Annotated in this window: 51 protein-coding genes (1 of these 51 cut by a window edge); 23 read left to right on the plus strand and 28 right to left on the minus strand. The window is 62.6% G+C overall.

All coding sequences use genetic code 11. From position 1 onward, the window contains the following. Positions 1–334: 334 nt before the first annotated feature. Entirely contained in the window at positions 335–793 is a 459-nt protein-coding gene (locus NFR41_RS03925; RefSeq protein WP_251230789.1) for a MerR family transcriptional regulator, read from the minus strand. A gap of 902 nt (positions 794–1,695) precedes the next feature. Here NFR41_RS03925 and NFR41_RS03930 point away from each other — a divergent pair. Continuing rightward, positions 1,696–3,273 carry a sodium:solute symporter family protein gene (locus tag NFR41_RS03930; protein WP_251230790.1) on the plus strand — a complete coding sequence of 526 codons (1,578 nt, stop codon included), beginning with the start codon at positions 1,696–1,698 and terminating at the stop codon, positions 3,271–3,273. A gap of 221 nt (positions 3,274–3,494) precedes the next feature. Here the strand turns inward: NFR41_RS03930 and NFR41_RS03935 are convergent, their stop codons facing one another. Next, the gene (locus NFR41_RS03935; protein WP_251230791.1) at positions 3,495–4,181 is read right to left on the minus strand and encodes a TetR/AcrR family transcriptional regulator; all 687 of its coding nucleotides are present in this window, start codon (positions 4,179–4,181) and stop codon (positions 3,495–3,497) included. Between the two features lie 170 nt (positions 4,182–4,351). Here NFR41_RS03935 and NFR41_RS03940 point away from each other — a divergent pair, with 170 nt between their 5' ends. Beyond that, a complete protein-coding gene (locus tag NFR41_RS03940) occupies positions 4,352–5,314 on the plus strand; it encodes a DUF5692 family protein (RefSeq protein ID WP_160213105.1) in 963 nt (320 codons plus the stop codon). Between the two features lie 374 nt (positions 5,315–5,688). Here the strand turns inward: NFR41_RS03940 and NFR41_RS03945 are convergent, their stop codons facing one another. Continuing rightward, on the minus strand, positions 5,689–6,585 hold the full coding sequence (locus NFR41_RS03945) for a LysR family transcriptional regulator (protein WP_251230792.1): 897 nt from the start codon (positions 6,583–6,585) through the stop codon (positions 5,689–5,691). Positions 6,586–6,997: 412 nt separating this feature from the next. Between NFR41_RS03945 and NFR41_RS03950 the strand changes: the two genes are divergently transcribed. Next, entirely contained in the window at positions 6,998–8,755 is a 1,758-nt protein-coding gene (locus NFR41_RS03950; RefSeq protein WP_251230793.1) for an FAD-binding protein, read from the plus strand. A gap of 8 nt (positions 8,756–8,763) precedes the next feature. After that, entirely contained in the window at positions 8,764–9,417 is a 654-nt protein-coding gene (locus tag NFR41_RS03955) for a hypothetical protein (protein ID WP_251230794.1), read from the plus strand. A gap of 164 nt (positions 9,418–9,581) precedes the next feature. On the opposite strand, the gene NFR41_RS03960 is transcribed toward NFR41_RS03955, so the two are convergent. Further along, positions 9,582–10,355: a hypothetical protein gene (locus tag NFR41_RS03960; RefSeq protein WP_160213109.1), complete on the minus strand. Its 774-nt coding sequence runs from the start codon at positions 10,353–10,355 to the stop codon at positions 9,582–9,584. A 392-nt stretch (positions 10,356–10,747) separates the two neighbouring features. Beyond that, positions 10,748–11,398, minus strand: a complete 651-nt coding sequence (locus NFR41_RS03965) for a hypothetical protein (protein WP_251230795.1) — start codon at positions 11,396–11,398, stop codon at positions 10,748–10,750. Positions 11,399–12,040: 642 nt separating this feature from the next. On the opposite strand from NFR41_RS03965, the gene NFR41_RS03970 reads away from it, so the two are divergent. The 5 genes from NFR41_RS03970 (at position 12,041) to NFR41_RS03990 (ending at position 16,418) form a co-directional block, all read left to right on the plus strand. Then, positions 12,041–12,997: a LytTR family DNA-binding domain-containing protein gene (locus tag NFR41_RS03970; RefSeq protein WP_251230796.1), complete on the plus strand. Its 957-nt coding sequence runs from the start codon at positions 12,041–12,043 to the stop codon at positions 12,995–12,997. A 451-nt stretch (positions 12,998–13,448) separates the two neighbouring features. Further along, entirely contained in the window at positions 13,449–13,649 is a 201-nt protein-coding gene (locus NFR41_RS03975; RefSeq protein WP_251230797.1) for a hypothetical protein, read from the plus strand. Positions 13,650–13,658: 9 nt separating this feature from the next. Then, positions 13,659–14,504, plus strand: coding sequence for an ABC transporter ATP-binding protein (locus tag NFR41_RS03980; protein WP_160213112.1), 846 nt, complete (start codon positions 13,659–13,661; stop codon positions 14,502–14,504). Position 14,505: 1 nt separating this feature from the next. Beyond that, entirely contained in the window at positions 14,506–15,288 is a 783-nt protein-coding gene (locus tag NFR41_RS03985; RefSeq protein ID WP_251230798.1) for an ABC transporter permease, read from the plus strand. A gap of 347 nt (positions 15,289–15,635) precedes the next feature. Beyond that, on the plus strand, positions 15,636–16,418 hold the full coding sequence (locus NFR41_RS03990; protein ID WP_251230799.1) for an acyl-[acyl-carrier-protein] thioesterase: 783 nt from the start codon (positions 15,636–15,638) through the stop codon (positions 16,416–16,418). Between the two features lie 145 nt (positions 16,419–16,563). On the opposite strand, the gene NFR41_RS03995 is transcribed toward NFR41_RS03990, so the two are convergent. Together NFR41_RS03995 and NFR41_RS04000 are read right to left on the minus strand one after the other, a co-directional pair. Further along, on the minus strand, positions 16,564–17,055 hold the full coding sequence (locus NFR41_RS03995; RefSeq protein ID WP_251230800.1) for a hypothetical protein: 492 nt from the start codon (positions 17,053–17,055) through the stop codon (positions 16,564–16,566). Between the two features lie 14 nt (positions 17,056–17,069). Further along, positions 17,070–18,686, minus strand: a complete 1,617-nt coding sequence (locus NFR41_RS04000; RefSeq protein ID WP_251230801.1) for a molybdopterin-dependent oxidoreductase — start codon at positions 18,684–18,686, stop codon at positions 17,070–17,072. A gap of 346 nt (positions 18,687–19,032) precedes the next feature. Here NFR41_RS04000 and NFR41_RS04005 point away from each other — a divergent pair, with 346 nt between their 5' ends. Together NFR41_RS04005 and thpR are read left to right on the plus strand one after the other, a co-directional pair. Continuing rightward, a complete protein-coding gene (locus NFR41_RS04005) occupies positions 19,033–20,538 on the plus strand; it encodes a LuxR C-terminal-related transcriptional regulator (protein WP_251230802.1) in 1,506 nt (501 codons plus the stop codon). Positions 20,539–20,588: 50 nt separating this feature from the next. After that, positions 20,589–21,128, plus strand: a complete 540-nt coding sequence (thpR, locus tag NFR41_RS04010; protein WP_251230803.1) for an RNA 2',3'-cyclic phosphodiesterase — start codon at positions 20,589–20,591, stop codon at positions 21,126–21,128. A gap of 36 nt (positions 21,129–21,164) precedes the next feature. On the opposite strand, the gene NFR41_RS04015 is transcribed toward thpR, so the two are convergent. The 3 genes from NFR41_RS04015 to NFR41_RS04025 form a co-directional block, all read right to left on the minus strand. Next, positions 21,165–22,442: a HipA domain-containing protein gene (locus NFR41_RS04015; protein WP_160213116.1), complete on the minus strand. Its 1,278-nt coding sequence runs from the start codon at positions 22,440–22,442 to the stop codon at positions 21,165–21,167. Continuing rightward, the gene (locus tag NFR41_RS04020; protein WP_160213117.1) at positions 22,442–22,690 is read right to left on the minus strand and encodes a helix-turn-helix domain-containing protein; all 249 of its coding nucleotides are present in this window, start codon (positions 22,688–22,690) and stop codon (positions 22,442–22,444) included. Before NFR41_RS04020 ends, NFR41_RS04015 begins: the two co-directional genes overlap by 1 nt. A gap of 239 nt (positions 22,691–22,929) precedes the next feature. Beyond that, the gene (locus NFR41_RS04025) at positions 22,930–24,435 is read right to left on the minus strand and encodes an APC family permease (protein ID WP_251230804.1); all 1,506 of its coding nucleotides are present in this window, start codon (positions 24,433–24,435) and stop codon (positions 22,930–22,932) included. A 466-nt stretch (positions 24,436–24,901) separates the two neighbouring features. On the opposite strand from NFR41_RS04025, the gene NFR41_RS04030 reads away from it, so the two are divergent. Together NFR41_RS04030 and NFR41_RS04035 are read left to right on the plus strand one after the other, a co-directional pair. Continuing rightward, positions 24,902–25,798, plus strand: coding sequence for an acetamidase/formamidase family protein (locus NFR41_RS04030; protein WP_251230805.1), 897 nt, complete (start codon positions 24,902–24,904; stop codon positions 25,796–25,798). A gap of 187 nt (positions 25,799–25,985) precedes the next feature. After that, positions 25,986–26,873 carry a proline iminopeptidase-family hydrolase gene (locus tag NFR41_RS04035; RefSeq protein ID WP_251230806.1) on the plus strand — a complete coding sequence of 296 codons (888 nt, stop codon included), beginning with the start codon at positions 25,986–25,988 and terminating at the stop codon, positions 26,871–26,873. A 123-nt stretch (positions 26,874–26,996) separates the two neighbouring features. Here the strand turns inward: NFR41_RS04035 and NFR41_RS04040 are convergent, their stop codons facing one another. Beyond that, a complete protein-coding gene (locus NFR41_RS04040) occupies positions 26,997–27,446 on the minus strand; it encodes a type II toxin-antitoxin system VapC family toxin (protein ID WP_160213124.1) in 450 nt (149 codons plus the stop codon). Positions 27,447–27,762: 316 nt separating this feature from the next. Here NFR41_RS04040 and NFR41_RS04045 point away from each other — a divergent pair, with 316 nt between their 5' ends. Beyond that, positions 27,763–28,365 (plus strand): virulence RhuM family protein, encoded by a 603-nt coding sequence (locus tag NFR41_RS04045; protein ID WP_251230807.1) that lies wholly within the window; start codon positions 27,763–27,765, stop codon positions 28,363–28,365. Further along, complete coding sequence (locus NFR41_RS04050) at positions 28,310–28,714, plus strand: type II toxin-antitoxin system death-on-curing family toxin (RefSeq protein ID WP_251230808.1); 405 nt, start codon at positions 28,310–28,312, stop codon at positions 28,712–28,714. Before NFR41_RS04045 ends, NFR41_RS04050 begins: the two co-directional genes overlap by 56 nt. Before the next feature lie 603 nt (positions 28,715–29,317). Here the strand turns inward: NFR41_RS04050 and NFR41_RS04055 are convergent. The 10 genes from NFR41_RS04055 to NFR41_RS04095 all read right to left on the minus strand — a co-directional run bounded on the left by NFR41_RS04055 (position 29,318) and on the right by NFR41_RS04095 (position 38,422). Beyond that, positions 29,318–29,455: a hypothetical protein gene (locus tag NFR41_RS04055; protein WP_251230809.1), complete on the minus strand. Its 138-nt coding sequence runs from the start codon at positions 29,453–29,455 to the stop codon at positions 29,318–29,320. A 76-nt stretch (positions 29,456–29,531) separates the two neighbouring features. Then, on the minus strand, positions 29,532–29,981 hold the full coding sequence (locus NFR41_RS04060) for a PIN domain-containing protein (protein ID WP_251230810.1): 450 nt from the start codon (positions 29,979–29,981) through the stop codon (positions 29,532–29,534). After that, a complete protein-coding gene (locus NFR41_RS10575; protein WP_432762686.1) occupies positions 29,978–30,283 on the minus strand; it encodes a type II toxin-antitoxin system RelB/DinJ family antitoxin in 306 nt (101 codons plus the stop codon). The genes NFR41_RS04060 and NFR41_RS10575 overlap by 4 nt, the downstream gene beginning before the upstream one ends. A gap of 106 nt (positions 30,284–30,389) precedes the next feature. Further along, positions 30,390–33,362: an AAA family ATPase gene (locus NFR41_RS04065; protein ID WP_251230811.1), complete on the minus strand. Its 2,973-nt coding sequence runs from the start codon at positions 33,360–33,362 to the stop codon at positions 30,390–30,392. Continuing rightward, a complete protein-coding gene (locus tag NFR41_RS04070; protein ID WP_251230812.1) occupies positions 33,359–34,435 on the minus strand; it encodes a metallophosphoesterase family protein in 1,077 nt (358 codons plus the stop codon). The genes NFR41_RS04065 and NFR41_RS04070 overlap by 4 nt, the downstream gene beginning before the upstream one ends. 264 nt (positions 34,436–34,699) lie before the next feature. Beyond that, positions 34,700–35,104 (minus strand): type II toxin-antitoxin system VapC family toxin, encoded by a 405-nt coding sequence (locus NFR41_RS04075; RefSeq protein ID WP_251230813.1) that lies wholly within the window; start codon positions 35,102–35,104, stop codon positions 34,700–34,702. Then, positions 35,101–35,469 (minus strand): type II toxin-antitoxin system Phd/YefM family antitoxin, encoded by a 369-nt coding sequence (locus NFR41_RS04080; RefSeq protein WP_251230814.1) that lies wholly within the window; start codon positions 35,467–35,469, stop codon positions 35,101–35,103. The genes NFR41_RS04075 and NFR41_RS04080 overlap by 4 nt, the downstream gene beginning before the upstream one ends. Next, entirely contained in the window at positions 35,469–37,652 is a 2,184-nt protein-coding gene (locus NFR41_RS04085; protein WP_251230815.1) for a RecQ family ATP-dependent DNA helicase, read from the minus strand. The genes NFR41_RS04080 and NFR41_RS04085 overlap by 1 nt, the downstream gene beginning before the upstream one ends. Before the next feature lie 22 nt (positions 37,653–37,674). Further along, a complete protein-coding gene (locus NFR41_RS04090; protein ID WP_251230816.1) occupies positions 37,675–38,124 on the minus strand; it encodes a type II toxin-antitoxin system VapC family toxin in 450 nt (149 codons plus the stop codon). Continuing rightward, positions 38,108–38,422, minus strand: a complete 315-nt coding sequence (locus NFR41_RS04095) for a type II toxin-antitoxin system RelB/DinJ family antitoxin (protein WP_251230817.1) — start codon at positions 38,420–38,422, stop codon at positions 38,108–38,110. Before NFR41_RS04095 ends, NFR41_RS04090 begins: the two co-directional genes overlap by 17 nt. 74 nt (positions 38,423–38,496) lie before the next feature. Between NFR41_RS04095 and NFR41_RS04100 the strand changes: the two genes are divergently transcribed. The 7 genes from NFR41_RS04100 (at position 38,497) to NFR41_RS04130 (ending at position 46,119) form a co-directional block, all read left to right on the plus strand. Beyond that, positions 38,497–39,954, plus strand: coding sequence for a LuxR family transcriptional regulator (locus NFR41_RS04100; protein ID WP_251230818.1), 1,458 nt, complete (start codon positions 38,497–38,499; stop codon positions 39,952–39,954). 166 nt (positions 39,955–40,120) lie between these two features. Continuing rightward, a complete protein-coding gene (locus NFR41_RS04105; RefSeq protein WP_251230819.1) occupies positions 40,121–40,825 on the plus strand; it encodes a hypothetical protein in 705 nt (234 codons plus the stop codon). A 50-nt stretch (positions 40,826–40,875) separates the two neighbouring features. Then, entirely contained in the window at positions 40,876–43,617 is a 2,742-nt protein-coding gene (locus tag NFR41_RS04110; RefSeq protein WP_251230820.1) for a molybdopterin-containing oxidoreductase family protein, read from the plus strand. Then, entirely contained in the window at positions 43,617–44,189 is a 573-nt protein-coding gene (locus NFR41_RS04115; protein ID WP_251230821.1) for a 4Fe-4S dicluster domain-containing protein, read from the plus strand. The genes NFR41_RS04110 and NFR41_RS04115 overlap by 1 nt, the downstream gene beginning before the upstream one ends. An 80-nt stretch (positions 44,190–44,269) precedes the next feature. Next, positions 44,270–44,956: a TorD/DmsD family molecular chaperone gene (locus NFR41_RS04120; protein WP_251230822.1), complete on the plus strand. Its 687-nt coding sequence runs from the start codon at positions 44,270–44,272 to the stop codon at positions 44,954–44,956. After that, the gene (locus tag NFR41_RS04125) at positions 44,953–45,672 is read left to right on the plus strand and encodes a ferric reductase-like transmembrane domain-containing protein (RefSeq protein WP_251230823.1); all 720 of its coding nucleotides are present in this window, start codon (positions 44,953–44,955) and stop codon (positions 45,670–45,672) included. Before NFR41_RS04120 ends, NFR41_RS04125 begins: the two co-directional genes overlap by 4 nt. A gap of 63 nt (positions 45,673–45,735) precedes the next feature. After that, positions 45,736–46,119, plus strand: coding sequence for a PIN domain-containing protein (locus tag NFR41_RS04130; protein WP_251230824.1), 384 nt, complete (start codon positions 45,736–45,738; stop codon positions 46,117–46,119). 286 nt (positions 46,120–46,405) lie between these two features. Here NFR41_RS04130 and NFR41_RS04135 read toward each other — a convergent pair whose 3' ends face one another. The 6 genes from NFR41_RS04135 to NFR41_RS04160 all read right to left on the minus strand — a co-directional run bounded on the left by NFR41_RS04135 (position 46,406) and on the right by NFR41_RS04160 (position 54,373). Beyond that, entirely contained in the window at positions 46,406–47,359 is a 954-nt protein-coding gene (locus NFR41_RS04135) for a beta/alpha barrel domain-containing protein (RefSeq protein ID WP_251230825.1), read from the minus strand. A 199-nt stretch (positions 47,360–47,558) separates the two neighbouring features. Continuing rightward, positions 47,559–48,815 (minus strand): M23 family metallopeptidase, encoded by a 1,257-nt coding sequence (locus NFR41_RS04140; protein ID WP_160213144.1) that lies wholly within the window; start codon positions 48,813–48,815, stop codon positions 47,559–47,561. A 122-nt stretch (positions 48,816–48,937) separates the two neighbouring features. Continuing rightward, entirely contained in the window at positions 48,938–49,810 is an 873-nt protein-coding gene (locus tag NFR41_RS04145) for a glycoside hydrolase family 25 protein (RefSeq protein WP_251230826.1), read from the minus strand. Between the two features lie 930 nt (positions 49,811–50,740). Beyond that, positions 50,741–51,451, minus strand: a complete 711-nt coding sequence (locus tag NFR41_RS04150; RefSeq protein WP_160213145.1) for a response regulator transcription factor — start codon at positions 51,449–51,451, stop codon at positions 50,741–50,743. 12 nt (positions 51,452–51,463) lie between these two features. Beyond that, a complete protein-coding gene (locus NFR41_RS04155) occupies positions 51,464–51,937 on the minus strand; it encodes a sensor histidine kinase (protein WP_160213146.1) in 474 nt (157 codons plus the stop codon). Between the two features lie 420 nt (positions 51,938–52,357). After that, a complete protein-coding gene (locus NFR41_RS04160) occupies positions 52,358–54,373 on the minus strand; it encodes a helix-turn-helix transcriptional regulator (RefSeq protein WP_251230827.1) in 2,016 nt (671 codons plus the stop codon). Positions 54,374–54,606: 233 nt separating this feature from the next. On the opposite strand from NFR41_RS04160, the gene NFR41_RS04165 reads away from it, so the two are divergent. Continuing rightward, positions 54,607–56,976, plus strand: coding sequence for an FAD-binding protein (locus tag NFR41_RS04165; RefSeq protein WP_251230828.1), 2,370 nt, complete (start codon positions 54,607–54,609; stop codon positions 56,974–56,976). A 355-nt stretch (positions 56,977–57,331) separates the two neighbouring features. On the opposite strand, the gene NFR41_RS04170 is transcribed toward NFR41_RS04165, so the two are convergent. Continuing rightward, on the minus strand, positions 57,332–57,421 hold the 3' end of the coding sequence (locus NFR41_RS04170; RefSeq protein WP_251230829.1) for a PfkB family carbohydrate kinase. It continues 1,053 nt past the right edge of the window; the window shows 90 of its 1,143 coding nt (coding positions 1,054–1,143); the start codon falls outside the window, past its right edge; it ends in the stop codon at positions 57,332–57,334.

Here is a 57,421-nt window from a genome sequence, read left to right on the forward strand (position 1 = left end):
CATATGTCAATCGTAATCCGACTGTCCGGGCAGGGGACTTAAACGGTCGGACCAACTACGATTCAGACTGTAATGGGCAGCTGTCCGGCAGAGGCAGGCGAAGCAGGCGAGGGGGGCGGCTGTCCGGCAGAGGCAGGCTAAACAAACGAGGGGAACCGGCGGCTCGCAGAAGCGAAGAGGCGCAGGCGAGATGGGCGGAGCCCAGCGCCGCGCAGAGGCGAGGAGGCGCAGGCGGGGCGGATGGAGCCCAGCGCCGCGCAGAGGCGAGGAGCAGGCGGGCAAGGCGAACAGGAGCCAGCAGCGCGCAGAAACAAGCAGCGCTGCCAGGTGGCGCCTAACGGGCCTGGTCGTCGCAGCGACGCTTGATTTCCGCGATATGCGGCGGCATGTCCTCCTCGGTCATGGACTCGACGACGGCGCATGTGCCCGCCGCCGACGCGGTGTCGTAGTACCAGCATTTGTAGGTGATGAAATCCAGCGTCTGCTGCAGCTCGGCCATCTGGCGCTCAATCTCGCTTCGGCGCCCGTACACCAGCGCCCGCCGCTGCTCGATGGTGGCGTCGCCGCCCTGGTACAGCTCGACGAAATCCCGAATCTCGCGAATGGTCATACCCGACATCTTCAGGTACCCGACCAGGCGCAGCCACTCAAGATCCGCCCGAGTAAACAACCGCATGCCGCCTTCGGTCCGAAGCACCCCGGGCAGCAGTCCGTTGCTGTCGTAATAGCGAATGGTCGATGCGGGAATGCCCATTTCGCTAGCCACTTCGCCGATAGTGTACGTCCTCTCCATGGGCGCAGCTCCTTCTTGCTTCTTGCGGCAAAAGCCTCGTGCGCGACGGTTGGCTCCGAAGCGTCGGGGCCTCCCGTGGCGAGACGGTGGATTCTCTTGCACCCATTATTGACTTAAACCAAGGTTGAAGTTCAAGAATGAATTTCGTTTCCCTCGGGAACGGCACGCAAACGCGACCCGCAGGGATTCGCCCAGCATCCGACGAGGGGCACTGAAGCACGAGCACGAAGGGGCCGTCATGAGATTGAGCCGCAGAACGTTTCTGAAGCTAGCAGGAACCGCCGCCGGATCGGTAGCGCTAACAGGGCTGTGGGGATGCGCGAGCGGCGCCGCAAGCTCAGGCGCGAGCGGGGGCGGGGGCGCGGACGCAAGCACAAAAGGCCCCGAGGGAGCAAACGCGAACAGCTCGCAGAACGTCGGCGCAAACGCAGGCGACCGCGGGCGCAACGTCCGTCTCGCAAGGTACGCCAAGCGTTTCGCTCATAATTTCTGCTTGCGCCGCTGCAAAAGTGTGCTAGAGTTTGCGCCATGCTTTTCCTGAACGCACAGACCGCCGCCTTGTCCGCTGAGTCCAGCGCGGTTCGCAGCGCCCACAAGGCGCAGCAGTGTATGTGCGATACGGCGTGTGCCATCATGAGCGAGCACCTGGCTCAGCAATCCGCAGCCGCCCATCCCCCATACGTTTTGTACCGATATTAGAAGCACACGGTTGGACCGGGTGCTTTTCTTTTTGCCCGCCCAGCCGTGTGCGCCTCCGACTTCGCAGGCCGCCCGTTGCGGCCGCTGACGCCGCCGACAGCAACCCCTGTTCCTCCAGCTTGCGCGACACCTTTCGACCTGCCGAACGGCAGCCCCCCCCGAAAGCAGCCGCGCAAGCCGAACCGAGCAACGAAAGGAAACCTATGTTCTTGAAGATTCTCCTGGTCATCGCCTTCGTGGCCGTGGCCGTGGGCGTGGGCATCTACTGCCGCCGTTCCACCAAAACCGTGGACGGCTTCGTGCTGGGCGGTCGCAACGTGGGCCCCTGGATGAGCGCCTTCGCCTACGGCACCAGCTACTTCTCCGCCGTGGTGTTCGTAGGCTACGCCGGTCAGTTCGGCTTCAAGTACGGCATCGCAGCCACCTGGGCCGGCATCGGCAACGCCATCATCGGCTCGCTGCTGGCCTGGTGGGTGCTGGGTCCGCGCACCCGCGAGATCACCCACCGCCTGGGCGCCCAGACCATGCCCGAGTTCTTCGGCAAGCGCTACAACTCCAAGGCGCTGCGCATCGCGGCGGCGGCCATCATCTTCGTGTTCCTCATCCCCTACACCGCCAGCGTCTACAACGGCCTGTCGCGTCTGTTCGGCATGGCGTTCAACCTGCCCTACGACGTGTGCGTCATCGGCATGGCAGTTGTGACCTGCATATACGTGGTGGTCGGCGGGTACATGGCCACGGTTATGAACGACTTCATCCAGGGCATCGTCATGCTGCTGGGCATCAGCGCGGTCATCGTGGTGGTCATCATGAACAACGGCGGCTTCTCCGAGGCCATCGTGAGCCTGTCGCAGCTGCCCGCGGAAGGGTCGGCCATGCAAGGGCCCTTCGTCAGCTTCTTCGGGCCCGACCTGCTGAACCTGCTGGGCGTGGTGGTACTCACGTCGCTGGGCACCTGGGGTCTGCCGCAGATGGTGCAGAAGTTCTACGCCATCAAGAGCGGTCCGGCCGTGAAGCAGGGCGCTATCATCTCCACCATCTTCGCCTTCGTGGTGGCCGGCGGCTCGTACTTCCTGGGCGGCTTCGGGCGCCTGTACTCGAACCAAATCGAGTACGCCGCCAATGGCACGCCCATCTACGACTCGGTCATCCCCACCATGCTCTCCACCCTGCCCGACCTGCTAATCGGCCTGGTCATCGTACTGGTGCTGTCCGCTTCCATGTCCACGCTGTCGTCGCTGGTGCTCACATCGTCCTCTACGCTGACCATCGATCTGATCAAGGGCAACGTGGTGAAGGACATGTCCGAGAAAAAGCAGCTGAGCTGCATGCGCGGGCTGCTGGTGCTGTTCGTGGCGGTGTCGGCGGGCATCGCGCTTCTGCAGTATCACTCGTCCATCGTGTTCATCGCCCAGCTCATGGGTTACTCATGGGGCGCGCTGGCCGGCGCCTTCCTGGGTCCCTTCCTGTGGGGCCTGTACTCCGGGCGCATCTCGAAGGCCGCCGTGTGGTGCTCCTTCGTGTTCGGCGTGGGGCTTACCGTGGTGAACATGGGCATGGGCTTCGCCGGCACGCCGCTGATCGCCAGCCCCATCAACTGCGGAGCCATCGCCATGGTGGTGTCCATTGTGCTGGTGCCGCTGGTGAGCCTGTTCACGAAAGCGGTTCCGTTCCAGATTAACCCGCCCACCCCGGAAAGCGGCATCGACCGCGAGTTCGCCGCCGAAGTGGCTGGTCAGGAGCTGCCCGAGCCCGTGGCTGCCATGGACAAGCCGCTGTAGGGGTCGCGCCGCCGGCGAGCGGTCGCCCGGGCCAACAGCCAGCCCGACCGCTCGCCAATCACCATCTGATCGCTTCTCGCGCCGACCGCTCTCTGTGGCCGGCGCGCGCGATGGAGGGGGGGGTGCATCGGCCACGGCAGCTCGTCCTGCATGACCGGACGCAGCGATCATGGGCCGCGGCCGGGCCGCGCGCTCCGAAACCGCAACCAACGCCGCCTGCCCTACACGAACGGCACGGGCGCTTCGGCAAGGAGAGGCTCCATATCAAGCCGCAGCGTTTGCTCCACCACCTTCATCAGCTCGTCGTCGCTGATGTCGGGCCGCACCTTCACCAGTCCCACAATCCCGAAGATGACCAGGCAGAACATTTCGAAAACCAGCTCGATCTCCACCTGGTGGAACGCCGCGTACTCCGCGGCCACATGATCGCACAGGCACTGGGCGGTCTCGCGGGTGGCCCGCACGTCGAAGGCGTTGCGAATGCCCAGTTCCTCCAGCACGGCGATCATGGGACGCGGACGGCCGGCAGCATCGTAGAGCGAGTAGCGAAACATCCGCACGCATTTGCGCAGAGAGCCGAGGGTATCGCCGAACACGCGCATCTCGTTCCAGACGATTACCGTTTCCACCAGGTCTTCCACATAGTCGTCCACCACGGCGCAGACGATGCCCTGCTTGTTCCCGAAGTGGTAGTACGCAAGCTCCCGCGTGACGTTGGCTTCGGCGGCTATGGCCCCCACGGTGGTTGCGCGCACGCCGTTGCGCTCGAAGAGCTTGCGGGCTGCAGCCACGATAGCCCCGCGCGTGCCGGAAAGCCGCCGCGTCTCGCCCAGCGACTTGCGCCCAGGCCGAGGCGCCAGCACCGCCTCCGCCAAAGCGGCCGTCGATTCCGAACCAAGCCGTCCCATAGCACCCCCCCCCGCAACTGGCTGCCAACGATAGCCCCTCTGTAGCAGCTTAGCGCAGAATCAGCTTTCACAAAACTACCTGTTCTGTGAAATCTTGAGCGGAAACCTCCTGATAGACTGCGGACAAGACGCCCCGATTGGATGTCGGGGCCCGAAAAGGAGGGGTAGCGATGGGCATCCTGTACCAAGCGGCCGACCCGATCTACTGGGCAATCTGGCTGTTCGTCCTGTTCGCGCTGATGGCGTTCAACGAGTTGGGACGCGTGAAGCTGTGGTGCGGCATCGCGCTGTTCGCCGTGGTGCCCGTGGTCATGACCATCTTCGTGTGGCCCACCACCGCCGCCCCGGGCAACGAGTACGGCACCGGCACCTGGTTCAACTGGGTGAAGACCTATTCGGCCCTGGCCGGCTGCCTGGGATTCATGGCGCTGCGGTTCGTGAAATGGACCGGCAAGGACGGCCGCGTCCACTACCTCTACGAGAAGAAGTGGGCGCTGTGCTTCCCGCCGCTGATCCTGGCCATCAACATCGCCGAAGCGGTGCTGCGCGACTTCCAGGTGTTCAGCTTCGCTCTGTGGAACGGCGGCGTGGTCGAGAACCTGTGGACCATATCGGGGCCGTGGAACATCATGAACGGCATCGCGGGCATCCTGAACATCGTCACCATCTGCGGCTGGTTCGGCATCTTCATCTCGAAGGACCCGGCCAAGGACATGATCTGGCCCGACATGATCTGGGCCTGGGTCATCTGCTACGATTTGTGGAACTTCGCCTACACCTACAACTGCATCTCGGACCACTCCGCCTACTGCGGCCTGGCGCTGCTTTTGGCCTGCACCATCCCCACGTTCTTCATCAAGCGCGGCGCGTGGCTGCAGCACCGGGCGCAGACGCTGGCGCTGTGGATCATGTTCGTGATGACGGTGCCCCAGTTCGCCGATGTGCTGGCACCCATCCCCACCACCCACAACCCCACGGCGTTCTTCGTGGTGAGCCTGCTGGCCCTGGCCTCCAACGTGGCGCTGGCCATCTACCAGTTCTATCGCGTGCGGAAGCTGAAGCTGAACCCGCTGAAAGACGAGATCTACGCCGGCACGAAACCCTACGAGCGCGTCGTGGAAGAGAACCGCTAGGGCAGAACCGCTAGGGCCACAGCGAGCGAGGCGGGCGCGGGCGTCGGACCGCCGCGGGCGAGGGCCAGCACCCCCTCGCTTCCTGGCACAAATCGTGCGATTTCCAAATTTTTTCGGCCCGGCAGGACGGCCTTTCGCACCGAACGAAGAGCCTCCTTCTTTTCCCTGCTTCCATAAGCTGGGAAAACGCTGAAGGCTTGCGTGCAAGGCTGATCATCGCCGCCCGCGAAATTTGGAATTCGGCGAATCTTTGCCAGTAAGGGCACCGCGCGACGGCAATCCCTGCCGAACGCAACTACGGCACCGAACGCGCCATGCCGCGAGCAATAGCGACCCCAGCTCCGTCGCACCGTCGCACATCGGGGGCGCCCGCCCTAGTTCTGGCTCCTTGCCTCGGCCACGATGGCGTCGAACAGGCTGAGCACCGCCGGCCGCGTCTCGTCGGCACGGCACATCGCGAACACTTCGAATCGTTCGGCGCAATCATCAAGAGGGCGCGTAACAATATCACCGCCAAATCGTACGTAGTCGGGAAAGAACACGCCGAAAATAACGCTGTCTGTCGTTTGCGGAAAGCACAGTGTGTCGGGCTCGAGATGCTCGATGGGCATGTCTATCCCGTGGCGCTTTCTGACTTTGCGCACGTAGGCGTGGTAGGCCTCCCTGTCTTGCATCGGATAGGAGATCATATGGGCGTTTGCCAGGTCGTCGAAGCTCAGGTGGCTTTTTGTCGCTAGCGGGCTCGTCGCGTGACAGGCAATGCCGAACGGTATGCTGAACAGGTGCTCGCAATGAAGCTCCGGCAAGTCGTCATCGAACCAGAACCCCACGGCGACGTCCACTTCGCGCCTCATCAGCTTCACCGGGCAATCGCGCACGCCAGTTTCCACCATCGCCAGCTGAAACACCGCCTCCTGCGAATGCGAAACCCGCAAGGCTGCCTCCGATATCACAGAAGCAATTCGCGGGTTCAGCAGAGGGCCCGCCACACGGACGACTGCGTCAGCCTTCGCCTGGCACGCGCGCGCTCGATCGAGCGAGGAGCCGTACAGAGCCACCACCTGGCGCAAATCCTCCACCAGCACGCGCCCGCCCGCAGTAAGCTCAACGCCCTGGGAGCTACGTTCGAAAATGCGGAAGCCCACTTCGCGCTCGGCCGCGGCCACATGTTTGCTCAGCGTCGACTGCGTGAGGAACAATCGCTCGGACGCCTTTCGGAAGCTGAGGCTTTCCGAAAGCACCACCAGTTCCTCGCAAAGGCGGATATCCATAGCGTCCCCTTCCACGCTTGCATTGCGCACCGCTTCCCCTGAAAACATCATACTAAATTGCCGGCGGCGCAGGCGGGGGCAAAACCTCTGCGCCCTTTCCGAATCGGACCAAACCCTTTCCGTTTCGGAAACCAGCAACCGCACGGCCTTCACCAGCATGTATTCCAATTCGGCCAGCAGCCTTTCCAGATCGAAGCTTCCCGAGACGTCTTTCGCAGCGATACCGTGAAAGTGCCCAAGCAGCCGGCGCCGTGCACAGCGGGAGGGCCCGCGCAAATCGCGAAGGGACGCGCGAACCATCCCAGCAGCACCCGCTGCGGCCAAGCGCTCGGGAAAGAGAGGCCGGTCGGGAAGCCGACGGCCAGACGAAGCCGGCAATCGGGGAGAGCCGGCATGAGAGAAGGAGAGGGCTATGGAAAAACCGATGAACGAACTGGAGAGCGGGGGCAACGCCGAGCACAACCTGTCGCGTCGCAGCTTTCTGACCAGGGGAAGTCTGGCTGCTGCGGGCCTTGCCCTGGCAGGGCTTGCGGGATGCTCGAACGGACAGCAGACCCAGCAAGAAGCACCCGTGGCCGACGCAGCCCCCGAAGGCGACGCGGCGGCGCCCGCCATCAACGGCAACCTGCCGGCAGCGTGGGACGTGGAAGCGGACGTCGTGGTGGTGGGCTTGGGAGCCGCCGGGCTTTCCGCCGCCATCGCCGCGAAGCTAGACGGCGTCGACAACGTGCTTGCCTTGGAAGCGGCGCCGGAGAAGGACTGCGGCGGCACCACGCGCGTGTCGGGCGACATGCTCATGATTCCTGACGACGTGGAAGGCGCCATCACCTACCAGACCGAGCTGAACGGCCCCTACACCGTGGAACCCGAGCTCATGCGCGCCTGGGCCCAGGGCGTGGTGGGCAACTACGACTGGCTAACCGAGGAGCTGGATTTCGTACTGGGCGACGCTACGGCGGCTCGCCCGGAATTCCCGGGCATCGCCGGCGGCGAGTCCATCAAGACCTACTACGTCGATGGCATCTGCGGCATGTCGTCGCTGTGGATCCCGCTGAAGGACCTGGCCGACGAGCTGGACGTGCAGATCTCCTACGACTCCCGCGCCATGGAGCTTATCTACAACTACGAGACCAAGGAAGTCTACGGCGTGAAGACCGAGGACGGCCGCACCTTCAAGGCCCGCCAGGGCGTGGTGCTGGCGTGCGGCGGCTTCTCGGGCAACGAAGAGATGCTGCAGGACTACATGGCCTCCATGGGCTGTCCGAAGCCCTTCGCTCTGGGATCGCCCTACAACCGCGGCGACGGCGTGCGCATGGCCCAGCAGATCGGCGCCGAGCTGTGGCACATGAACAGCTACGCGGCTTCCAGCAACACCATTCGCGCCGTGAGCCCCGATTCCCGCGTATGCAACATCCCCTACCCCACCGGAATCGACTACATCTTCGTCAACGGCGAGGGCGAGCGCTTCATGTACGAGGAGATGCGCGGCATCCAGCGTCACGGCAAGCAGAAGGATAAGGGCGTTTGGCCGCTCATCACCATTCCGGCCGGCTCTCATATGATCTTGGGTGGCCAGTCCGGCTCCGTCGATCTGCTAGGAGCAATCACCTACATGACCTGGCCCGTCATTATGGGCGGCGGCCTTAGCACCAACCAGGAGCTCATCGATGCGGGCATCATGTTCAAGGCCGGCACCATCGAAGAGCTGGCTGAGAAGCTGGGTTATCCGCCGGAGAAGCTGGCTTCCACGCTGGCGAAGTACAACGACGCCATCGACGCTGGCGAGCCCGACGAGTTCGGACGCGGAACAGACGTCTACGCCTCCAATATGTTCAACGCCGCTGCCGGCACCGACGCCATCGCCGGCGACGAGCACGGCACCGAATCGCTGGCCATCCCGGCGTTCGAGCGGCAGAAGGTGGAGGGGCCCTTCTATGGCATCGAAATCGCCTTGGGCCTGCTGAACACCCAGGGCGGCGCTAAGCGCGACGGCAAGAGCCAGGTGCTCGACCTGGCCGGCAACCCCATTCCGCGCTTGTTCTCCGCCGGCGAGTTCGGCAGCATCTACGCCTACATGTACAACGGTGGCGGCAACATCAGCGAGGCCGTCTCCACCGGACGTATCGCCGGCCAGGGCGCCGCGGCCCTGCAGCCGTGGGATGCGGCGTAGGAGCTCCCATGAAGTTCCGCAAACCAGCCATTGCCGCCTGGTCGCTAATGCTTGTCTTCGGACTGTGCGCCCTGGACGCCTGCTCCCCCGCGACGCCGAGCACGTCGAGCACCGCTACCGACCCAGCTTCCAGCCAACCTGCCGACGGCGTCGAGGCCAGCACGACCGAGGCCGACGCGACCGAGACGATGGCCTTCACCTGGTCGCCCGAGAGCGATTGCGCCATGTGCCATCAAGCCGACACCGATTCCTTCGACGACGCGTCCTGCCCAGCCTCGCAGCACGCCGACATGAAGGACCAGTGCATGAGCTGCCACGATGACCCCAACATGGAACGAGCGCACAGCAAGGTGGAAATCGGCGACACGAAGAAGAAGGCTACGCTGAAACGCACGGCCGTAACCCGCGAGTCTTGCACCACCGGCTGCCACGACCAGGCAGAGCTCACGGAGAAGGGGGCCGCCGCCGCGGTGCTGACCGACAAGAACGGTCTTACGGTCAATCCGCACGAGCTGCCGGCCCACGAGGAGCACGAAGGCATCACCTGCGCATCGTGCCACAAGCTGCACACCTCCGACAGCCCCGAAGAGGCGGCGCCGGCAGTCTGCCTGAACTGCCACCACGCCAACGTCTACGAGTGCAACACCTGCCACGCGCACTAAGCTAGAGGCGGCCGCATGCCGATTGCGCAAGCGGCCGCCACTGCGCAGGTACGCCCCCCCTGTGAGGAAGCGACACGGCTTCACCGGCAAACACGACCGGGAGGCCACCAAGGTGCTTGTCGGGTTTTCGGAGGCCGTCGAAGAATCGGCGCGGGCAAGGTGACCTAGGCCGACTCCTGCGTCTGAGCACGGCGGATGCACCAGCGCAGCCACAGCGCGCTCAGCACGGTCCACGCCACCAGATTCGCCACCAACGGCCACAAGCTCATGTGCAGCGACTCGATGCTACCGCCCAGCGCCTGCGCTCCAAAGCCTGCGAGAAACGCCACCGGGCACGCCATGCTCACCGTGCCGGCCGCGGGAACAAAGGCGCTGAGCAGGGGCGCGATGCACAGCAGAACCAGGGCGAACGAGAACGCGTTCACGCGCATCTCCTGGCGCGAGAGCAAACCGCAGCCGGCTGCCAGCAGCAAAAACGGCACGCTTCCCACCGCCACCACCGCCGCGAATTCCAACAGGTTCGCATTCCACATGCCCGAAAACAACGCCGCCACAAGAGAGATGACGACGCACAGCACGATACCGGCGATCAGCTTCGATGCCACCAGAAGCGGCAACGTCGCCCCCGCCCGCGCCATCACTTCGTAGGTGCCGTGGGCACGCTCCTCGGCCATGGCGAACAGCATGATTGTGCCGCCTACCTCGAGCACGGAGAACAGGGGCACGAGTGCGTACCCGAACGCCCCCATGAACGGAAGCTCCTCCGCCGACCCGGCGAATTGCGGCATCATCAGCGCGCAGAATCCCAGCACCGTAATGATGGTCATCAGCACGGTACGATTACGCAGAGCGCAGCCGAGGTCGCGCATAACAAGCGCATGCAGCAGCTGGGCCTGCGCGCCCGTAGGCTCCTTCGCGAACCCGCTTTCCCCGGTCATCCGCGCCACGCTCCTTCCCGTATGCCCGCATCTACCGCTGCCGACTCTCGTACGCCCGCGCCTACCGCCGCCAGCCGCTGCCCGCTGCAGCCCGTTGTCGCACGCAAGCCCTGAGCACTCGCAGCCCGCGGCCCGCTGCAGCCTGTCGTCGTCCGCGGCCCGCTGCAGCCCGCCGTCGCACGCGCGCCCGGTGCACTTGCGGCCCGCTGCAGCCTGTCGCCAGCGTTTCCGGCGCACTCGCCGCCTGTTGCAACCCGTCGCTGCCCTCATGTCTGGAATGCTTGCGGCCGCCCACCGTCGCAGGCGCGCCCAGCGCACTCGCGACCGCCTGCCGCCGTCGGCGCTTCCGACACACCGGGCCGCCTGCGGGCGCCTCACGACCTTGCGCCAGTCTATCGCACGTTGACCAGGCGCGCATCCAACACTGCTGCCGCCATCAAATCGCCGCAACGAACGCCCCTTTCTGCAACCGCGTCCTCGTCGTCAGGAGGTGCCACACCGTGCAGCCGACGACGGTTGTGGCAAATCGCCAGCACCAATGCAGCGAGCGGCAGTTTGGCAAGCCGCCTGCGCCCCATGTTAGTCGACAGCGATTGCGGCAACCTAGCTGTGCACCCCATGCAACTAGCGCCGTTTATGGCAATCCACCTGCGCCCGATGTAACCGACGACGTTTATGGCAAGCCGCTCGAGCCCGATGCTAGTCGACGGCGATTGCGGCAACCTAGCTGCGCGCCCCATGTAACTAGCGCCGGTTGTGACAAACCGCTCGAGCCCCATGTAACCGATGACGTTTATGGCAAGCCGCCTGCGCCCGATGTAACCGACGACGTTTATGGCAAGCCGCCTGCGCCCGATGTAACCGACGACGTTTATGGCAATCGAAACCTGCCATAAACGTCTTCCGTTACAGGAAACCGTACATAATCGTCTTTCGTTACAGAGATTTCTGCCATAACCGTCATCCGTTACATCAAGCTTTTCCGACGCAATCGGCTCCCAGCGGCCACGCACACCACCACACATACCCATCAGCACGCCCAACGCGTAATGCAGGCCTCCTCGCATATCAGCGCACCCAGAAGACGCCGTCAGCCGTGCTCGCATCTTACGACAAGCGCTATAGATGGGACGATTGCATTCGAAAGCCCCACGCTGCGCTCGTCATCGGGTACAATGCTTCCGCATATCGAACGCTAGCGGAATCGAAACCGGTCGACGCGCTTCGCCCGACTATCCGACCGGACATGCGGCAGTCGGCGGCAGGCCAAAGAAGTCCAACGATACGCGCAGACCCGCTTGACCGTGCCCTCGGAAAAGCTCCGGACGAAACAGCACGCGAAACCGGCAGCGCACCCATGCGGAACAGGCGAATCAGCGGGACGGCAGGCGGATTGGCTCGGGGCCGTCAACAGAAACGGCGGGCCGCCGGCGAACTGGCAGACCAGCAAACAGGTGCAGAACAGCGACACACCTGGGCGGAAGCGGCAGCGGGGCAGCAGGCGGACTGGCGCAAGGCCATCGACAGAAACGGCAGACCGCCGGCGAACCAGCGGGGCGGCGAGCCGGCGCGCTGGAGACGGCAGGCGGATTGGCTCGGGGCCGTCAACAGAAACGGCAGACCGCCGGCGAACTAGCAGGCTGCGACAAGACGGCGAAACGGTAAGGCAAAGCGAAGGAGAAGGCGTGGCGGAATACAGCTCGGTCGAGGCGCTTATCGAAAGCGAGGTTGCATCGGCAGGACGAAGCGTCCACCTGGAGTGCTCGCGCGACACGGTGCGACGAGCACGCGCTGCCGTCGAAGTCGTGCAGGGCAACCGCCGGGGCGCGTACTTCCTTGAGTCGGACGGCGGCTTCGACCGCGATACCGTCGAGTCCTATCTGCGCTTCTTCGGCCGCATCTCCGGGTCGGGCCGTAAGGACGTAGCGGCGGCGCTCGCCCATTTCGGGCTGGAAAACTGCGCCCGCACCCTGGTGTCCAAGCTAACTGCCGAGCGGAAAGCGCTCCTTGGCTTCGCGCGCATGAGCCTGTTCGAGCCTGAAATCTGCTTCTGCGAACGCCCGCTTTTGGAACTGGGGCCCGAGGCGCGCAGCTGGGTGCTCTCGTGGATCGCCGACCGCACCGACGCCGGAACCGTCTTCGTCACCGCAGGTCAACCGCTACGAGAAGCGCTGCTCATGCCCGGGGTCGCCTTCTGGGAGGAAGAGGGCCGCATCTTCTCCGCCGACTTGGACAGCGACGCGGGGGCTGCAGACGGCGTCGGCGAATCGGCCGAAACGGACCTGCTGGGCGACGACGAGGTGCGCATCTGCAAGATCGCCGTGAAGGCCGGCGAGGCCACGCTGCTGCTGGACCCGCGCGAGATCGATTTCGTCGAAAGCGCCAACCGCGTAAACTACGCCAGCGTCCGCGGCGAGCTGTACCCCACCGCGCTGACCATGGACGAGCTGGAGGAGACCCTGGCGCGCTACGGGTTCTTCCGCTGCCATCGGTCCTACATCGTGAACATGCAGAAGGTCTCGCGCGTGGAGCGCTACACCCGCAACACCTTCAACCTGGTGCTTTCCGACGCAGGGCACACGTCGCTTCCCCTGTCGAAGGGCCGCGCCGAAGAGATGCGCGAACGCTTCCGCTGGAAGTAAAGGGCGGGCCTACCGCAGCTGGCGGCGACTCTCGGGCGACGGCGGCGCTAGGCTGCGGACGGCAACTTACGACCAGGCGGGGGCGGCGCTAGGCTGCGGACGGCGGCTGCTGAGTAGGTGCCGATGGCGGGGCCGGCGACTGGGTGACGCTCGCTGGCGACCTTCGGTCAATCGGGTAAGCAGCACGCAGCCAGACGCAGCCAACAACGGCTGGTTGTCGCCCGCATCTGGCAGCCGCGAGCGGCCTGAAACCAGACGCCGCAGCCATTGCAACCGACGACCAACCGGCCAAGCGCCCTTCCACCGCTCCTTTCGTGCACGCTATAGCTCCACTCGTACGCAACGCGAGCGCGTCGTGCAGATTCCATTGCAGGTCAGAAACCCTTTCCGCATCATAGGCGCCGTCAGCTCACCGGCGCCGATGCAGGCGCCCTGTCGGAAAGGAACCATCATGATCACCACCCACGCCCTGAGCATCCTCGTGCTGGCCCTGGGCCTGGCCTTCGTGCTCATCTGCGCTGGCCATGTGTACCTGCAGGGTAAGCTCAACGAAGTCAACGCGCGACTTGTCGCCCTGGAGCAGGGAGCCGACAGCGCCACTCCCGGGGTCGCCAACCGCAGCGCCGCCACCAGCCCCACCGCCTCGAACTAGGGAGGACCCATGAGCGCCACCATCCTGTCCATGGAGGCTGTCAGCCTGTCGTTCAAAGACAAGCGCGTGCTGAACAACCTCACCTTCGCCATCCCGCGCGGCGAGGCCTTCGGTTTCCTGGGGCCGTCGGGCGCCGGCAAGACCACCACCATCAAGCTGCTCACCCGCCAGCTGAAGCGCGACGCAGGCCGCATCAGTCTGTTCGGGCGCCCCATCGACAACGCCACCAGCGCCGATTACGAGCGCATCGGCATCCTGTCGGACACAAGCGCCCTGTACGAGCGTATGTCCATCGCCGACAACCTGCGCCTGTACGCCCAGTTGCGCGGAGCAAGCCAGCGCCGGATTCCTTACCTGCTGGAACGCATGGGCCTAGCCGACGACCAGAAAACGCTCATCAAGAACTGCTCGAAGGGCATGCGCCAGCGAACCGCCCTGGCCGCCGCCCTCATCCACGAGCCCGAGCTGCTATTCCTGGACGAACCCACCAGCGGCCTTGACCCGGCGGCGCGCGCGGAGGTGCACCGCATGCTGGCTGAACTGAGCGGCAAAGGATGCACCATCTTCCTGACCACCCACGACATGGCCGAGGCCGAAACCGTCTGCGACCGTGTGGCCATTCTGGACCATGGCGCCATTGCCGCCTGCGACAAGCCCGAAGCGCTCATGTTGCGCTATGCTCGCAACCGCATCGTGGTGAAGACGCGCACCCGCGGCACCGTGGAAACGTCGAAGGACGCAGCCGGAGCCGCCGCGCTGGCCGAGCTGCTGGAAGCCGGCGAGGTGCTGTCCGTGCATTCTGACGAACCCAATCTCGAGGAAGTGTTCCTCGAGCTGACCGGAAGGGAGTTCTAACATGAACGCCTCTGTACGCAAGCTCGGTGCGCTCATGGGCAAGGACGTTACCGACATGCTGAAGAACCCCACCATGATCGTCTGCATCGTCATGCCCGTGGCCTTCGTGCTGCTGTACCGCTACATCATGGGCAACGTCGGCGGCTCCATGGGGATGATGGGCGGCGCCGACATGGGCGCAGGCACGGACGCGGCAACCGTGGAGAGCCTCATCACCTACGTGCTGCTCAACACCGCTTTGTGCATGACCATCGGCATGACCAGCTCGGCCACGCTGGTGTACGGCCTGGCCGAAGAGAAGGAGAAGCACACCCTGCGCACCCTCATGCTGGCCAACGTGAGCGCCGAGCAGATCATGCTGGCGCGCGGGCTGGTGACCTTGGTGGTGACGGCCGTGGTGGAGGCGCTGTGCTTCTTCGTCAGCGGCGCGCCGATGCACCTGTTCGCCCCGTACATGGCCATAGGCGTTCTGGGGGCGCTGCCCATCATCTTGCTGTCGCTAGTACTGGGTCTGGCCTCCCGCGACCAGATGACGGCCGGCCTGTACAGCGTGCCCATCCTGCTGGTGGTGATCGCCCCCATGTTCAGCGGCTTCTCCCCCATGCTGGGCGACATCGCGCGCTTCCTGCCCACCGGCGGCGCCGCGAGCCTGCTGCGATTGGCCACGGAAGGCGCCCTCTTCGGTTCGGGAGCGGTGCTGCCCCTGGCGGTGACCGCCGCGTGGATCGTGCTGGGCCTGGTAGTGTTCAAGCTGCTCTACCGCAAGCTCGCCACCGACAACTAGGGCGCAGTGGAATCCCGCATAATCGGCACCTTCGTGAGGTTTTTTGCACGAACCTGCCGATTATGCGGGATTCCATCGCCTGCCGACGGGGGCGCGCCTTGCTGGCACGCGCTGCCGGCCCGCATTGCCGGCGCGTTACCGGCGCCCCTTCGGTGAAGAACCGCTGGAGGTTCCGCTCCGACAACGGGATTGCGCGTCGCCCCGCGCGGGGGTTTCTGCGACAATAGCCCTCGCGCCTCTGCTTCGGCAGGACGCGCCCACCGGATTCGCGCTCGAGCGGCACGCGCAACACGCCGTTCATCCCCCGCGCATCCGCCACCGCACAACCATGCACGAAAGGCAGCACCATGTTCGTTGACCAGCAGTTCTTCGCAGGAATCCAAGATACGGGCGAGGGGGCACTCCTCACGGACAAGGCCCTCATCGAAGCGTTCTCCAACGCCGGCAGCCTGCATGGAGCCATGGTGGGCCAGTCGGGGCTGGACAACCAGCGGGTGAACCGCGCATGGGTGGTGCTGAACTGGAAGCTTGAGGTGCTGCCCGGCACGCGGCGGCCTCTGGCCTGCGAGACCTACACCGTGCGCACCTGGGCGCGCTCCTACAGCCGCGCCTTCGCCCTGCGCGACTTCGAGGCCTTCGACGCCGACGGCAACCTGTTCGCCCGGGGAACGTCGAAGTGGTCCATGGTGAGCCGCAGCGACCGCACCATGATAAAGCTGATCCCAGAGATAATGGAATGCTATGGCCTGGAGGACCGCGCCGCCTTCCCACCCGACCAGGACAAGTTCGACCGCATGCGCATCCAGGCGAATCCGGTGCGCGAGGTGCTGTTCCCCATCACGAAGTCCATGATCGACTGCAACAACCACGTACACAACTCGTCCTACCTGGACCTGGTCACCGAAGCGCTGCCCGAAGGCGTTGACCAGCGGCTGTTCGACCATCTGGAAATCGCCTACCGCCACGAGATCATGCCGGGCTCCACGGTGCGCCTGGGCTACGTGCCGCTGGATGGCGAAGGGAACGCGGCGAAAGATGCAGCCAGCGCAAGCGCCCATTTCGTGACCATCGAAAGCGCGCCCGAAGGCGAAAGCGCCCCCCTGCTGCACGCGACCGCCCTCATGCGCTAGCGCCGTGTTCTACAGGAAAGGTCCGCTATCGCGCCAGCAAGGCGCTGGCGTTCGACAGGCGCCCGCACCGGCAGCCATCCAAGCAGAGAAACGGGGCGGCCCAACAGAGCCGCCCCGTTGCCGCATGCGAAGGAGCAGATGCAGACTACGCGGCGAACATCTTGATAATCGCCGCGACGCCCGCGCCGGAAACGTTCGCATTGGCGATAGCGCCGCCGCCCGGACCGTTGCCCGTGCACGTGCAGCCCATGGTGTAAGACTGCTCCCCGTCGCTTTCGGCGATGTCGGAAACGGACGCGCTCATGTGCTGTCCGCCCATGCTCAGCGACAGCTCGCTGCATACCGCCTTCACACCGTAGTCGGGCATCGAGGCGCACAACGTGGTGGCAGCCTTCGCGAACACGCCCGTGATGCACGCGTTGGAGGTAACCTTGTCCTGGTCGAACGCAAACTCGCCCACAACAGCCTTGGGAGCAGCCGCGACAGCGCCGACCTGGCCCTCGGCTGCGGCCTCGACGATCGTCGGCTGAACAGGAGCTTCCAGGGGCGCGGCGAGAGCCGCCGATGCGCCGCCGGACACGAGGGCCGCTGCGCCCAGCACGCCTGCAAGAGCCTTGGGAGCCTTAGCTTCCATCATTGTTCCCACCTTCCTTACTCGACAACCACGGTGATAGGCGTAGGCACCTTCTGCCAGCCCTCTACCGCGTCGATGGCACTGGCGTACAGCACGTAGGTGCCCGGCTTCTCGGGCTGCCAGTCCACGGTCCACGTCACCCACTGGTACGGGTCCAGCGTCTCGGGAACATCCACGTAGCTCCAGGTCCGACCGTAGTCAGCGCTGAACGCAAGCTGGCCCACGCGGTGACCGCCCTGGCCCCAAAGATAGGCGTAGCCGCTCAGCGACACCTTGCCGTTCTCCATCTTCAGCGTCTCGCCTTCGTTGATGGGATCCATCCAGCCCAGGTTGATGGCAATCGAACCGTAAGGGTGCCACGCCTCGGTAGAGCTGAAGGCGTTGATGTTGGTGGAGTCGCCGCCGGAAAGCTTGCTGCCCGCCGCCTTGGAGATATCCCATTTGCTGGCGTAGCCTTCCTCGGGCCTGAAGCCGATCTCGGTCAGCCATTTCACCCAACTGCCGCCGCCGATGCCGGGCAGGGCGATGGTGGCCGGGAAGCCGTCGAACTCGCTCAGCGGCTCGCCCCAGTACTCGAGCATCACGATGGCGTCCAGCTCGTTGAGGATGGTGTCGATGCCGTTCATCTTCGAGCCGGTGCCGAAGCCCACGTCGCCCCAGCCGTCTGCACCGAAGAAGTCGACGGACTGCATGCCCTCCTGCAAGCCGCCGCACGCGTCGACGATGTCCTTCACGCGCACGCCTTTGACGGGCATGTTCTGAATCTGGTAGCTTCCCAGGCCGTTAGCGCTGCACGAGATGGTGATCACGCGCTCGGTCTGCGGCAGCGCCTGCAGTTCCTCCAAGGTGAAGGAGCGCTCTTCGTTTACGCCCGTCACCTTCAGCGCCCAGGTGCTCATGTCGATTTCGGGCACGGCGTAGTTCGATGCGCTGTAGGCATCCTTCTTGTCGCTTACGTCCTGCGTCATCTTGGACACCTCGATGGGCATGTTGCTCTGCACCGTAATGCCGGCAATGGTGTCGGTGGTAAAGCCGCGACCTTCCATCCATGCCGTCGTCAGCTCGGCGCTGGCGTTCTTGAAGCCGCCGAACTCGGGGCTGTAGCGGTACAGGTCCCACATAACGTACTCGCCGTTGGAGTTGATCGCATGGCAGTTGAAGCAGGTGCCGCCCAGCTCCTCGGCGAAGATCTCGTTGGTGTAGTGGGCCCCGTGGATGGAATCCATGATAGACATGCCCATGAAGGGGTTGCCCTTGTGGCAGCCCTGGCAATCAAGCCAGTTGGCGTTCTTGCCGTAACCAGGCTCGGTGCTTGCCAGATGCACCAGGTTGCCACGGTCGACCACCAGCTCCCACAGATCCTCGTGGCACGAGTTGCACCCACGGTTGCCGCTGTTCATGTAGTTCTTCGTATAGTAGTTTTCGGGGTAGATTCCCGAGCTTTCGTCGGCGAAGTTCGCATAGCCGAAATCGAGCGCTGCGGGCTCGTCGGTGGGCTCCTCCGCAGCTTCCGCCTGGGTCTTCGCATCCGACTGGGGCGTCGGCTCGGGCTTGGCCTGCGGCGCGCACGCCACCAGAGCAACCAGCGCAAGGCTCACGACGCCAACCGCCAGGATCTTCCTGAATCGCGTCATATCAAACCTCCCTCTCTCATCGTATTCCCTTCTCCTACCCCGGCGCAGCCCGTGCTGCTCCAGGAAAGCAATCGGGCCCTCTAGCTCACCCCCTTGCGCCCGGACCTTCGCTGCCACAGTCTAGAAAGAGCCGCCGAAAGTGGGTTCGTCAAAAGCTGACGATTGTTGAGTAGTTGGTAAAAAGGGCTTTTGAGCTGGAACGTTGCAATGCATTTCCACCCAAAACAAGCAGACCCCAAACTCGAAGACTTGCCGCCCAGGCCCCCAATACCACATTTTTGACGAAGGGCGCTGAAGCCGCCTGCCCTACAATGAGGGCGAATTCGCAGGCTAGCAAGGAGCGTCTATGAAAGCAGCTTCGGCATCGGAGTCGCCCGCAAAGCAAACCACGCAGGAAGACGTTCGCGGCGAACTTCCGCTGTTCGCCGTGGCCGCATGCACGCTGGCATTCCTCACGCTCGTCCACGAGTTTGGCTACGCCTTCGCAGGCGGCTTTGCCTGGTTAGCAGTGGACGGATCCTATCTCAGCTGCCTCCTTCGGTCGGTGGGCATAGGGCTTGGGGGCACGGTTGCGCTCGCCCCCTTCGTCCGCTTGCGTGCCGAGTGCAGCCCGCAACGGCTCGCCATCTGCCTCCTGGGAGCCGTTCTGGCGTTGTGCGCCCTCTCCTACGTCGCCATCGGAGCATCGTGGCCGATCGAGATGCTCTGTCTCGTGGGCATGGCCGCAAGTGCCGCCGCCACCGTGCTGCTTGCCCTGTGCATCAGCTTCTCGGGCGGCATCCCCGTTCGCACCTTGGCCCTGGGACTGGCCTGCACCATCGCGTTGGGCATGGTTGCGGAGTATGCCGCATCCGCGATAGCGCATCTCTGGCCACTGGCTATCGTGGCGGCGTTTCACCTCTCCTTTGCCGCTGCAGCTTTGATGGTCGTCGTGCGGAAGCGACCCTTCGAGCGGAAAGCGCCCTCGGACGCTCCGGCCGCACGACCAGGCCAGCAAGCCGACCGTTCGGAAAGCGCATCGGCGAAACCGCCGCGTCCATGGCAGCCGATCATCCACTTTCTCTGCTACGGCTTCGCTATAGGGTTTCTCCATACCGCGTTGGGCGTGTTCCGCATCCTCGGCCCCGAGCGCTACCTGTTCTCCCTGCTTGGGTCGGCCTTAGCCGTCGGGCTGCTGCTGGCCACGTACACGCGGGCTACCGCGACCTCGCGCGAGGTATGGACGAATCTGCGGCGCATCGTGTTTCCCCTTATCACCGGATTCGTTATGATCACGTCGCTGTTCCACAGCTTCTTCGCCTACACGTTTTTGTACGTATCTTCGTGCTACTACGGCTGCCTGTTCGTGCTGGGATGCGTGTTCGCCATGGACCAGACCGTCGTGCCGCGGCTCCGGATAGCTTCGGTCGGATTCATGGTTCTTGGGCTGGGGCTGACGCTGGGGTCGCTGTGCGGAATCTTCCCCCTGCTGTTCGACCAACGAGACGACCAGGCGATCTTGTCCTTCTGCATCATGCTGGCCTTCAGCGCGGTGACGCTCGGCACGTTTTGGATAGGCGACGACCACGCGCTGCGAACCTGGTGGGGACTAAGGCGGAAGCTAACCGCGAAACAGTACCGCGACCAGGAGATACGAAAACGCTGCCGCAGCATCGCAAAAACCTATCTGCTCAGCGAGCGCGAGGAGGAGGTTCTGCTGCTGCTTGCCCAAGGGCGCAGGGCCGCGCAGATCAAGGACGACCTGTCCATTTCCGTCACCACGGTCCGCACGCACACGCGCAACATCTACAGCAAGCTGGACGTGCATTCCGCCAAGCAGCTCGCCGACGTGGTGGAGACAACCATCCCTTGATGTTACACTCCCGACTGGTCCTAAACGATGCGGAAAGAGAAAGGCCCGCCATGCGCACGTTCGTCGCCCTCGAGATTCCCGACTGGTACGCCGACGAGGTTGCCGAATTCACGCGTTCGTTCGGCCCTACGGTGGAAGGCCGCTTCACGCCGCGCGAAAACTACCATGTCACGCTCGCATTCCTGGGAAACACGCCTGAAGCTGTGGTGCGCCAGGTCATGGACGCGATGGACGAGCTGGCCCGCATCGCGCTGCCGGCCACCTTGGAGCCCGACCGCTTGGGCACCTTCGGGCGGCCGCACGACTGCACGCTGTGGCTGGGCTTCAAGCGCACCGACGAGCTGGACGACCTCGCCCGCGACCTGCGCGAACGTTTGAGCGCTCGCGGCATCCCCTTCGACGAGAAGCGGTTCATGCCCCACCTCACCCTGGCCCGCCGCGTGCAGCTGCCCGAAGGCTCCCTGCCCGCCGCGGGTTTCCCCGGCCGCTGCCGCACCGCGCGCGTCACGCTGTTCAAGAGCACGCTGCAGCCCGAAGGCGCCAGCTACCAGCCCCTCTACACCGTAGAGCTCCCCGACCTCCCGCGCTAACCAACGGGGCAGCGCCCACGCCCCAACCGCAAGCATCTACACCAGAAGGCTCCTACGAGGCTCGGCATCAGCGAGCAAGGCATCCGCCACCGCAGCCGCTTCCGAAACGCCTTGCTCCCCGAGCAAAGCTGCCGCCAATTCGACCGCATCGCCAAATCCTGAGGCAAGCTCCGCGTACATACTTCGCGCCAGCCTCTCCGGCACGCCGACTTGGCTTGCAGTCTGGAGAACATCCTCCCCGCACACGTCGTCGATGCGCCGAGAAGCGCACAGCGCCATACCCATCTGCCGATCGAGCTGAGAGTATACCGTTGTACAGGTAAGATCGTAGAGCGGCGAGAGCATGCGTGACTTCCAGTCCTCGCTCCAGAGGATAGAACGGTTCTTCAAATGGTTGTCGCAGTTCCCCAGCAGGAAATCCAACACGAGCGTCTGGAACAGCAGCATGCGGTCGCCGAACGGGTTCGACGAAGCCCTTTGCAAAACGGAAGCCGCAAGGTGCGGATAGCGGCCATCGGTCGGTTCGTACTTCAGGAAAGTCGGCAGCCCGGCAGCCTGGCACAGGTCTTCCTGATGAAGCCGCATGGGCATGGAAAGCCCGTCTATCAGCGGCGCATTGTCGGCAAGAACCCTGTCGAATCTCTCGACGGCGAGAAGGTATCCGTGCTCGGTTTCGATAAGCTCGGTTACAGGCACCGTAAAGCCAAGCTTGCGTGCTGCCTCCATGCAAAGCGCCTCGTTTACCAGCTGGTTTTCGAAAATACCGCTTGCTGCCTTCACGATGTGGGTGGAAGGGGCGGACCCACAGGGAACGAACCATTCCGCAGTCCCCGATTCGTCCGTTCGATACAGGCCCACCTTGCTCTGCGCCCCCGCCAAGGAAAGCCGCGATTCCATTCCCAGCTGCAACGCCACCTTGCGAGGCGCCCCCGCGAACGCCGCAAGGCCGTCCTCTCCAAACAGTTTGTAGGAGGCCTGCGCCGGCCTCGCTTCCGTCTCGAGCACAAGCGCCCCGACCGACTCATCACTCAGGCGCGCAAGCAATGCGGCGTAATTATCGCGCGCAGTACGGGTCGCCTCGGCCAACAGCGTGCGCGCCGCCTCCTCCGGCAATAGCCCGTCGAAGAATCGCGCCGTCTCTACAGAACCATACGGCTCACTGCGGACAGGAAGGGAGACCGATATCGCATGTTCTGGATACTTATGCACATAGTCTTCATCGTAGCGAAACGAAAGCTGCGGGTATGTGCCCTCAAGAAACCCTACGACCTGGCGTTTTCCCTGAAAATCCCTATGCACCCGGATCGACCTCATCACTCCTCACCTCTTCCAACGAGAAAGAGGTCGATGCCAAGACCCGTACAGAGGCCGAGAACCGTCTGGACGGCAACCGTCCCCCGGCCTCGCTCTATCTCGCCAATCAGACGCGGGCTGACGCCCATCATGGCCGCTATCTGCACCTGCGTATAGCCAAGCTTCTTTCGGCGCGCCCGAATAATCTGCCCCAAATCGACCGAATTCCAGACTGGCTGCCTTGCCGCTCCAACGACATCTGCTTCCATGCTGCGCCCCATCTCATCTTTTCACACCTAACGACTGAGCCGTATCTTACCTATAAGGAAGATATGGTGAGAGTATCACGAAATAGCACCTATAGGGAAGATTCCTGCATTTTTCAAGATAATCTTCCCTATAGGGATTATTCAACTCCCCACACATAAGAAAAAGGCGGACCCCCGTGGGGTTCCGCCCTGGTTGCACGCCTGAGGCGCGAGGCGATCGATCCGCACCGGCAAAGCGACTACGCGCTCTGTGCGGGCTCCAGATCTTCCATGCCTTCAGCCAGCTTCTCCACTTCCGCGACGTCTTCCACGTCGATGGACTGCGGGTCGGCTAGCTTGCCCTTCTTGTCCAGGTTCGCAGCCACCACGAAGCCGATGACGCCCACGATGACCATGAGGCCGCCCAGCAGCAGGTTAATCGGCAGGCTCTCGTAACCGGTGAGCAGCGTGAAGTTGCTCAGCACCAGGAACATGACGTAGCCCATGCCCACAAGCGCGATGATGGGGGCGATGGTGGTCTGGAACACGTTGTGGCCGTAGCCCGGCTCGCTGTTGTGCTTGCGCATGTACATGATCACAGCGATGCAAACGGCCAGCTCGAGCAGCATGATGCCCACGATGGCGATGGCGGAGCAGATGGCGCCGATCTCGCTGTAGGGATCAAGCTGGAACAGGGCCAGCAGGAAGGCAAGGCACAGGCTGAACACGATGTTCACCACGGCCGCCACGAAGGGCGACTTGTGCTTGTTGGTCTTCTCCAAAGCCTTCGGCAGCAGGTCGGCGCGGCCGAACGCGTACAGGTAGCGGGAGCACATGTTGTGCGCGGCCATCCAGGACGCGAAGTTGGAGATGATGAGCAGCCAGTAGAAGATGTGGCCGATGGCATCGCCGCAGTGGGACACGGCCACGGACCAGTACAGGCCCGCCGGGTCCTCGCCGGCCAGCGCAGCCACGTTCTCGGGACCCACGGCGGCGCACACCGACCACGCGGACAGCGAGTACACCAGGCCAATCACGATAACAGCGGCGTAGGTGGCGCGGGGAACGGTCTTGCGCGGGTTCTTGGTCTCCTCGCCGAAGATAGCCGTGGCCTCGAAGCCGATGAAGCACAGGAACGCGAAGCACACGCCCAAGCCCGGCGCGCCGGAGAAGAACACCTCGGGCGAGAAGCACTCCAGGGAGTACGCGCCGATGCCGTCCTGCACGAGCACGCTGATGTCGACGATGGCCAGGATGGTCACCTCCAGCACCAGGCACACCATGAGGAACTTCGTACCGCCCTCAATGCCCAGGTAGCTGAACAGCAGGATGATAGCGGCGAATATGAGCGAGCACACCCACCAGGGAATCATGACGCCCAGCTCCTGCTCGAAGATCTGCGAGGCGAAGGTGCCGCCGGCGCTGACCAGGTAGACGCACAGCAGGTTGTAGGCAGCCACGGCGATGTAGCCGGCGGCGGTGCCCAGCTTCTTGCCCATTCCCAGCGAAATGTAGGTGTAGAACGCGCCGGCGTTGGTCACGTGGGACGCCATGGCGGTATAGCCTACGGAGAACAGGATGAGGATAACGCCGATGAACACGAAGTCCAGCGGAGCCGCGGCACCGTTGCCCAGGGCGAAGATGAGCGGCGTGTTGGTGGCCGAAGCTCCCAGCGGAGCCGCGGCGGCGATAACCAGGAACACCAGCGGCAGCGTGCCGATCGCACCGCGCTTGAGCTGGTTGCCCTGGCCGTTCTTGTCAGCCATAGTAGTTTCCTTTGTCCAAACGTACAGATGACGTTTTGCTGTTCCGAAGGTCCTCGGAGGGCGGGCACATCTCCTTGGCTGCGAACCGCGCGCATGGTTAGCATGCACGGTTCTTGCGGATGCGCTTTTTGGGGCACTCGCTCGCCTTGCAGGACTCCTCGCTCAACCGACGTCGCGCAAAGGCTGCACCGGCCTTTCCGATGCATCTCCGCAACAGAAAAACGTTGGATGAACGATACTCCAATTAGTCATTCTTCTATTCGTGAAGTTACAACTTATTTACAAATTTCTGCGTAAAAGACGGCTAATATGAACGGGTCGTGTATCAAACGCTCCGCGCTTGGAACGCTTTTCGGGTGCGATCGGCCTTCCGACCAGCCGCTTTCGAAGCGGTGCAAGACAGCGGCAGGCAACCGAGCCCCTTCCGGTCAACTGCGCGGACGGCAACCTATGGGGAGGCCCATCCATGCAGGAACTCAATGACAGCAAAGTCATCTACGCCTTCGCGCCCAACCTGGAGCCGGCGGTCACGGTGCCTTCGGGCGAGACTGTGCGCATCCGCACCAAGGACTGCTTCGGCAACCAGATCCAGACCGCCGACGACGTGCTGGACGAGATCGACTGGGATCGCATAAACCCGGCCACCGGCCCCATCTACGTGGAAGGCGCCGTGGCGGGAGGGGCGCTGAAGGTGTCCATCGACCGCATCGAGCTGGACCCGCAGACCGCTTCGTGCACCGGCGCGGGCGAGGGCGTGTGCGGCGACTACTTCGATGCGTGGTCGACGAAACTGTGCTCCATCGACGGCAACGAGCTGGTGTGGAACGACTCCATCCGCATCCCGCTGGCCCCCATGATCGGCGTCATCGGCGTGGCGCCGGCAGGCGAGCCCGTGAACTGCGGCACCCCGGGCAGCCACGGCGGCAACATGGACAACACTGCCATCGGCCAGGGCGCCACGCTGTACTTCCCCGTGGCCGTGGACGGTGCGCTCTTCGGCTGCGGCGATATGCACGCCTGCATGGGCGACGGCGAGGTGAGCGTCTCCGGCGCCGAGGTTGCCGGCTGGGCCACGGTGACCCTGACCGCGCTGCCCGAGCTGGCGCTGACCGACCCGCTGATCGAAACCGTAACCCACCTGGGCGTTATCGCATCGGCCGAGTCGCTGGACGCCGCCGCCGACCGCGCCGTGCACGAGATGGTGGACCTGCTGCACGACCGCACCGGCGCAGGCAAGGACGAGCTGATCATGCTGCTGTCCCTAACCGCCGACGTGCAGGTATGCCAGATGGTTGACCCGGAGAAGACCGTGCGCTTCATGGTTCCGAAGTACGTGCTGGAGGGCCTGGGCTTCACGCTGTAGCATCAAGCCGGTACCGCGCCGACCGCGATCCCGCGCCCGCAGCACGCTCCGGCTTCACCCTGAATCACGCATACCGGGCATGTTCGTGCACTTTTTTGCGCGAAGGTGCCCGAAATACACGCTTTACCCCACGGGGGATGCGCTATGCTTCTCCCTTGCCAGCCTCAACCAGAGAGAAAGGGTTCCCATGGCAGAGATTCGCGAAGAGTACGTGGACTACAATGGGTTCAAGACCTACTGCAAGATCGTAGGCGAGAACCAACCGGGCAAGAAGACCCTGCTCATCCTGCACGGCGGCCCCGGTGACTGCCACAACTACCTGCTGCCCTACGCCGAGATGGCCGACAAGTACGGCCGCCAGATCGTGTTCTACGACCAGATCGGCTGCGGCAAGTCCATGATCCCGCACCAGGAGGACGACTTCTACACCTACGACCTGTGGGTCAACGAGTTCTACGCCGTGCGCAAGGCGCTGGGGCTGGACGACATCCACCTGTTCGGCAACTCGTGGGGCGGCATGCTGGGCATGCTGTGCATGATGAAGGACGACACCGGCGTGAACTCCTTCGTGATCAACTCGTCGCCCGTGCTGATCCAGACCTGGCTTGACGAGGCGAACCGCCTGATCGGCTACATGCCCGAGGACATGCAGAAGGCCATCGCCGAGGCCGAGCGCACTGGCAACTACGACACCCCCGAGGCCAAGGCCGCCTACGACGAGTACTACAAGCGCCACGTCACGGGCGTGTACGAGAAGGACTACCCCCAGTACCTCAAGGACAGCTTCGCCGGCGTGGGCGAATGCTACATGATCATGCAGGGCGCCAGCGAGTTCGTGGTGACCGGCAAAATGCGCGACTGGGACATCCGCGAGGGCGTGAAGAACATCAAGGTGCCGTGCATGGCGCTCTCCGGAACCGACGACGAGGGCACCCCGCTGGTCATCAAGGAAGGCGTGGATCTCATCCCCGGCTGCGAGTGGACTCTCATCGCCGGCGCACCCCACATCGCCAACCTCACCCACCCCAACGAGTGCATGGAAGCCGTGGAGAACTTCATCAGTAAGTACGAGTAAGGCGTCAATACCTTCAATACCTAAAACGGTTAAGCCCAAGGCGCCCCGCCTCCCATAGACGGGGCGCCTTTGCATAGGGCCGCTTAAAGGCCTGATGAACGCCCCGTCTTTCGGCGCAGACCGTCAGACAAGCCCTGCCTCTTCGTACACGATGCCATAGTAAGATTCCAGATGGTCGAAGAACTCCTGCGGGCTTGCCACCTTCGCATGGGCATGCACGAAGTCGCCTTGGTTGCGCGTGAGTATATAGTCGGCCTTAACCTTCTCGGCGCAACAGTCAACAAGGCAGCCTTCAAAGTCGGACCATTTCCTTTCCGCGGCACGCCGCAAATCCCCGAAGTCAACCGAACATACCTCGAGCCACTGGAAGCTTTCCTCGAAGGCGCTTTGGATGCGCTCGCTGCTATAGGTTTTATGCAGCACATGGAAGATGTCGATGAGCGATTTGGCCGACGTCCATAGCTCGGCATCGCCGAACTCTCGCATGACCAGAAGCTTCTTGGCAATGTCGCCTTCCGAAGGTCGCTGCGTATACAAATCGATGAGCACGTTCGTATCAAGCAAAAGCCGCATAGCGTTCATCCCTCGCTTCCCGAAGCTGCTCGTCAAGCGCCCGATCGTCCTCGGCAGGTCCAACGTGCATCGCCTCAAGCGCAGATGCTATGCGATGGATCTGTTCTTGGGTCAGCTGCCGAGGCGCGACCGCTCCTTCCCCCAAACGAGCACCCGCCCGAGGCAGCTTTCGCTCGGCGAGCACGTATTCGTAAGCAGCGTTCACCAGCTGCGAGAGCGTCGACCCCATTTCGCGCAGAAGGCTGGTCACCTGCTCTTTCACCGCAACCCTGGCTGTTCGCTCGCCACTCTCCGTCCAGCAAGAAAGGGGATCACCATGCCCGAGGCGGTCAGCACATCGAATATCGTCCTTTTCGAATCCTCCGACGGGGAAGTGAGGTTGGATGTCGCTTCTGACAGAGAGACTGTTTGGTTGAGCCAACAGCAGATGGCGAGTTTGTTCGGCACGACAAAGCAGAACGTCAGCCTTCACGTCAACAACTGCTTCAAGGAAGGCGAGCTGCAGAAAGAAGCAGTTGTCAAGGATTTCTTGACAACTGCCAAGGACGGCAAGAAGTACAGCACAGCCCACTACAACCTAGATGTCATCATCTCGGTTGGCTATCGGGTGAAGTCCCAACGTGGGGTGGAATTCCGCCGTTGGGCCACCGACGTTCTGCGCCGCTACATCGTGGAGGGCCGAGCCGAGAACGAAAAGCGCCTGGCACAGCTAGCCCAGGTCATTTCGGTTATGGAACGCTTTCCGCAAGAGATTGGCGCCTCGCAGATCCTCGAAATAGTGAGGAGCTACGCCGGCCCTCGATCTGCTGGACGACTACGACCATCAGCGTCTCGCACGCCCCGACGGATCCGCTGGCGTATACGTGCTCTCCTACGAGGAATGCCGCGACCTTATCAACAGTCTGCGTTTCACTGGTGAAAGCGACATCTTCGGCGTGGAGAAAGATGACTCTTTCCAGAGCAGCATCGCAGTCATCTACCGATCCTTCGGCGGCGTCGAGATCTATCTCTCGGTTCAGGAAAAGGCCGCGAGCCTGCTGTATTTTGTAGTAAAGAACCACTCGTTCCACGACGGGAACAAGCGCATCGCAGCCAGCCTCTTCCTATACTTCCTCGACCGCAACGGGATTCTTTACGAGAACGGCCGCAAGTGCATCGGCGACAACGCCTTGGTGGCTACCACCATCATGATCGCAGAATCACGCCCTGACGAGAAGGAAGCCATGGTCTCGCTGGTAATGAACTTCCTAGCGCTCGGCAATCAATAGGGAGAATCGAAGAGCGCAAGCCTTCGACTACGATTATTCGGCTCTAAGCACCAAGCCCCGGCCGTAATCCGACGAGCATCCCTCTGGGCCACCCTTGCGCGAGAAGCTGAAAGGGACACCGATGTTCAAGAGGGTCGTGCAAGGACGGCCCACCATAGAGCCCAGTAGCTGATGGCTCGCATGCGCGGCAAGCTGGGGGTTTGCTGTGCCAAAATGCCCGTGCAGCCCTTCTCCTCTATTCTGCTGGCGACAGGCGCTGGCAAATCTCGAGGGTGCGCTTGTACTCTTCCTGGAACTCGCCCACCGCCAAGAGCTCATCGATCTGGGAGAACGCTTAAGCCAGGCATAGAGGGCGGACGCAGGGAGGTGGCGAACGCAAGCAGGCGCAGGGGCGCAAGCAAGCACAAGCGCCCGCAGCAAGCGCCCGCCACATGCAAAACCGGCGTTTTCAGCCAAAAAATTTTCGCTCTCTGACCAGGACTTTCTCAGAAAACCACCTGGTCAGTCCCCAGTTTTTAACTGGCTGAAATTTCCGCTTTTACACCTCAACTGGCTGATGTTTCCGGTTTTACATGGTTTTGTGGAAGACGGGGGGCTGACGGCCTATTCGAGCTTCAGCTCGTCGTACACCAGGCCGTGCTGTTCTTCCGGATAGTCGAAGAATTCCTGAGGGCTTGCCACTTTGGCGTGCGCACGGACGAAGTCGCTTTGGTTGCGAGTGAGCAGATAGTCGGCTTTCACCTTCTCGGCGCAGCAGTCTATAAGGCAGTCCTCGAAGTCTGACCAGCCGCGGCTTACCGCACTCAGCCCGCTACCCCTAGCCTAACTCTATCAAATCGTAATCGTAGCCTTCCGGGCGGTAGGCGTCGCAGAACTGCTGCGGGGACAGAGCCGCCACGGGCGAGTTGCGGAAATCGCGAAGGTTGCGTGTCACGACCAGGTCGACGCCGTGACGATGAGCGGCCCACGCCAGCATCGCGTCCTCGAAGTCGCTAAACGGATTGCGAAGGGCGTTGCGCAGGTCGGCCTCGGTCGCATCCAAGACGGTCAGCAGCTGGGAAATACCCTCGATTGCCTCCATGGCCCGCTCGTCCGAGGCGTATTTGCGAGCCGCCAGCGCGTACTGCACCGTGGCCGTTTCGGAAGCAACCATGCACGGCTCGAATCCACGCAGCAGCATAACGTCTAGGGCCTGCGCGGAATACAGCACGTCTTCGGTGGCGCCAAGAATGTCCACGATAACGTTGACGTCCAGAAGCACCCTCATTCTCGAACCCCCGGAGCGCACTTCTCCAACGCATGAGCCCGATACTCATCGCGCGCATCGCAACCCGCCTCAAGGGGCGCAGACCCCACGAGCTGCCTCAGCCTCAACCGCTTGCGAGCCGTCTCTTCGCATGAGCCAGCATCGTCCAGCATCCACGAAGGAACCTGCTGCTCCCGCTCAAGGTACTGATAAAGCCGCCGAACCGCTTCGGTAGCCGACAGCCCGTTCCGGTCGAGAACCTGACCCCCATGCCGTTTCAGCGATTCGTCCAACCGCGCATTGATGGTTCCAGCCAAAGCCATAGCCGCCTCCTTTTCGCCTATGATAACATATTTGCATTACGTAATGCAAACAAAAGGCAGCCGTCGGCGCTCGCTAGAGCACCCCTCCAACCGGCCTTCGCGGCGCCTAATCAGGCACTCGGCTAGTATGGCAGGTAAGATAGACAATCTGCTTTCCTTCAGCAACCGAACTGAGCAAACGCAGCGCCCTGTCTAGATATTCGTCGTCTAGATTGACGAACGGATCGTCTAGAAAAATAAACGAATCTTCTTCCTCGAAAAGAGCGTCCCCTAAGGCCATCCGCATGCATACACCCACCATGTCGGCCATTCCAGCGCTAAGATAACCGGCCTCTTTAAATGCCCCTTTGCGCTCAATCGTCACCTTCATGCCCTCGTCAACCCTAAATGAGCTGGAATCGCCGAACAACGATTGTGAATACTTTTCAAATGCGGCAGTAACAGGGCCTAGATATTTCCGGGACAGAGACTCTTTTGCCTCTTTAAGCATGCTTTCGGTTTCGTCGAGGATACAGACTCGATCTCTTATTTCACGAAGCGCTTCCCGCACATCGACCAGCTCATCCTCAAGAGCCACAAGTTCTGAAACATGTTGGGACAAAACCCTTTCCTCTTCATGCATTTTGCTAAGCTCTTGCCGGCACACATCAAGTTTTTCGAGAAGCTTTTTTTCTTCGTCTGCAAGCTTTGCGAGACTCGCGTCTTGGGCTACATTCAATTCAGCTTCAGCCATCTCAGCTACGTCGGAATTGCTCGCCAGGAAAGAAGTCATCTCGTCTTTTGCTTGCGCCAACTCCTCTTCCAAATCGCAGAGATTCTTTCTTCCGTCCCTTATATCCAAAAGGCTGTCGTTGCTCAAAGATTTAGGCAGGCCGCATTGCTCCAAAATCGCAAACGCGGAGCCCTGGATTTCGCTTATCTGGCGTTTCTTCTCCTCCTCTACTTTTTCATGCCCCCGAACAACATCGCACGCCTTCTGATAAGCAAGCGCATCCCGGCCAAGCGCCTCTATCTCCGCCGCATAATCCCCGCCACAAGACACCTCTCTCCCATAGTCCCTGAGATAAACCCTGAGACCATCGGCAACCTTATTAATCTCAGGAGCAAGCTCTTCCTGCGCTTCTGCCTGCTTCGTGCGTTTATCCTGAAGAAGGCGATACTCTGCTGCATCTGCTTGCATCTTCGAGAGGGCTCCCTCGAAGCTATCTTCTTCACTTATGTATCCCCCCAAGAAGGAACGCGTGAACGTTTCGAGCTTTTCTAGCTCGCCCTCTGCCTCCTCGATTCCCTTCGTTCGCCTCTCGCATTTTTCGGACAGGCCTTCAAGCTCCGATACTCGCTCCCTAAGACTGGCAAGCGCTCCTCTAAGCTGTCGCCCGTCGGAATAATAGCGCTCAACAAATCGCTTCACGTCATCGGTTAGACGGTCAGCTTCAGCAGCATACCTCTCTGCCTCCTCCTTATCCCGTCCACTTGCAACCGAAGAAAGGGGCTGCTGCGACACTCTGCGAAAAAGAACGAAGGCTGCCCCGAAACACACGATCGCGCCGACGCCACAGACAACCGCAGCGGCAATAGGGACGGCTAGGCACAGCAGAACCCCTGCCAATATAACCAGCGACACACCCAAAGCCATCAGAAGGCTCGTCGTACCCTTTTTGGAGCGAGGCCGATCTTCCTCTTGCGGGTTAGGCTGAGTGAGCCTCTCGATGCTACGTCTCCTGAACGCGTCCGTATCATCGAGCAACCTCTCCATTTCTGCCAGCGCATCGCCAGATGGGATCCTATCCCCAAAAAAGTTTTTGAGTTCTTCTACGCGCTTGGCGGCTATTTTGTTTTCGTTATCTGCGCTTTCGATATCCCTTTTTATCGAAATGCGCTCGCTCATGCATTCTTGGATTCGCGCGAACTCGCTCTCAGAAGGAAGCCCTCTGGGAAAGCGGGACCCGAGATAAGATAGCCGCTCTTCCTCGTCGTCCGAAAGCAACGATTTGCCCAATCGCCTCTCATATGCTTTAAGGTTTTCGCCCTCCTCTATCTTCTTTTTAAGCTCCTCTTCCAAAGGAACGCCCTGAGCAAAGAAGCAGCCTAGTTCATCAAGGGTGCGATTTGCGTCGTCAAGATAAGATCGGTCTTGAACCCCCTCAATCAACACTGACCATCTCTGTGACAAGTTTAAAAGCTGGTTAACTTCTTCTTCTGTCGGAATTCGCTTTGGGAACTTCACCTCTTGGGCTTCGATTCGCTTTTGCAACTCACCCATTCTTTTGACCAATTCATTGCGGCGGTCAACAAAAGCTTTCACCGCATCCGCAGAAGACGCTTTCTGAATATCGCTTCGAATTTCCTCGATTTGCATTCTCAGATTGAAGAGGTCCTGTCTTTTTCCCTCGATCTTCTCTTTCAACGCAGCCAGCAAAATCTCGTCTTGCTTCTTTTCGGACATCTCCTTTTCCACTTGCGTCATCCTCGAAGAAACAAATTCCTCTTTTCCACCAGTCCCCCGATAAGGCTTGAGCTCTTTGCGTGCTTTTTTAATCCGCTCGATTGCCCCTTCATATCCCTCTGCGCTCCCCGCCTGCTCAATCATGCCGGTAAGCTTCTCGGAAATCTTGCTTGTCGAAAACTCGCTCAGCGCATTGCCTTGGGGAAGAAAGACGCTCTTCTCAAATGAATCGGCGTCAAGACCAAAAAACTCAACCCCAAGCCCTTCTGAGCTAGATCCCGCATCAACACTAGTCACCCTCTTGCCAGTTCTTTCGTAGACAAGATCTACGCGATCCTTTCCCTTTACGGAACCAAAAGCGCGTGTGACCCTATACTCTTCCCCCTTATGCTCAAAGATAAGGTAGCCTCCGAACGCTCCTCCATGCCATGGTTGATATTTCCGACGCTCGTTTCCTTCAATCGAACGGCTATTTCCGACAAGGCCATAAAACATCGACTTGATAAAAATTGACATGGTTGTCTTGCCGAAGCCGTTCGGCTCTTGAAAAACTGACAGGCCATCGTCTTCGAAATAGAAATCCTGGTTCTCCAGGCATCCGAATCCGTCAATGTGGGCCTTTTTAAGCTTCATAAGCGAATATCCTCTCCCGCTATAGCCCTGAGTCCGCTCAACAGTATTTTGTCGCGAGTTTCGGCAGAAATGTCATCTCGGGCAAGAACAAGCCTGACGAATTCACCTCTTAAAGAGACATCGTTAACATAATCTGAGGGGTCGATCTTCAAGGTTGTCATGTCCGATATTTTGATAAAGAAAAAGGAGCTTTCGATCGCCTTTTCAAGCGATTGAACATCCTTGTTTGCCGCTGGATCACATTGGCCCACTAAAACGAATTTAACTAGGTCGTCAGCAGGAATCCCTTTCACCGCGACTTTGAGCGCTTTCTCGAACTCTGGATACGAGTAAAGGCCGGTAACGTCTACTTTCAGCTCATGAAGCGTCCTCTTTGCAAAGGGGACAAACTCCGACACTAGCTTGTCCCCCTGAATCTCAATGCTCACAAATCCCTTTTTCCCGCACTCGTCGAAACCTCGGCCCTCAAGGCAGCCCGAGTAGCAGTACTTACCACCTCCGCCTAATTCGCCAATCTGATACGAATGAAGATGTCCCAGAGCAAGATAGTCTATACCCCTACCCCTCAAATCGGAGATAGAAACATCGATGCATCCTGGCTGAGATGAAACCTGCCCATGCAGCACAACGACGTTCTTTGCGCCAGGCTTTGCAGAATAACTCTGATACATGGTCTTGAAATTGGTTCCGTCAATCTCGATGCCGCTAATTCGTACATCCGCATAATCATACGAAACCCATTCGCTTCCGAAAAGCTTGAGGTTGCTCGGTAAGTCAATGTCAGCGAGGGCGTTTCGCTCATCATGGTTTCCCTTAAGATAAAGAAAGTCGATTTCTGAGGCCTCCCGAATTGCCTCGAGAACAGACTCGCTCGTCGTCAAGCTGCAGCGAGACTCGTCAAAAAGATCTCCTGCGATTATTACCACAGAGTAATCGTTTTCCTGGGCGTATTCAATTAGCCTAACAAACGTCTCTCTTATCTCCGCGCGACGCTGGTTTGCCTGTTTGCGAGAAAGATTTGACTCCATCTTTGAATCGAGATGAAGGTCGGAGCAGTGAAGTATCTTGGTCATGATATTCCATTCAGTATGCTCGTCCGATGAAGAGAATTGGTATACACCCCGCTATACGCCTCGTAATTATACAGCAAGGTAGATTGGCCCTAGATTCCGAATCAGCTGTCATAAACACACTTCCTGACCGTCAGAGTGAAGCACGCATATCAGGCTTCTTGCCACATCGAGGCAACAAAGCCGTGAAACCTTCCTCCCTTGATCAAAGAACCGGGATTGCCTAGAGCACGTCTTGATGCCTCGCCACAGCCACGCACCTCGCTCCTATACGGGCAGGATGCACGGCTCCTCGTAGTGCGCGATCAGGGCGTCATGGGTGATGAACAGCAGGTTGTCGGCTTTCGCCTGGGCAACCATGATTCGGTCGAAGGGGTCGCTGTGGCACGGGGCAGTGCTGGGGCGGCGCAGCGTTTCCAGAGCAGCTACATGGCGATTGCAGAGGGGCAGCGGCTCGTAGCCGGCCTCCTCGCAGAACTCCACGAACTGGCTTGCACCGACTTTCATCCGGTCGGGATGCAGGCTGTGCTTGATCGACACCTCCCACGCAGAGGCAACACTGTAGGTGATTTCGTTCGACTCGTCCAAGATGAGCGTTCGCGCCGCAGATGGCAGCAGCGGGTCGTCCGTCAACGCCCACAGAAGGATGTGAGTATCAAGCAGAAGCCTCACAGCTCTGCTCCGAACAACGCCGCCACCTCGGCATTTGACTCGTCAGAATCCCAATCCTGAACGTAGAGGCTCTGGCCGGAAGCAGCGCCGATACGCCGCGAGACCGTCTTCTCGACGAAAGGCATAAGCTTCGCCACAGGCTTGTTGTGTCGTGCGATGATGATGCAGTCCTCTTGCCCGCTTTCGAGCAATCGAAGAAGCCCCGACAACCCATTTTTCGCCTCGAGCACATTCGCCGTAAACATGGTGCCTCCATTTCTGGCTAGGTTAGCCAGAATTATAGCACGGGAGGCATCTTTTCGCCGAGCGGCCAGCGCGCTGCCCGGCGAAACGGCTGAAACAACCGTTGTCGCTTCGTCGGCCATCACTGCTCCCCTTTTTCGAACTCCCTGATGACAGCCATGAAGTCGTCTCCGTAGCGCTTGAGCTTGGTGAGGCCTACACCTGGTACTTCCAGGAATTCCTCGTCAGTGGCGGGGCGGGCGGTGGCCATGGCACGCAGGGTGGCGTCGGAGAACACCACGTAGGGCGGCTTGCCCATAGCGTCGGCCAGCGACTTACGCAGGGCGCGCAGCTGCTCGAACAGGGCCTCGGCTTCGGAATCGGCCGCTCGGGCGCCGAAGGTGCGGCCCGACAGCTCGCCCGAGCCCCCCGCGCTGCCGAACGCGCGCTTGCCCGAACCCTGTCCGAAGCTGCTGCGAGCGTCCGCACACCCGCGCGCGGACTTCGGCGCACGCTCGGCCTGCTTCATGAGCAGCTTGAAATCAGCGGCTGCAGCTTCGCGAAACCGAGGCCCGAACCCCACGGTCGGGTACGTGCCCTCGGTGACCACCAGGTAGTCGCCCGCAGCCAACAGCTCCACCACCTCGCGAACAAGCGACGGCGACGCGGCGGAACTTCCCGGGCCCTTCCAGCCCTCCCCCAAGTCGCCGAAGCACGGCAGCTTCTGCAACCCCAGGGCGCACACGCGCTCGTTGCCCATGCCGCGCAGCACGTCGGCTACCAGGGACTTCCCGAACCGTCCGCGCATGGCCTGCACGCAGCGCATGACCGCCCGAGCCTCGGCAGTCACGTCCACCGCCTTGAAGCCACCGTCGCAGTTTCCGCAGTTCCCACAGCCCCGCGAAAGCTCGGCCAGCTCATCGGCAGACGCAGCCTCCGCACCGCGCGCATGCCCCGCGAACGGCTCGCTCCCGCAGGCTCCTCGTTTCCCATCCGCACCCGCGCCAGCCTCGTCGGCCGAGCCGCCTACCAGCCCGCTGCCTGCCGGGTCGCCACCCACACCCGCGCCCAGCCCCTCGCCAACATCCGCGCCCCGGGCGCCTTCCGCCCCCATCTCCTCGCCGAAGTAGCGCAGGATGTAACGGCGCAGGCATTCGGTGGTGTAGCCGTAGCCCACCATGGACTCCAGCATGCGCCGGCGCACAGCACGCACCCGCTCGGCCTCCTCGGGGGTCAGCTCCTCGTTCTCCGACTCCTGCTCGATGAAGAACCGCCCAGTAGAGATGTCGCCATCGCTCCAGTACAGAACGCACTCCGCCGGCTCACCGTCACGTCCCGCGCGCCCCGCCTCCTGGTAGTAGGCCTCCATGGACGAGGGCATGTTGTGGTGCACCACGTAGCGTACGTTCGACTTGTCGATGCCCATGCCGAAGGCGTTCGTGGCCACCATCACCGGCGCATCGTCGTTGATGAACGCCGCCTGGTTCGCCGCACGTTCCTCATGGCTCAAGCCCGCGTGGTAGCGCGTAGCCTTCACCCCAGCAGCCACCAGGGCCTCGTGCACCTTCTCTACGTCCTTGCGCGTACTGCAGTAGACGATGCCCGAATCCGCCGGGCGCGCCAGAGCCTTCGCCGCGATGCGTGCGATCTTGCGCTTGGGCTCCAGCCGCTCCACCGCGAAGTGCAGGTTCGGCCTGTCGAAGCCGGTGACCAGGGTAAACGGGTCGCGCAGCCCCAGCAGGCGCACGATGTCGGCCCGCACGCGGTCGGTGGCCGTGGCCGTGAAGGCGCCCACAGGCGGGCGGTTCGGAAGCGCTGCCACGAACTGCCCGATGGTCAGGTATGACGGCCGGAAGTCCTGGCCCCATTGGGACACGCAATGGGCCTCGTCCACGGCGATGAGCGCAAGGCTTGCCCGAGCAGCGAAATCGACGAAGCGCGGGTCTGACAGCCGCTCGGGCGCCACGTACAGCAAATCGAAGGCGCCGGCCAGCGCCTGGTTCATCACGGCGCCCTGTTGACTTGCCGACAGCGACGAGTTCAGCAGCGCCGCCCGCACGCCCGCGTCGGAAAGCGCCCGCACCTGGTCGTCCATAAGCGATACCAGCGGGCTTATGACCAGCGCCACCCCCGACCGCACCAGAGCCGGCACCTGGTAGCACAGCGATTTGCCGCCGCCCGTGGGCATAACCCCCAGCACGTCGCGACCGGCCAGCAGCGCCTCCACTAGCTGGCCCTGGCCCGGGCGAAACGACGGGTAGCCGAACACGTCGGCCAGCACGCGGCATGCCGTCCGAAGCGGCAGCTGCCTTGATTCGTCCTGCACGCTGCTCCCTCCCCTTCGCGCTCTACGCCGGCAGCGGAATCTCGCAGTACACGATACCCCGCGCGTCCAGCTCGTCGAACAGCTGCTGCGGCGTCACCGCCCGCACCGTCGAGCGCCTGTAATCGTCGGCGTTGCGTGTGATTATATAGTCGGCCCCCACCTTCTGGGCACAGCGTGCGACCAGGCAGCCCTCGAAGTCCGTCCAGCGCTGCGCAAGCGCTTCGGCCACATCGTCGGGCGTAACACTCACCATCTCCAAAAAGCCCAGATCCTCCTGGATCATCCGCTGCGCCTCCACCGAGCCGAAGTCCTTCCGCAGCAGATAGAAGAGATCGGTGACCGTGCTGGTAGTGACGAAGGTGCGCGCCTCCCCCACGATGCCGAGCAGGCACGTGCGACGGGACAGCTCGTAGAACGGCTCGCGGCGACCGATATGGTCCAGAACGATGTTCGTGTCAAGCATCAAGTCCATAGCGGCCCCTCAGGCGCTCTTCGCGCAGCTCGTCGTCGGACAGCGTCAACGGAGTACGCGTGTGGCACTGGTCGAACGCCCTGATACGGCGCGCAATATCCTCTTCTGCCGGACGCGCGTCAGCAAACGGCGGAAGCGCCTCGTGCTGCACAGCGTAATCGAACAGGCTGCGCACAACTCGGGAGGGCGTAGTTCCCAAGCGTTCCATGACCGCCGTGGCCTCGGCCTTCACAGAAGCATCCAGTCGAACCGTCAGCACCGACTCCATGATTACCTCCCGTTTAGTATGACATGTCATACAATATAGCTTCCAATCCAAAGATTCTCAAGTGCTATACTCCCCCCATTCCGTCTAGGGGGAGGAATGATCAAATGAACCACACTGGTGTGTCCGCATCTCCGTGGAGCATGCGCCGCCAAATCGCAACGGCAGCCGCGCTCGCCTCGTTCGTCTCCACCCGGTCGTTCTCCTTGTTCTATCCGCTCTTCGGCATCTTCGAACCCGCGCCATTCCAAAACCAAATCTACGAGGATTACGCCCTGCTCCAGGTGCTGACTGCGATTCTGCTCGTGGGAATTCTCGTGTTGCAAAAGCCGCTCGCCAAACCACTCGAAAGCAAGCGCTGGCCTCTGGCGCTTGCCAGCTGCTCTGGCGTCTTAGGCGCCGTGGCCGTTGCGATTTCGCAGCCCATGGGCTGGGCAATCTTCTGCATACTCGGCTTGGCGCTCATGGCATTCTACCCCGCACTCTACCTCCCCGCCGCAGGGTGCAGAATCGCCCAGATAGACACACGAAGCGCCTGCACGATCGTCGCCGCGACCTTCGCAATCTCCGAAATCTACCGGTTCGTCTTCCTCCTTGTCCCGGCCGTCGGAACCGCAAGCATATTCCTCGCACCCCTAGTTGCCGGCTCGATCCTATGGCTGCTCCCATCTCGGGCCTGCGACGATCCAGCCGGCACGAAGCGCGCGGGCAGCCCGAGCCAAGGCCAGCCCCTCACCGACGGAACGAGCGTGTGGATTCTCTTCGCCTCGGCTTCGTTCCTCTGCATCCTGTCGGCAATCTTCTCCCGCTTGCTCTCGGACCCGACCATCGACTCCATCGCCTTCGACGAGCGGGCGCTCACCTTCTACTCGGCAATAGTCGTCTTCGCCTCCTTGGCGCTCCTCACCAAATACGCCCCTTTGTCCATTGATGCGCTCGTCCTGCTCTACTCCTTGTGCTCCCTCGTGTTCCTCACGGCGCTGCTCTCCACCGTGTTCCTCTCCTTCCAGGGGGCGACCACCCACGGGGTGGCGCTGCTCAAAACCTCCCAACGTATTTACGAGGCGCTGCTCATGACCGCAGCGCTCTTCGCCGTCAAATCCTCGCGCACCTCCCCCATCGTCGCGTTCTCCCTCTATGGGATTCTGGCCATCGCCGCGCTCAGCCTGCTCTCGAACGGTATCGCAGCACCGCTGAACCAGTTCGTAGCGCTCTACCAATCTCCGATGATCATCCCCGTGACCTCGCTGGTGACCATCGCCTGCCTCATCGTCGTCTCCGCAACGCTGGCGATAGTCTTCTTCCGCCGCAGCAAGGAACATCAGGTTTCGGCAAAGGAGTACAACGCCCGACTCTGCGAATCGGCGGGAAGGGAGAAAAGGCTGTCCCCCCGCGAAATCGAGGTAATGCAGTACCTGTACCAGGGCTACAGCGTCAACGGCATAGCGGAGAAGATGTACATCTCCCCCTCGACCGTCCAAGGCCATTCGAGAAGCATCTACCGCAAGATGGACGTCCATTCCCGACAGGAGCTCATCGACAACGTCAACGAGCACTTCGTCTGACGCCCGCGACAGCCGGTAGCAGAGAGCCGAACGTAGTGCCTGCTCAGGGCCCTATGGCATATTTTATGCCATAGGGCCCTGAGCAAAACACCCACCCCTATGCTATTTTTCGCCCGCCCGCTCGGGCTCTATGCTTTCCCCACCCAGAAGAGGAAAGGGGAATCCTATGAGCGAAGAGCACTATGGCAACGAGAGCACTGCCGCATCCGGCTACGGAGAAGAGCAGCACCTCCGGGAGGGCCCGGTGGATGACGGCGACCAGCCCGCGGCAAACGACTTGCATGACCTGTTCTCGCACGCCGACACACGCGAAATATTCTATGCGGCGTTAACGCTCTCCCGCGAGGGCCTTTCGCGGGCGGAGCTCGAGACAGCCCTTGCGAACCATCCGGCCCTCGCCAGCACCGTGCTCTCCCCCGCAAGCTGCATCGACATCCTCATCGGGAAGTCGGCGCTCGAGCAAACGGTACGTCAGGCCGACGGCAGCGAAATCAGTACCGAGAACTTCGTCGTACAGATCGAAAGCGGCGCGACGACGAAAGCCAACGGAACCCTTGTGGTCCGCTCGAGCAACCAGGCAATGGATGTCGTCGGCGAGATGAGCGTATCCAACCGTCTTACTGCCATGTTCGGCGATATCGACCCCGAGATGGCCGGGCTGTACCGGGAAGCGCTCTCGTTCTGTGCTTCGCCGCGTACCCTCAAGCAAATCGAAAGCCTTATCTCGAGCCTAGGCTACAGCACAAGCCCGACAAGAGACAGGGAGACTGTCTACGCCTCCACCGTCATGAACACGCTCGCCCAAACCGGCGCGGTCTGCTGGGACGGCGGATGGGTGCTAACCCGGGAAGGAGTCGATGCCCTTAACTGATTGCCAGCGACGCACTGTCCATGTAACGAGAGAGCTTAGAGGAGGAACCAATGAGGGAAGCGGGTATCAGCAGGAGGACCTTGCTTAAGGCAACCGCCCTTGCGACTGCGGCAACGGCATTCGGAATAACCGGATGCAACAAGGTGGAACCGTCGGAGGAGCCGACCGTCAGCGCGGCGGAGGAGGTTGTCGAGCCTACGACGAACCGGCATAGCAACGACGGCATTCCCGAAGACCAGTACGAGAAGATTAAGACCACGTGCCATGGGTGCATCACCAACTGCACCTGCGAGGCCTATCTGCTCAACGGGAGGCTTAAGAAGATCGTGGGCGTCCCGGGGTGCCGCCGCAACGACGGCCGCATCTGCCTCAAGGGCATGTCCCAGGTACAGGCGGTCTACCATCCCAACCATCTGAAGTACCCCATCAAGCGCGTAGGAGAGCGCGGTGAGAACAAATGGGAGAGGATCAGCTGGGACGAGGCGCTGGACTTGGCCGCCCAGAAGATCATCGACGTGAAGAACCGCTATGGCGGCGGCGGCCTTCTGGCCTCCGGCGGTGGCGGCGGCAGCGTCACCATGTTCCATCTTCGCAAGACCATCTGGGAGATCGGCTTCTGGAACCTCTTCGAGCCGGGAGCCTCCCAGTGCCTGGCGCCCCGTACCGCCGCAACCACCATGGTATTCGGCCTGCGCACCTACCTCTCCATGGCTGACGGTCAGGGCGAGGACCTTTTCTGGCCCGAGGACGAGAACTGCAAGTGCCTCGCCATCTGGGGCACCAACCCCGCTTCGCACCAAACGGCAGGCTCCGGCCGCCTGATGCGCGAGCTGCGGGCCCGCGGCGTGAAGACCATCGTGATCGACCCGCGCTTCACCCCCGATGCCGCCCGCGCCGACGTCTGGCTCCCCATTCGCCCCGGCACCGACGTCGCCCTCATGCTCTCCTGGGTGCGATACATCATCGAGCACGAAGCCTACGATGCCGAATTCTGCATGCGCTGGACGAACCTGCCCTACCTCATCGACCCGGACACCGAGTACTGCCTGACCGCCGACAAGGTCTTCGAGGACGGCAATCCTGAGGACTACGTGGTGTGGGATACCCTCACCAACGAGCCCAAGCCCCTTCCCTACTACCCGTTCCCCGAAGACATACAGCCGGCCTTCTTCGGCGAGTACGAGTTCGCCGCCGCCGACGGGAGGCAGTACAAGGCCATGACCGGCTTCGAGGCCCTCAAGCGGGCTGCCGACGAGTGGACCCTGGCCAAGACCGCGGAAACCTGCTGGCTGCAGGAAGAGTCCATCGAAAAGGCTCTCAAGATATTTATCGAGAACCAGGTCTCCGGCATCGTCCACGGCGTGGCAACCGACCAGCACCCCCAGGCCGAGAAGGCTGCTCAGTGCGCTTGCATCATCGAGGGCATCATGGGCCATGTCGAAATCCCGGGTTCCGTGTTGCAGCAGTTCGGCAAGAAGGGCGTCAACCAGGCAGGCCGCCCCGGATGCATGGAGATGACCGAGGAAGCGTGCATCAACACGCTAGGCACCGCCAAGAAGTACCGCGCGCTGTTCGCCCCCTCCTGCAACTCCCATATCCCCTCGGTCCTCGACGCCATCACCACCGGCGAGCCGTACCGCCCCGTGCTGTGGTACGACGGCTCGCTGAACAAGCTGTCCGCCCTCGCCGAGCCGAACAAGTGGCTCGAAGCCGCCAAAAGCATGGAATTCATCTTCGGCATAGCCCCGTACATGACATCCTTCCATTATGAGCTGTGCGATCTGGTGCTCCCCTCCCAGGAGTGGAGCGAGATGAACGACACGGTAGAGCATGCCTTCAACCAGCACATCTCCCACCGCGCTGTCGTCCATATCGGCGAGACGGTCCATCCCGCCGTCATCGCCTCGAAGGTCGTTGAGGCCTGCAGCAAGTACGACGACAGCATCTCGGTGGAGAAGGTCCCCGGCCTGACCGACGAGGCCTACGCCAACAGCTGCGCCCCCAAGGACATGACCTGGAAGGATTTCTGCGACCTGGAGGACCGCGAGGGCTACTACGAGAAGTGCTCCGAGGAGGACTACCGCACCTACCGGAACTACGAGCGCTTCATCGACGATGCCACAGAGCCCCAGGGCTTCCCCACCCCTACGCGAAAGGCGGAGCTTTACGGCACCGGGTTCCTACGCTGCCGCGACACCGGCCTGCCGTTCTCGAAAGTCGACCTCGGTCCGATTCTCGGACCGGCCGAGGGCGACTGGCGCCCGCTGCCCTATTACCGCGAGCCGGAGGAGTCGCCTCTGACCGACAAAGAGTATCCCCTGGTCATGACCTGCGGGCGCGTTCCCTACTTCCATCATGGCACGCTCCGCAACAACGCCTACCTCCGAGAGCTGTACCCGGCACCCGAGCTGTGGATCAACCCGGAGACCGCCCAAACGTACGGCATCGGCGACAAGGATTGGGTGAAGGTCTCCTCCCGCCGCGGCACGGTCACCATGCGCGCATGGGTCACCGAGGGCATCGCGCCCGGCGTCCTGGCCTCCGAGCGCTTCTGGAATCCTGAGAAGATGGAAGACCCGAAGAACCCCACGGGCGGCTGGCAGGAGATGAATTACAACGTCCTGTCCAAGGAGACCGGCGATTACTGCCCCGAGGTAGGCTCCTACACCCTTCGCGGGTATCAGGTCAAGATCGAGCGCGCCGACAGCGCTCCCGACGGATGTTGGGTGGAGCCGAAGGACTTCACGCCCTGGCTTCCGGAATACAGCGACAGCACGGAGGTGGTGTTCTAATGACGCGCATTGGCTTTTTGATGGACCTCGACCGCTGCAGCGGGTGCCAATCCTGCGAGGTGGCCTGCAAGTACGAGAACGGGATTGCGCTCGGCGAGTATTGGAGCAAGGTGCTCACCGTCGGCCCCATGGGGAAGTACCCCGACATCCAGATGTACTGGCTGCCGGTCAACTGCCAGCAATGCCAGAACGCCCCCTGCATCGAGGTGTGCCCCACAGGTGCGAGCTACCGCGATTCGGAGAACGGCCTGGTACTCGTCGACAAGGATGCCTGCATCGGCTGCAAGTCGTGCCTCGGCGCCTGCCCCTACGGAGCGCGCCAGCTCAACGAGGAGAAGCAGATCGTAGAGAAGTGCACCACCTGTTTCCATCTGGACGAGCCGCTCTGCGTGCGCAACTGCCCAGGTGCCTGCCGCTTCATCGGGGACTTCGACGACCCCGACTCCGAGGTGTCCAAGAAACTAGCGGTCGCCGACCCCGAGACGGTGCATCAGCTGAGCGACTCCGGGAACGGCCCGACTACCTACTACCTGCTGTCACCCAAGTACGCCCAGTGGCAAGACGTTATGTAGTCGTTTAGCCGATGGGCTTCGCCCTGCATCGCCCCCCTGGGCGATGCAGGGCCTTCTTCGAACCTAGAAAGGACTCCACCATGGCGGACGAAAACGACCTGATCGTCCTGAACGAGTCTCGCGGCCTCATCTACCGCATGCTCTCCGGCCTGTACTTCAGCGAGCTAACCGTTCCCCAGATAGAAGCCATCGAGTCGTTCCAAGCCGACGCCTTCGACGTCGAGAATGAGGAGATGGCGCAGGGACTGGCCATGATGCAGCATTGCCTGAGGACGTTCCTCGGCGACACAAGACAGGAGCTGGCCTGCGATTTCGCTCACACCATCCTGGCCATCGGCGCGCAGAACAAGCGGATGGCGCTCCCTTACGAAAGCGTGTTCACCACGAAGGAGGGGCTGCTCATGCAGGATTCGCGCGACGACGTCTACCTGACGTTCCTCCGCGAAGGCGTGTCACTGGCCCAGGGGACCGACCTTCCCGAAGACCACCTGTCGTTCATGTTCGAATTCATCGCGATCCTGTGCGATCGGTTCTCCGACCTGCTGCGCGAGGGCAAGCGCAGCGAGGCGCTCCGCGTCCTCCAAACGCAGTCGTCGTTCATCGCGAACCATATCGAGAACTGGATGGACAACTACGCCAACGCCTTGGAGTCGTCGGCCCGCACGGAGTTCTACCGCGGGCTCGGCCGCTTTACCCATGGGTGGGAAGTACTTGATGCCGGATTCCGCACCGACCTTGAAGCCGCACTGTCCCAGGAGGCAAAATGACGTTTCCCCTTACCCTGTTGGCAACCCTTATGGTCGCCATCCTGGCGCGTCCCGCGATGCAGAAGGTGCCCTGGATGTTCTACCTGATCTGCATCGCCCTGGACGCGGCTCTACTCGCGTTGTCCGCTGGACTCATCCCTCAGGCCGCCGTGCAGCTCGCCACGATACTTCTTCGCCGCGGGTTTATCGCAATCTCGCTCTTCGTCATAGTCATGTACATCGGCGTTTTCCCCTACGGTTCGAAGGTGCGCAACTACTTTTCCCCCGTTCGCGCCGTTTTGGCTATTTGTGCCTGCATCCTGGCCCTCGGCCACGTGGCAGCCTACTTCACCACGTTCATCCCGCGGCTGTTCGAGGGGAACCTCCCGAGCACCATGGCGCTATCCATGTTCGCCGGGCTCGGGCTGCTGACGCTGCTCCTCGTGCTGGGCATCACCTCGTTCCGCGGGGTTCGTAAAGCCATGGGAGGAAGGGCATGGCTCCGCCTGCAGAAGGCGAGCTACCTTTTCTACGCCCTTATCTACGTTCACTCCATGTGCCTGCTCATTCCCTCTGCGCTGCAGCATGGGGAAGCGGCGCAAACGAGCGTCCTGGTGTACTCCGTGGTTTTCGGCGCCTACGCAGTTGCCCGCGTCGTCCGGGCGATCGCAGACCACCGCCAAAGCGAAGTCGCCGCACAACTTCGCCAGGAAGAGCTGGAGCTCCAAGCGGTATAGCGCCTTACATTCGAGGGCAAAAGGCTAATCTTGCCGTATTGCTTTATACAGCGAGGAGGGGCCATGCGAATCGCAGCCGCAGGCTACTTCGGAGACTGCAGGCTGTGGGTCGCCGCCCAGAGCATCAACGACGCGTTCTACGTGCTGAGCCGTTACGTGGATGCCGCCCAAGTGCAGCAAGCAATTGGCAAGTCGTTCCAGATCGTCGCCCCGGTAAGCCTCACCTTGGCCGATTACGAACACGCCGTGCGCCTGAACTGGCCCGATATGGAAGATTGCCTGGTAGCCATCGCCGCCGAGAAGGTGCGCGCCGACTACCTGATCACCCGTGATGCCACAGGCCTTGCCCGCTCCATGGTGCCCGCCATCGCACCGGACCAGTGGCTCGCCATCATGCGCGATCGAGGCGTCGAGTACGACGAGGTGCTCCTTCGGGAAACGTCGTAGCCCGCCATGCCGCGTGTTTGCCTCCAACGAACAGTGCATACCGGGCAGGTTCAACCGGTTTTTCGTGCGAACCTGCCCGGTATGCACTGCTCTCACCCCCTGGCGAAGGCGTCAGACACCGACGACCCGACACTCGAAAAGCATGCAGCATGCAAAAGCGCCGCCTCCCCTTCGAGAGACGGCGCTTCTTGGTTCCGAACGTACGGACTTGCAGATAGCCGAGGCCACAAGGCTTCGCGCCTAGCCCGCGGAATCGCAGGTTTGCAAACCCGCGCGACCGCCAACCCTAGATCATGGCCAGCGTGAAGTCCTCTTCGCCGTTGAATACCTTCATGGCGTGGTCAACGTCGTAGTCGGCCAGGGTGATGGCGCTGATGGCCTTGGTCAGGCGCACGGCCTCGTCCAGGCTGCGCTGGTGGATGTTGCGGCCCGTGGCGTTACCGCAGGCACCGCCCACGTGAATCTGGTTGTACAGCTGGTCGAGGAAGGTGTGGGCGTCCACGGTGGAACCGCCCGCGCACACCAGGCCCGTGCGGCCAGCAGCCATAGAGGCGATCTTCAGAGCCTCGAAGGGGGTGCGGGCATCGTCGCCCTCGGGCTTCGGCGGGTTCACCTTCACGAAGTCAGCACCCAGGCACAGGGCCACACCGGCAGCACCGGCGATCAGATCGGGGTCCTTCTCCTTCTTCACGGCCGTGCCGCGGGGGTAGATCCACAGCACCACCAGCAGGCCGTTGGCATGGGCCTGGGCGATCAGGTTACCGGCTTCGGCCATCATGGTGGCCTCGTACTCGCTGCCCAGGTAGATGGTGTAGCCAAGGCCCACGATGTTCACGCCGGCCTCACGCATGGCCAGCACGGCCTCCAGGTCGTAGAGCTGCGGCGAGTAGGGGTCCTCCTGGTCGGTGTCCACCAGGTTTGTCTTGGAGTTCATCTTCACCAGGTAGTTGATCTCCGGGTAATCGGCCGCGTACTGGGCGATCAGACCGCGCTGACCGGCCAGCACGCCCACCACGCCCTGCTTGCCGATCTCGAACAGATGCTGCGGGTCGGCGTCGGCGATGTCGATGCCCTTGCCGTAGAAATCCTTGTTCAGGTGCTCCACCTTCTGGTCGCACGCAAACAGCATGAGCCGGCCCGTGCCCTGGGTGGCCTTCATGTAGTTCTCGATGTACTCGTCGCGGGACTCTGGCATTACGTCAACGGGAACCCGTACCTGGTCACGAGTGATTTTGGGCATTACAGCCTCCTTCGGATTGGCTTAACCTCCGCCCCGTATGCCGACTGGCGGCCTTGATGCCGCCGCACGCTCGAAAACAACGACCGCACCGCAAAGGGGCTCGTTAGATTGGCATTCTAGCGAACGGAAGCCAGCGGCTCGGGTTAAGCGCCCCCTTTACACGGAAAAGCCGCGAAGGACTGCAACGGACGCGCAGCCGCTACAGATAGTCGTAGGGGCACACGGCAGTGCCGTTGACCTCCACCTGGAAGTGCAGGTGCGGACCGGAGGACTGGCCGGTGGACCCCACCGCGGCGATGTTCTGGCCGCGCTCCACGCTCTGGCCGGCGCTCACGTACACCTCGGAATTGTGCATGTACTTGGTGACCAGGCCGTTTCCGTGGGCGATAACCACCCAGTTGCCCGCGCCGCCGTTGTAGCCGCCGTCGTTGGTGGCGTAGATGACCGTACCCGACTCGGCCGCGTACACCGGCGTACCCGTAGGGGCGGCCATGTCGGTGCCCTTGTGGAAGGAGTTGTCAAAGTCGCGCCAACCCCAGCCGCTGGACGTGGACGCGCCGGGGCACGGATTCGCGAAGGTGCCGTAACCGGAGTCCACCGAAGCGCCCGCCGATCCCGAGCCGCCGCCCGATTCCGAAGCCGACGCCTGCGTTGCGGACGCTGCCGCCGCGCGCGCCTCCTCCTCGGCCTTGGCGCGAGCCTCTGCTTCGGCCTTGGCCTTGGCTTCGGCCTCCTGACGTGCCCGTTCGGCCTCTTCGGCAGCACGGCGCGCCTCTTCCTGCTCAAGCTCGTACTGAGCTTCCAGGTTGGCGATGTCCTCGGTGATCTTGGAAGCTTCCTCCACCAGCGCCGCCTGCTTCGTGGCGATGTCCGCCTTCAGCGCCTCGGCCGCTTCCATCTGGGCCTCGGCCTCCTGGCGCTGAGCTTCGAACTCGTCGCGCGCCTCCTGGGCCTCCACCTGCAGATCGCGCGACTCCTGAATGAGCTTCGCGTCGGACACGAACAAGCTGTTGGCCAGATGCCAGTAGCCCACCATGTCGCTGAAACTGGCCGCACCCAGGGAAACCTCCAGGTAGGCCTCGTAACCGCCGCCGTTCTTGTACAGCTGACGCGCCCGGCGGCTCAGCTGCTCCTGCACGGCCTCCATGCGCTCTTCGGCGTTAGTCAGCCGCTGCTGGGCCTGCTGCTTCGCTGCCTCGGCCGCATCGTGGGCCGCCAGCGCCGTCTCGTACTCGGCCTGGGCGTTGTTCAGGTCGGTCTGCAGCACGTCGATGGTGTCGAAGATAAGGTCCGCCTGGGCCTGCAGACCGTCGATTTCCTCGCGCTCCACGGCGAAAGCCGCAGCGGGAACCAGCGGAACAAGGGAGGCAGCCAACACGGCGGCGAAAAGGCCGCGAGCAATCGGCCTGGTGAAGATGCAGTAAGCCCTACGATGCGGGGACCTGGTGTGTTTCATAGCGTGTGTGTCCTCGGTTGCGTTCGGCGCGTTTTCGGCGCTTGCGTTTCGGTTATGTTAGCACGCTCGCCCGCGCCCTGTCGCGCAAAAGCACCCATCGTCCACGTTTCCACCAGAGCCCGCTACAGCGCGCCGGTAAAGCGCACGTTCATATCCACCGCGCCGTCGATGCCGGCCACCGTCCCCGAGCTGGTGTACTGCCACATGACGATAGAAAGCGGAGCCGTGGGAGCCGCCACGTCGTATTCCGCCAGCCACAGTGGGTAGGCGGTCAGCTGGGACAGGTGGTAGCGGGTCAGGTCGTGCAGGTTGCCGTAGATCACCGCGCTATAGCCCGCCGCCTCGACCGCATCGCAGAACGCTTTAGCGCATTCGGTCATCGTGGCCCGGTCAACCGCGTTGGCCCGCGCGCCTTCCGCCGCCACGAGTTCGTGGTCGTACGCAATGGGAAGTGCCAGCTCGCGGCCATTTAGCTGGTCGATCACAAACTGCGCTTCCTCGCGAGCCTCGTCGGCATTCACCGCCTGCGAGAAGAAGTACGCGCCCACGTCAAGCCCCGCCTCGGAAGCAGCGCCCAGGTTGTACTCGAAGTAGTCGTCCACCGATACGACGCCCTCGGTGAAGCCGCGGTTGCCCACGCGCACGTAGGCGAAGTCGACGCCGTCGCCAGCCACCGCGTTCCAGTCTATCCAGCCCTGATGCTCGGACACGTCCACGCCGGTCTGCGACGCCACCTGCCCGTCTTCGTAATAGACCATGCGGCCGCCCTCGTCGGCAAGTCCGTCCCAGTCGTAGGGGTTCGCGAAGGAGGCCAGCAGCTGAGCGTCAGCGGCGTCGGCCAGCTGTTCGGCGGTAAGCTCCACCTCGGGAGAGTCGGTAGCCGGTCCGTCTTGCTGCGCGCTGCATCCGCCGGAAGCCGCAAGGGAAATCGCCCACACGACCAGCGCAACCACGACGACGACCGCCGCAAGGGGAACCGCCGTCCGCAAGCTCAACCCCGAACCGCCACGGGCGCGCGCCGGCGAACGGCCTGCCCGAGCACGCGGGGAAAAGCCGCTTTCGCCGGCAGAACGATCAAAGCGAACACCATGGGCCCCGTGAGCCCCGCCAACATGACGGCGATGCGGAGCGCGGTCGCTTCGGTGCGAATGTCGAAACTCTTGGGTCATGCGCATTATTCTAGCAGCTCACAGAAAGCAAAGCGCCCCTGTTGGGACGCGGCTACGAAAACGGGATGGAATCAGCTCGGAAAAAAACCGCAGATGCATCCCTGGAAACCTTGAAAGCCGGGGCGGAAGGCGGACAAAGGCGTTGCGGCTTCCCCAAGCCGGCAACGCCACGCTCCGTTCTGCGCTTGGCGCAACGCGTTCGCTCCATCGAAGGCCTGAGCGTCCGGACTCTCTCGTCCCGGACACCGGCCGACGACTGCAGCCGCGACCCCTCGCGGCCACGAGCGCCCGCATCGCGCCGCGCCCTCTTCGGCGCGAGCCCGCTTGCCCGTTGCTCTGGCGCCGCCTCTCAAAAACGACGCCGAACGATTGCTCAATTGTAGACTGTTCGTTACGAAAAGACAAGGGACGCGGCGCCCTGCTTGCCATATCCGACAAGGGCTGCAGCAGCCCCCGTAGCCGATAACGCTGCCGAAGGCGGAGGCGTCCGAGCACGCGGGGCCTCGCCCATCCACCCCATGAAACGGAAGACGTTTATGGCAATTCGGTCGCAGCCGATGTAACGGAAGACGGTTATGGCAACCGAAGCCTGCCATAACCGTCTTCCGTTACAGAAAATCGTACATAACCGTCGTCCGTTACAACGTTTTCTGCCATAAACGTCATCGGTTACATCCAGGGGCCGAGGCTCCCGGAATCGTCGCTCACTGCGCCCAAAACCCATACACATCAGACAGCCGCACCAAGACGTCGTCCCTAGTCACCCAAACGATAGCCGAACCGCCAGGCCGTCTGCAGAAAGCGTGGGTTCGACGGGTCGCGCTCTATCTTCTCGCGAATGTGGCGAATATGCACCGGCACGCCCACCGTCTGCGGGTCGTATTCCGGTCCCCACACCTGGCGCGAAATCTCGTCGCGCGAGTACACCTTCCCCGGCTGTTCGGAAAGCAGCGTGAGAATCTGGTACTCCTTGATGGTAAGCGCCACTGCTGACCCCTCCACCTTCACCTCGCATCGCTGCAGGTCAATCTGAAGGTCGCCATCAAACAGGGACCGGACGCTCTTAGGCTTGGGCGACACCACCCGAGAAACCGCACCGCCGGCGGACAGGATGTTCTTCAAGCGCATGAGCAGCTCGGCCTCGCTGAACGGCTTGGTCAGATAGTCGTTGACGCCGAAGCTGAAGCCCAGGCGCTTGTCCACGAAGTCCCCCTTCGCCGACAGCACCAGGATGGGGGTGGCCCCGTCGCGCTGCCGGATGCGCTCGCATACCTGAAAGCCGTCGAGCCTGGGCATCATGATGTCCAGGATGATGGCGTCGGGCCGCTCGTCGTCGAACAGCCGCAACGCCGCTTCGCCGTCTTCGGCGCATATCACCTCGTAGGACGCCCGTTCCAGAATCGCGGCCACCGCCTGGCGCAGACTGCGGTCGTCATCGGCAACAAGAACCCTCGCTCGCTTCTCCATACGCCTTCGCTCCTACTCGTTCAGGCACTCGGCGACCTGCGCGGGCACGATCACCGTGAAACGACTTCCGCGGCCTAGCTCGCTTTCCACGGTCGCGCTGCCGCCCATAGCCTCGGACAGCGCTCTCACCAGAAACAGTCCCAAGCCGCTTCCCGTCGGGCGGCCCTGCTCTTCGCGCGGAGCCTGGGCAAATCTGTCGAAAATGGTCTCAAGGTGCGCCGGCTCGATGCCCACGCCTTCGTCCTCCACCACGATGGACAGCCGGGCCGCCGACGAGTCGTAACTCACGAGCACCCGCACCGCTCCCCCGTCGTTCGAGAACTTCACCGCATTTCCGACCAAATTGCCGAGTATTTTGAACAACGCGTCCCAATCCGCGCTCAGCACCGGCACGGGTCCAACACGGCTCTCGATGCGAACGCCCCGCTGAGCGGCAAGAGGCCGAATGGGCAGCAGCGCCGCCTGCACCAGATCGGCGACGTCCACCGCGTCGTAGGTGATCGTAAATCACCGCCGCCCCCCGATTCAAGCCAAAAAGGCCCGCCGCGGCAAGGCTTGCTGTCACCAAGGCAATCGGCCTTAAAGAGGCCCGCCCATCCGTCCGCGCAGCCGATGACGCCGCCCAAGGTGGAAACGTCCGAGCACACGGGGCCTTTCTGCCACCGGGGCGCCCAACCCGAAGGCAGGCCTCGCCCGTGCTCCCTGTGCAACGGAAGGCGTTTATGGCAACCGAAACCTGCCATAAACGTCTTTCGTTACAGGAAATCGTACATAACCGTCATCCGTTACAGCTTTTTCTGCCACAAACGTCATCCGTTACATCCAGGGCCAGTGGAGACTTCCGAAGCTGTCGCTCGTTGCATTCGAGGCCGCCAGGCGTCGCCCCGCGCTAGCCAGCCACCGCAATCAGGGGCGCGAGGGCGGCATGCCGTCGATTAGGCGCGCTTCTACCAGGTCGATCAGCTCTTGGCGCGTGTGCACGTCCAACTTACGGTAAAGATTCTTCCAGTGGCTCTTCACCGTATTCAGCGACACCACGTCCAGGTCGGCGATATGCTGCAGCGAGTAGCCGCGGAACGCGTACACCAGAATCTGCGTCTCCCGCACCGTCAGCCCGTGGTCCACGGCTATGCGACCCAGCACCTCTTCGGGAATGCCGCGCTCCTCGGATGGCGCCCGTTCCGCAACGCACGCCGACGCATGCACTGTCAAGCGCGCCTTGTCGTGCCCCTGAACAGCCCGAACATGCTCGGGACCTGCGGGCCGAGCTGTCCCATCAGCACTGCGAAGCGCACCTTCAACACCCTCCGCACCGTCAAAACCTGCCTGCACGAAACGGCTCGGCTCGGCGGCGCTCAGAACGCGCTCGGCATTGCCCGCACCGTCGGGGGCGGCAGCGGTGCTAACCGGCAAGCCGACGGCCGTTCTACCAGCCGCTAACCCAGCGCCCAAGCCGTGCTCGGCATTGCCCGCACCGCCAAGGCCAACGCCGCCAACCTGCAGTCCGCCTGCCGCCAAGCCGACGCCGCCCTCCCCACCAGCCGCCAACCCAGCGCCCTTCCCGCCAGCAGCATCCCCGGCGCCGTCCCCCGCGGTCGCCTCCATGGCCGCTTCCGCCCAATCGGGGGTCACCTCGAAATTGAAGCTACGGATGGCGATGATCGCAAGCCCCACGGCAAGCACCGCCAGCGTAAACACGCTCAGCAGCATCGACAGCCCGGCCACCTGGCCGGGCCCCAACGGCACCGGCGCCCCCAGCGCTGCCGGCACCGCGCACTGCCCCACCAGAAACGCCGCAACCACCGGAAGCACGAACAGCACCAGGAAGTTCCCGTAGGCCACGCGACAGTCGAACGCATCGCGCACCAGCAGAAACAGCACCAGCACCTCGATGCAAGTCTTGCAGCTGGTGACCACGGCGATGCCCACGTTCTGTGCAGGGCCGCCAGTGCCCAGCAGCGCCATGCCACCCACCAGGGCGAACGCCAGCACAAGCCCAATGGCGAACGATGTCTTGCGCTCGTTCTCGCACCGATGCAGCAGCAGGAACGCCACGGCGATGAGCGCCATGCTGATGACGTACTTCAGCCACAGCGTATAGTCCTCCTGGGTAACGGCCGAGCCGGATGAGAACGCAAGCACCAGGTTCCCCAACAGGGAAAGCGCCGCCAGCAGCGCCAGCAGCATCCCCGACGGCGGCGCTCCGAAGTTGAGCAGCCGAGCCCGCAGCCCCTCGGGCACGCTCACGCCCTCTTGGATAATCGCTCCCGAAATTGTGCCTCCAATCGCACCGCCAACAGCTCCGGCAGCCGCATCGCTTGCAGAACCGCTGCGCTTCGCATCCCCGGATCCGACGGCACTGCGCGCACCACGCTCCCGCACCGAGCAAGCGCCCAAGCACAGCGCCGCCAACAGGGGGACTACCACGGGAAACAGCGCCGCGACGGGGGAGAGAGAGAACAGCACGACAGCTATGAACAGGCTGAACACCGCAGAACCGAACAGCATGGCCATGATGGGCCAGTCGTCCGTGGAGCCGATGCGAGCCAGGTGCGTGTACCAAGCAAAGAGCAGCACCGCTTCCGACGCTCCCGCGAGCACGGCCAACGCACACGCGATTGCGGAATCGACATCCCACCACCCTGCAGAACTCGCCGCCCATAGAAGCGCCAGCGAGCCGGCCGCCGCCACCGCGCACAGCCCCACAGCCGGCAGCGACACGGCAACACGCTCGAACCGAACCGGCAACAGCGCCGCCAGGGCCGCAACGACCGCCAGGGCCGTCACGAAGCAGGGCAACCCGGCACTTCCATAGGGCAGCATTTCCGTGACGCTGCGAAACCGAAGAATCTGCCAGAACAGCGCCATGCCTACCACGACGAAAAACGCCCGCTCAAGGGTAATGCCGTTTTGCCGCTTCACGCTAGGCCTCCCTCCGAACAAGCTTGCGAGCAGGCTCTATGGTACCATTCCTCGCTTTGCGCGGCGACCATGCGTAGCTCTCTGTCCGCCACCGTCTTCGCCATCCTGGAAAAACCACCCCTCAGGGGTGAAGCCCGCGCCGGCTCGCCGCAATTCACCATGGAGGTGTGTTTCCGCTCGCCCTACAGGCCCGTAAGGTGAAAGGGCATCGTCATCGACCAAGGAGGGGAACTATGACACACGCGAACCGCGCACAGCATCCTGCAGACGCCTTCGCCCCCACGCGGCGCAGCTTCATCCAGGGCTCTCTCGCTCTGGCGGGAGCTGCGGGCCTGGCCGGCATCGCCACGGCGCTGTCGGGCTGCGCTAACCCGGCGGGCGGCGAAAAGGGCGACGGCGCTCCCGGCGCTGATGCCACCAACGGCGACGGCGCCGCGAGCGCTACCAAGGCAACCGCCGCGCCCGTGGCCTTCACCGCCGGCACCTACGAGGGGTCGGCCCAGGGCAAGCACGGTCCCATCACCGTGCAAGTGGCCTTCGGACCCGACTCCATCGAGGCCATCACCGTGGAAAGCCACACCGAGACCGCCGACCTGAGCGACGTGGCCCTCACGGTCATCCCCCAGGCCATCCTGGCTACGCAGTCGCTGGGGGTCGACACCGTTTCTGGCGCCACGCTCACTTCCATGGGGGTGATCGGCGCCGTAGGCGAAGCTGCCGCCCAGGCCGGAGCCGACGCTGCGGCCTTGCGCAACGCCCCCGCCGACTACCAACCCGTTCAAGCCATGAAGCCCGGCACCTACAAGGGCGCCTCCTGGGGCAAATGGAAGGAAGGGTCCATCGAGGGCGAGCGCCATGGCTGCCCGGCGGTCATCGAACCGCTGGAGGTTGAGGTGACCGTGGACGAGACCTCCATCAAGTCGGTGAAGGTGCTGGCCTGCTCCGACACGCCCGGCTTCATGGAGCCGGCCCTCGAACAGATGCCCCAGCGCATCGTGGACCAGCAGTCCCTCTACGCCGACACTGTCACCGGCGCCACCCTCACCGCCGCAGGCATCTCCGCCGCCGTATGCCGCTGCCTTGAGCAGGCCGGCGCCGACCTGGCCGGGTTCGCAAAGGCCACGCCGAAGAAAACCAACACCGAGCAGCTGAGCTGCGACCTGGTCATCGTGGGCGCGGGACTTACCGGCACGGCCGCCGCGCTGAAAGCCACCGACCTAGGCATCAACACCATCGTACTGGAGCGCACGAACCGCGTCTCCGGCACCGGCGCCTGCTCCAGCGGCCCCTTCGCCGTGGGATCGAAGATGGACGCTGACGCCGGCATCACCCTCACCGCCGACGAGGCGTTCTCCATGCGCATGCAGGAGGACCAGGGCCGCACCAACGCCCCGCTCGTGCGCGAGGTGGTGCATGCCACGGGCCGCATGATCGACTGGATGCAAGAGCGCTGGGAGGCCATCGGCGACAAGGGATTCTCCATCAAGCCCAGCAAAGACCCCATGAACCTCATGCATATCTACGGCAAGGGCACCCAGAAGTTCCAGGACCTCTACGACTCCTACATCCTGCCCGCCGGCGTCCAGCTGCTCTACAGCACCTCGCTCGAAGACATCCGCACCGACGACGCCGGCAACGTGACCACCCTGGTAGCCCGCCGTCAGGACGGCACCGAAGTGGACATCGCATGCAAGGCGGTGCTGCTTGCCACGGGCGGCTTCGGCGGCAACGCGGCCATGATGAAGGAGCGGCTCAACGGCGTGTTCGACAACGTAGGGCTTTCGTCGAACACCGGCGATGCCATCGTGCTGTGCGAGAAGCTGGGCTGTGCCATGTCCGACGACCTGTCGCCGGCGCTTGCGGAATTCTGCAGCAACGACGTGCTTGACTACTACGCCGGCTACATGAAGTTCATCAACCAGCTGGGCTTTCTGATGCTGGACCCGGCCGGCGCCCGCTTCATGAACGAGGAGCTGTGCCTGACCGAGTCGAACAGCATCGGGGCAGCCGCCATGCGCCGCGCGTCGTGGAGTTGGGTGATTCTAACCCAAGCCGACCTGGACAGCCTGCAGACCGAAGGCGTGTGGGGGCACCTGACCCGCGAGTACTGCGACGAGTACGAGATGCGCAGCCGCATCATCGACCCGGTGTACACCACCATCAAAGACGAGATGGACGAATGCATCGCCTACGGCCAGGCCTTCAAGGCCGACACGCTGGAGGCGCTGGGCAAGGCCGTCGGCTTCAACGAGAAGTCCTACGCGGAAGCCATCGACGACTACCGCAAAGCCGTAGCCGACGGCACCGACCCGCTGTTCGGCAAGGACCCGCGCCTGCTGTATCCGCTGGATGACGGCCCCTTCTACGCCGTGCGCATCATCTCGCCCATCGACAACACCTACAACGGCATCCGCGTCGACACCTCGTTCAGGGCCCTCGACGAGAATCTGACGCCCTCCATCAGCGGCCTGTACCTAGCGGGCATGGACAGCGGCGGCTACTTCACCTACCCCTACTCCAACTTCCTGGGATCGTCGTCCAGCTACTGCCTGACCTCGGGCATGCTGGCCGCCGAAGCCGTCGCCGAGTTCCTGGGGAAGTAGAGCCGCCGACTGCCGGCCCTGCAGCGAGCTGCTGGTGCAGGGCCGGCACCTTCGCCAGCCCGCACGCGCCGTTGCCGGCCTCGCAGCCCGCACCTTCGCCAGCCCGCACGCGTCCCCTCCCGCCGGCCTCGCAGCCCGCATAATCGGCATGTTCGTGAGTTTTTTCGCGCGAACATGCCGATTATGCGGGCTGCACCCCTTGGGGCTGCATTTGGGGCTGCACCCCGTGGGCCACGCGGACGGACGAGAGCGCGCGGGCAGATGGGGAATGGGGCATGGAATCAGGGGGGCATGCGAGCGATCATTCGCAAGAGACAGCATGCGGCCCTTCGTTTGAACGGCGCGAGCGAAGGCGCTACTTAATCGGAAGCATGCCGCCCTTCAGCTGCACCACCCTGGCGGCGGCCTCGTTGGCCGCCGCCAGAGCATCTTCCCAGCTCATGTG

The organism is Adlercreutzia aquisgranensis (assembly GCF_943193145.1).
Taxonomy (GTDB): Bacteria; Actinomycetota; Coriobacteriia; order Coriobacteriales; family Eggerthellaceae; genus Xiamenia; species Xiamenia aquisgranensis.

Excerpts from the sequence above, each read along its gene's own strand:
- NFR41_RS03925 (WP_251230789.1), bottom strand. The coding sequence starts at position 793 with ATGGAGAGGACGTACACTATCGGCGAAGTGGCTAGCGAAATGGGCATT.
- NFR41_RS03930 (WP_251230790.1), top strand. The coding sequence starts at position 1,696 with ATGTTCTTGAAGATTCTCCTGGTCATCGCCTTCGTGGCCGTGGCCGTG.
- NFR41_RS03935 (WP_251230791.1), bottom strand. The coding sequence starts at position 4,181 with ATGGGACGGCTTGGTTCGGAATCGACGGCCGCTTTGGCGGAGGCGGTG.
- NFR41_RS03940 (WP_160213105.1), top strand. The coding sequence starts at position 4,352 with ATGGGCATCCTGTACCAAGCGGCCGACCCGATCTACTGGGCAATCTGG.
- NFR41_RS03945 (WP_251230792.1), bottom strand. The coding sequence starts at position 6,585 with ATGGATATCCGCCTTTGCGAGGAACTGGTGGTGCTTTCGGAAAGCCTC.
- NFR41_RS03950 (WP_251230793.1), top strand. The coding sequence starts at position 6,998 with ATGGAAAAACCGATGAACGAACTGGAGAGCGGGGGCAACGCCGAGCAC.
- NFR41_RS03955 (WP_251230794.1), top strand. The coding sequence starts at position 8,764 with ATGAAGTTCCGCAAACCAGCCATTGCCGCCTGGTCGCTAATGCTTGTC.
- NFR41_RS03960 (WP_160213109.1), bottom strand. The coding sequence starts at position 10,355 with ATGACCGGGGAAAGCGGGTTCGCGAAGGAGCCTACGGGCGCGCAGGCC.
- NFR41_RS03975 (WP_251230797.1), top strand. The coding sequence starts at position 13,449 with ATGATCACCACCCACGCCCTGAGCATCCTCGTGCTGGCCCTGGGCCTG.
- NFR41_RS03980 (WP_160213112.1), top strand. The coding sequence starts at position 13,659 with ATGAGCGCCACCATCCTGTCCATGGAGGCTGTCAGCCTGTCGTTCAAA.
- NFR41_RS03985 (WP_251230798.1), top strand. The coding sequence starts at position 14,506 with ATGAACGCCTCTGTACGCAAGCTCGGTGCGCTCATGGGCAAGGACGTT.
- NFR41_RS03990 (WP_251230799.1), top strand. The coding sequence starts at position 15,636 with ATGTTCGTTGACCAGCAGTTCTTCGCAGGAATCCAAGATACGGGCGAG.
- NFR41_RS03995 (WP_251230800.1), bottom strand. The coding sequence starts at position 17,055 with ATGATGGAAGCTAAGGCTCCCAAGGCTCTTGCAGGCGTGCTGGGCGCA.
- NFR41_RS04000 (WP_251230801.1), bottom strand. The coding sequence starts at position 18,686 with ATGACGCGATTCAGGAAGATCCTGGCGGTTGGCGTCGTGAGCCTTGCG.
- NFR41_RS04005 (WP_251230802.1), top strand. The coding sequence starts at position 19,033 with ATGAAAGCAGCTTCGGCATCGGAGTCGCCCGCAAAGCAAACCACGCAG.
- thpR (WP_251230803.1), top strand. The coding sequence starts at position 20,589 with ATGCGCACGTTCGTCGCCCTCGAGATTCCCGACTGGTACGCCGACGAG.
- NFR41_RS04015 (WP_160213116.1), bottom strand. The coding sequence starts at position 22,442 with ATGAGGTCGATCCGGGTGCATAGGGATTTTCAGGGAAAACGCCAGGTC.
- NFR41_RS04020 (WP_160213117.1), bottom strand. The coding sequence starts at position 22,690 with ATGGAAGCAGATGTCGTTGGAGCGGCAAGGCAGCCAGTCTGGAATTCG.
- NFR41_RS04025 (WP_251230804.1), bottom strand. The coding sequence starts at position 24,435 with ATGGCTGACAAGAACGGCCAGGGCAACCAGCTCAAGCGCGGTGCGATC.
- NFR41_RS04030 (WP_251230805.1), top strand. The coding sequence starts at position 24,902 with ATGCAGGAACTCAATGACAGCAAAGTCATCTACGCCTTCGCGCCCAAC.
- NFR41_RS04035 (WP_251230806.1), top strand. The coding sequence starts at position 25,986 with ATGGCAGAGATTCGCGAAGAGTACGTGGACTACAATGGGTTCAAGACC.
- NFR41_RS04040 (WP_160213124.1), bottom strand. The coding sequence starts at position 27,446 with ATGCGGCTTTTGCTTGATACGAACGTGCTCATCGATTTGTATACGCAG.
- NFR41_RS04045 (WP_251230807.1), top strand. The coding sequence starts at position 27,763 with ATGCCCGAGGCGGTCAGCACATCGAATATCGTCCTTTTCGAATCCTCC.
- NFR41_RS04060 (WP_251230810.1), bottom strand. The coding sequence starts at position 29,981 with ATGAGGGTGCTTCTGGACGTCAACGTTATCGTGGACATTCTTGGCGCC.
- NFR41_RS10575 (WP_432762686.1), bottom strand. The coding sequence starts at position 30,283 with ATGGCTTTGGCTGGAACCATCAATGCGCGGTTGGACGAATCGCTGAAA.
- NFR41_RS04065 (WP_251230811.1), bottom strand. The coding sequence starts at position 33,362 with ATGAAGCTTAAAAAGGCCCACATTGACGGATTCGGATGCCTGGAGAAC.
- NFR41_RS04070 (WP_251230812.1), bottom strand. The coding sequence starts at position 34,435 with ATGACCAAGATACTTCACTGCTCCGACCTTCATCTCGATTCAAAGATG.
- NFR41_RS04080 (WP_251230814.1), bottom strand. The coding sequence starts at position 35,469 with ATGGCCGACGAAGCGACAACGGTTGTTTCAGCCGTTTCGCCGGGCAGC.
- NFR41_RS04090 (WP_251230816.1), bottom strand. The coding sequence starts at position 38,124 with ATGGACTTGATGCTTGACACGAACATCGTTCTGGACCATATCGGTCGC.
- NFR41_RS04095 (WP_251230817.1), bottom strand. The coding sequence starts at position 38,422 with ATGACATGTCATACTAAACGGGAGGTAATCATGGAGTCGGTGCTGACG.
- NFR41_RS04100 (WP_251230818.1), top strand. The coding sequence starts at position 38,497 with ATGAACCACACTGGTGTGTCCGCATCTCCGTGGAGCATGCGCCGCCAA.
- NFR41_RS04105 (WP_251230819.1), top strand. The coding sequence starts at position 40,121 with ATGAGCGAAGAGCACTATGGCAACGAGAGCACTGCCGCATCCGGCTAC.
- NFR41_RS04110 (WP_251230820.1), top strand. The coding sequence starts at position 40,876 with ATGAGGGAAGCGGGTATCAGCAGGAGGACCTTGCTTAAGGCAACCGCC.
- NFR41_RS04115 (WP_251230821.1), top strand. The coding sequence starts at position 43,617 with ATGACGCGCATTGGCTTTTTGATGGACCTCGACCGCTGCAGCGGGTGC.
- NFR41_RS04120 (WP_251230822.1), top strand. The coding sequence starts at position 44,270 with ATGGCGGACGAAAACGACCTGATCGTCCTGAACGAGTCTCGCGGCCTC.
- NFR41_RS04125 (WP_251230823.1), top strand. The coding sequence starts at position 44,953 with ATGACGTTTCCCCTTACCCTGTTGGCAACCCTTATGGTCGCCATCCTG.
- NFR41_RS04130 (WP_251230824.1), top strand. The coding sequence starts at position 45,736 with ATGCGAATCGCAGCCGCAGGCTACTTCGGAGACTGCAGGCTGTGGGTC.
- NFR41_RS04135 (WP_251230825.1), bottom strand. The coding sequence starts at position 47,359 with ATGCCCAAAATCACTCGTGACCAGGTACGGGTTCCCGTTGACGTAATG.
- NFR41_RS04140 (WP_160213144.1), bottom strand. The coding sequence starts at position 48,815 with ATGAAACACACCAGGTCCCCGCATCGTAGGGCTTACTGCATCTTCACC.
- NFR41_RS04150 (WP_160213145.1), bottom strand. The coding sequence starts at position 51,451 with ATGGAGAAGCGAGCGAGGGTTCTTGTTGCCGATGACGACCGCAGTCTG.
- NFR41_RS04165 (WP_251230828.1), top strand. The coding sequence starts at position 54,607 with ATGACACACGCGAACCGCGCACAGCATCCTGCAGACGCCTTCGCCCCC.